The sequence below is a fragment of the Streptomyces sp. NPDC050145 genome (assembly GCF_044460245.1).
Lineage (GTDB): Bacteria > Actinomycetota > Actinomycetes > Streptomycetales > Streptomycetaceae > Streptomyces.
The window spans coordinates 278,962-335,285 of sequence record NZ_JBITJS010000005.1 but is presented as its reverse complement, the minus strand read 5'-3'; the positions used below and the strand labels follow the sequence as shown (position 1 = coordinate 335,285).

Annotated in this window: 51 protein-coding genes and 1 pseudogene (2 of these 52 only partly in view); 31 read left to right on the top strand and 21 right to left on the bottom strand. The window is 71.5% G+C overall.

All coding sequences use genetic code 11. The features are described from left to right. The 5 genes and pseudogenes from ACIBTU_RS12995 to ACIBTU_RS12975 all read left to right on the top strand — a co-directional run. A protein-coding gene (locus ACIBTU_RS12995; protein ID WP_399126108.1) for an SDR family NAD(P)-dependent oxidoreductase crosses the window boundary here: on the top strand, positions 1-855 show its 3' portion. It extends 63 nt beyond the left edge of the window; the window shows 855 of its 918 coding nt (coding positions 64-918); its start codon lies beyond the left edge, outside the window; it ends in the stop codon at positions 853-855. A gap of 30 nt (positions 856-885) precedes the next feature. Beyond that, positions 886-1,239, top strand: a complete 354-nt coding sequence (locus tag ACIBTU_RS12990; RefSeq protein WP_399126107.1) for a cytidine deaminase — start codon at positions 886-888, stop codon at positions 1,237-1,239. Between the two features lie 214 nt (positions 1,240-1,453). After that, on the top strand, positions 1,454-2,788 hold the full coding sequence (locus ACIBTU_RS12985; protein WP_399126106.1) for a beta-xylosidase: 1,335 nt from the start codon (positions 1,454-1,456) through the stop codon (positions 2,786-2,788). 142 nt (positions 2,789-2,930) lie between these two features. Continuing rightward, positions 2,931-3,884: a WxL protein peptidoglycan domain-containing protein gene (locus ACIBTU_RS12980; protein ID WP_399126105.1), complete on the top strand. Its 954-nt coding sequence runs from the start codon at positions 2,931-2,933 to the stop codon at positions 3,882-3,884. A gap of 355 nt (positions 3,885-4,239) precedes the next feature. Continuing rightward, positions 4,240-4,539 (top strand): annotated as a pseudogene (locus ACIBTU_RS12975) (transglycosylase family protein); the annotation flags it as partial. Between the two features lie 31 nt (positions 4,540-4,570). On the opposite strand, the gene ACIBTU_RS12970 reads toward ACIBTU_RS12975, so the two are convergent. Next, positions 4,571-4,909 (bottom strand): P-II family nitrogen regulator, encoded by a 339-nt coding sequence (locus ACIBTU_RS12970; RefSeq protein ID WP_399126104.1) that lies wholly within the window; start codon positions 4,907-4,909, stop codon positions 4,571-4,573. Continuing rightward, on the bottom strand, positions 4,906-6,234 hold the full coding sequence (locus ACIBTU_RS12965; RefSeq protein ID WP_399126103.1) for an ammonium transporter: 1,329 nt from the start codon (positions 6,232-6,234) through the stop codon (positions 4,906-4,908). Before ACIBTU_RS12965 ends, ACIBTU_RS12970 begins: the two co-directional genes overlap by 4 nt. A gap of 120 nt (positions 6,235-6,354) precedes the next feature. Here ACIBTU_RS12965 and era point away from each other — a divergent pair, with 120 nt between their 5' ends. Beyond that, a complete protein-coding gene (era, locus tag ACIBTU_RS12960; protein WP_399126102.1) occupies positions 6,355-7,305 on the top strand; it encodes a GTPase Era in 951 nt (316 codons plus the stop codon). On the opposite strand, the gene ACIBTU_RS12955 is transcribed toward era, so the two are convergent. Continuing rightward, positions 7,302-8,165, bottom strand: coding sequence for a helix-turn-helix transcriptional regulator (locus ACIBTU_RS12955; protein ID WP_399126101.1), 864 nt, complete (start codon positions 8,163-8,165; stop codon positions 7,302-7,304). The two genes, era and ACIBTU_RS12955, sit on opposite strands and share 4 nt — an antisense overlap. Before the next feature lie 164 nt (positions 8,166-8,329). Here ACIBTU_RS12955 and ACIBTU_RS12950 point away from each other — a divergent pair, with 164 nt between their 5' ends. After that, the gene (locus ACIBTU_RS12950; RefSeq protein ID WP_399126100.1) at positions 8,330-9,184 is read left to right on the top strand and encodes an NAD-dependent epimerase/dehydratase family protein; all 855 of its coding nucleotides are present in this window, start codon (positions 8,330-8,332) and stop codon (positions 9,182-9,184) included. Between the two features lie 1,368 nt (positions 9,185-10,552). On the opposite strand, the gene ACIBTU_RS12945 is transcribed toward ACIBTU_RS12950, so the two are convergent. The 4 genes from ACIBTU_RS12945 to ACIBTU_RS12930 all read right to left on the bottom strand — a co-directional run bounded on the left by ACIBTU_RS12945 (position 10,553) and on the right by ACIBTU_RS12930 (position 14,606). Further along, the gene (locus ACIBTU_RS12945; protein ID WP_399126099.1) at positions 10,553-11,794 is read right to left on the bottom strand and encodes an MFS transporter; all 1,242 of its coding nucleotides are present in this window, start codon (positions 11,792-11,794) and stop codon (positions 10,553-10,555) included. Beyond that, positions 11,791-13,143 carry a GH1 family beta-glucosidase gene (locus ACIBTU_RS12940; protein ID WP_399126098.1) on the bottom strand — a complete coding sequence of 451 codons (1,353 nt, stop codon included), beginning with the start codon at positions 13,141-13,143 and terminating at the stop codon, positions 11,791-11,793. Before ACIBTU_RS12940 ends, ACIBTU_RS12945 begins: the two co-directional genes overlap by 4 nt. A gap of 105 nt (positions 13,144-13,248) precedes the next feature. After that, entirely contained in the window at positions 13,249-13,515 is a 267-nt protein-coding gene (locus tag ACIBTU_RS12935; protein ID WP_399126097.1) for a protealysin inhibitor emfourin, read from the bottom strand. A 17-nt stretch (positions 13,516-13,532) separates the two neighbouring features. Further along, positions 13,533-14,606 carry a M4 family metallopeptidase gene (locus ACIBTU_RS12930; protein ID WP_399126096.1) on the bottom strand — a complete coding sequence of 358 codons (1,074 nt, stop codon included), beginning with the start codon at positions 14,604-14,606 and terminating at the stop codon, positions 13,533-13,535. A 320-nt stretch (positions 14,607-14,926) separates the two neighbouring features. Here ACIBTU_RS12930 and leuA point away from each other — a divergent pair, with 320 nt between their 5' ends. From leuA to ACIBTU_RS12890, 8 genes are all read left to right on the top strand, one after another. Further along, entirely contained in the window at positions 14,927-16,648 is a 1,722-nt protein-coding gene (gene leuA / locus ACIBTU_RS12925; protein ID WP_399126094.1) for a 2-isopropylmalate synthase, read from the top strand. A 185-nt stretch (positions 16,649-16,833) separates the two neighbouring features. Next, a complete protein-coding gene (locus ACIBTU_RS12920) occupies positions 16,834-17,532 on the top strand; it encodes a TerB family tellurite resistance protein (RefSeq protein WP_399126093.1) in 699 nt (232 codons plus the stop codon). 152 nt (positions 17,533-17,684) lie between these two features. After that, on the top strand, positions 17,685-19,769 hold the full coding sequence (locus ACIBTU_RS12915; RefSeq protein WP_399126092.1) for an MMPL family transporter: 2,085 nt from the start codon (positions 17,685-17,687) through the stop codon (positions 19,767-19,769). Positions 19,770-19,831: 62 nt separating this feature from the next. Then, positions 19,832-21,091, top strand: coding sequence for a sensor histidine kinase (locus ACIBTU_RS12910; RefSeq protein WP_399126226.1), 1,260 nt, complete (start codon positions 19,832-19,834; stop codon positions 21,089-21,091). Next, positions 21,088-21,759: a response regulator gene (locus ACIBTU_RS12905; protein ID WP_399126091.1), complete on the top strand. Its 672-nt coding sequence runs from the start codon at positions 21,088-21,090 to the stop codon at positions 21,757-21,759. Before ACIBTU_RS12910 ends, ACIBTU_RS12905 begins: the two co-directional genes overlap by 4 nt. Before the next feature lie 161 nt (positions 21,760-21,920). Beyond that, positions 21,921-22,796 (top strand): hypothetical protein, encoded by an 876-nt coding sequence (locus ACIBTU_RS12900; protein WP_399126090.1) that lies wholly within the window; start codon positions 21,921-21,923, stop codon positions 22,794-22,796. A 147-nt stretch (positions 22,797-22,943) separates the two neighbouring features. Further along, positions 22,944-23,768, top strand: a complete 825-nt coding sequence (locus ACIBTU_RS12895; RefSeq protein WP_399126089.1) for a dienelactone hydrolase family protein — start codon at positions 22,944-22,946, stop codon at positions 23,766-23,768. Between the two features lie 48 nt (positions 23,769-23,816). Further along, positions 23,817-25,244 (top strand): serine/threonine protein kinase, encoded by a 1,428-nt coding sequence (locus ACIBTU_RS12890; RefSeq protein ID WP_399126225.1) that lies wholly within the window; start codon positions 23,817-23,819, stop codon positions 25,242-25,244. On the opposite strand, the gene ACIBTU_RS12885 is transcribed toward ACIBTU_RS12890, so the two are convergent. Further along, positions 25,228-25,428, bottom strand: a complete 201-nt coding sequence (locus ACIBTU_RS12885; protein ID WP_399126088.1) for a DUF397 domain-containing protein — start codon at positions 25,426-25,428, stop codon at positions 25,228-25,230. The genes ACIBTU_RS12890 and ACIBTU_RS12885 overlap by 17 nt on opposite strands. Continuing rightward, positions 25,410-26,243, bottom strand: coding sequence for a Scr1 family TA system antitoxin-like transcriptional regulator (locus ACIBTU_RS12880; protein WP_399126087.1), 834 nt, complete (start codon positions 26,241-26,243; stop codon positions 25,410-25,412). Before ACIBTU_RS12880 ends, ACIBTU_RS12885 begins: the two co-directional genes overlap by 19 nt. A 354-nt stretch (positions 26,244-26,597) precedes the next feature. Here ACIBTU_RS12880 and ACIBTU_RS12875 point away from each other — a divergent pair, with 354 nt between their 5' ends. Further along, complete coding sequence (locus ACIBTU_RS12875; protein WP_399126086.1) at positions 26,598-26,813, top strand: hypothetical protein; 216 nt, start codon at positions 26,598-26,600, stop codon at positions 26,811-26,813. A 14-nt stretch (positions 26,814-26,827) separates the two neighbouring features. On the opposite strand, the gene ACIBTU_RS12870 is transcribed toward ACIBTU_RS12875, so the two are convergent. Both ACIBTU_RS12870 and ACIBTU_RS12865 read right to left on the bottom strand, forming a co-directional pair. Next, on the bottom strand, positions 26,828-27,166 hold the full coding sequence (locus ACIBTU_RS12870) for an XRE family transcriptional regulator (protein ID WP_399126085.1): 339 nt from the start codon (positions 27,164-27,166) through the stop codon (positions 26,828-26,830). Beyond that, complete coding sequence (locus tag ACIBTU_RS12865) at positions 27,163-27,534, bottom strand: type II toxin-antitoxin system RelE/ParE family toxin (protein WP_399126084.1); 372 nt, start codon at positions 27,532-27,534, stop codon at positions 27,163-27,165. The genes ACIBTU_RS12870 and ACIBTU_RS12865 overlap by 4 nt, the downstream gene beginning before the upstream one ends. 162 nt (positions 27,535-27,696) lie before the next feature. On the opposite strand from ACIBTU_RS12865, the gene recO reads away from it, so the two are divergent. The 3 genes from recO (at position 27,697) to ACIBTU_RS12850 (ending at position 29,906) form a co-directional block, all read left to right on the top strand. Next, positions 27,697-28,446 carry a DNA repair protein RecO gene (gene recO, locus ACIBTU_RS12860; RefSeq protein ID WP_399126083.1) on the top strand — a complete coding sequence of 250 codons (750 nt, stop codon included), beginning with the start codon at positions 27,697-27,699 and terminating at the stop codon, positions 28,444-28,446. 27 nt (positions 28,447-28,473) lie between these two features. Next, on the top strand, positions 28,474-29,307 hold the full coding sequence (locus ACIBTU_RS12855) for an isoprenyl transferase (RefSeq protein ID WP_399126081.1): 834 nt from the start codon (positions 28,474-28,476) through the stop codon (positions 29,305-29,307). 65 nt (positions 29,308-29,372) lie between these two features. Continuing rightward, positions 29,373-29,906 carry a YcxB family protein gene (locus ACIBTU_RS12850; protein WP_399126079.1) on the top strand — a complete coding sequence of 178 codons (534 nt, stop codon included), beginning with the start codon at positions 29,373-29,375 and terminating at the stop codon, positions 29,904-29,906. 1 nt (position 29,907) lies between these two features. Here the strand turns inward: ACIBTU_RS12850 and ACIBTU_RS12845 are convergent, their stop codons facing one another. The 4 genes from ACIBTU_RS12845 to ACIBTU_RS12830 all read right to left on the bottom strand — a co-directional run bounded on the left by ACIBTU_RS12845 (position 29,908) and on the right by ACIBTU_RS12830 (position 33,068). Next, the gene (locus ACIBTU_RS12845) at positions 29,908-30,315 is read right to left on the bottom strand and encodes a Fur family transcriptional regulator (protein WP_399126078.1); all 408 of its coding nucleotides are present in this window, start codon (positions 30,313-30,315) and stop codon (positions 29,908-29,910) included. A gap of 67 nt (positions 30,316-30,382) precedes the next feature. Continuing rightward, positions 30,383-31,267 (bottom strand): metal ABC transporter permease, encoded by an 885-nt coding sequence (locus ACIBTU_RS12840; protein WP_399126077.1) that lies wholly within the window; start codon positions 31,265-31,267, stop codon positions 30,383-30,385. Further along, positions 31,267-32,049 (bottom strand): metal ABC transporter ATP-binding protein, encoded by a 783-nt coding sequence (locus tag ACIBTU_RS12835; protein ID WP_399126076.1) that lies wholly within the window; start codon positions 32,047-32,049, stop codon positions 31,267-31,269. The genes ACIBTU_RS12840 and ACIBTU_RS12835 overlap by 1 nt, the downstream gene beginning before the upstream one ends. A gap of 35 nt (positions 32,050-32,084) precedes the next feature. Then, the gene (locus ACIBTU_RS12830) at positions 32,085-33,068 is read right to left on the bottom strand and encodes a metal ABC transporter substrate-binding protein (protein WP_399126075.1); all 984 of its coding nucleotides are present in this window, start codon (positions 33,066-33,068) and stop codon (positions 32,085-32,087) included. Positions 33,069-33,256: 188 nt separating this feature from the next. On the opposite strand from ACIBTU_RS12830, the gene ACIBTU_RS12825 reads away from it, so the two are divergent. Further along, on the top strand, positions 33,257-34,639 hold the full coding sequence (locus ACIBTU_RS12825; RefSeq protein ID WP_399126074.1) for a glycine--tRNA ligase: 1,383 nt from the start codon (positions 33,257-33,259) through the stop codon (positions 34,637-34,639). Between the two features lie 73 nt (positions 34,640-34,712). Here ACIBTU_RS12825 and ACIBTU_RS12820 read toward each other — a convergent pair whose 3' ends face one another. After that, a complete protein-coding gene (locus ACIBTU_RS12820; RefSeq protein ID WP_399126073.1) occupies positions 34,713-35,645 on the bottom strand; it encodes a molybdopterin-dependent oxidoreductase in 933 nt (310 codons plus the stop codon). Between the two features lie 22 nt (positions 35,646-35,667). Beyond that, positions 35,668-37,110, bottom strand: a complete 1,443-nt coding sequence (locus ACIBTU_RS12815; protein ID WP_399126072.1) for an MFS transporter — start codon at positions 37,108-37,110, stop codon at positions 35,668-35,670. Between the two features lie 101 nt (positions 37,111-37,211). Here ACIBTU_RS12815 and ACIBTU_RS12810 point away from each other — a divergent pair, with 101 nt between their 5' ends. Continuing rightward, complete coding sequence (locus ACIBTU_RS12810) at positions 37,212-38,090, top strand: helix-turn-helix transcriptional regulator (protein WP_399126071.1); 879 nt, start codon at positions 37,212-37,214, stop codon at positions 38,088-38,090. Here the strand turns inward: ACIBTU_RS12810 and ACIBTU_RS12805 are convergent. Beyond that, on the bottom strand, positions 38,074-39,564 hold the full coding sequence (locus tag ACIBTU_RS12805) for an MFS transporter (protein ID WP_399126069.1): 1,491 nt from the start codon (positions 39,562-39,564) through the stop codon (positions 38,074-38,076). The genes ACIBTU_RS12810 and ACIBTU_RS12805 overlap by 17 nt on opposite strands. 159 nt (positions 39,565-39,723) lie before the next feature. On the opposite strand from ACIBTU_RS12805, the gene ACIBTU_RS12800 reads away from it, so the two are divergent. The 10 genes from ACIBTU_RS12800 to ACIBTU_RS12755 all read left to right on the top strand — a co-directional run bounded on the left by ACIBTU_RS12800 (position 39,724) and on the right by ACIBTU_RS12755 (position 52,938). Then, positions 39,724-40,596, top strand: coding sequence for a helix-turn-helix transcriptional regulator (locus ACIBTU_RS12800; protein ID WP_399126068.1), 873 nt, complete (start codon positions 39,724-39,726; stop codon positions 40,594-40,596). 50 nt (positions 40,597-40,646) lie between these two features. Next, positions 40,647-41,774 (top strand): tRNA dihydrouridine synthase DusB, encoded by a 1,128-nt coding sequence (gene dusB, locus ACIBTU_RS12795; RefSeq protein ID WP_399126067.1) that lies wholly within the window; start codon positions 40,647-40,649, stop codon positions 41,772-41,774. A gap of 471 nt (positions 41,775-42,245) precedes the next feature. Next, positions 42,246-44,966 carry a pyruvate, phosphate dikinase gene (gene ppdK / locus ACIBTU_RS12790; protein WP_399126066.1) on the top strand — a complete coding sequence of 907 codons (2,721 nt, stop codon included), beginning with the start codon at positions 42,246-42,248 and terminating at the stop codon, positions 44,964-44,966. A 254-nt stretch (positions 44,967-45,220) separates the two neighbouring features. Continuing rightward, positions 45,221-45,658: a hypothetical protein gene (locus ACIBTU_RS12785; protein ID WP_399126065.1), complete on the top strand. Its 438-nt coding sequence runs from the start codon at positions 45,221-45,223 to the stop codon at positions 45,656-45,658. 62 nt (positions 45,659-45,720) lie between these two features. Continuing rightward, positions 45,721-46,413 (top strand): ABC transporter ATP-binding protein, encoded by a 693-nt coding sequence (locus ACIBTU_RS12780; RefSeq protein ID WP_399126064.1) that lies wholly within the window; start codon positions 45,721-45,723, stop codon positions 46,411-46,413. A gap of 353 nt (positions 46,414-46,766) precedes the next feature. Continuing rightward, complete coding sequence (locus ACIBTU_RS12775; RefSeq protein WP_399126063.1) at positions 46,767-48,695, top strand: ABC transporter permease; 1,929 nt, start codon at positions 46,767-46,769, stop codon at positions 48,693-48,695. A 65-nt stretch (positions 48,696-48,760) separates the two neighbouring features. Then, positions 48,761-49,693 carry an oxidoreductase gene (locus ACIBTU_RS12770; protein ID WP_399126062.1) on the top strand — a complete coding sequence of 311 codons (933 nt, stop codon included), beginning with the start codon at positions 48,761-48,763 and terminating at the stop codon, positions 49,691-49,693. Between the two features lie 121 nt (positions 49,694-49,814). Then, positions 49,815-51,077 carry an ABC transporter substrate-binding protein gene (locus tag ACIBTU_RS12765; protein ID WP_399126061.1) on the top strand — a complete coding sequence of 421 codons (1,263 nt, stop codon included), beginning with the start codon at positions 49,815-49,817 and terminating at the stop codon, positions 51,075-51,077. A 128-nt stretch (positions 51,078-51,205) separates the two neighbouring features. Beyond that, positions 51,206-52,078, top strand: a complete 873-nt coding sequence (locus tag ACIBTU_RS12760; protein ID WP_399126060.1) for a carbohydrate ABC transporter permease — start codon at positions 51,206-51,208, stop codon at positions 52,076-52,078. Continuing rightward, complete coding sequence (locus tag ACIBTU_RS12755; RefSeq protein WP_399126059.1) at positions 52,075-52,938, top strand: carbohydrate ABC transporter permease; 864 nt, start codon at positions 52,075-52,077, stop codon at positions 52,936-52,938. The genes ACIBTU_RS12760 and ACIBTU_RS12755 overlap by 4 nt, the downstream gene beginning before the upstream one ends. 24 nt (positions 52,939-52,962) lie before the next feature. On the opposite strand, the gene nirD is transcribed toward ACIBTU_RS12755, so the two are convergent. The 3 genes in view from nirD to ACIBTU_RS12740 are tightly spaced (at most 1 nt apart) and all read right to left on the bottom strand, a layout consistent with a single transcriptional unit that may run on beyond the window. Beyond that, a complete protein-coding gene (gene nirD / locus ACIBTU_RS12750) occupies positions 52,963-53,313 on the bottom strand; it encodes a nitrite reductase small subunit NirD (RefSeq protein ID WP_399126058.1) in 351 nt (116 codons plus the stop codon). After that, the gene (gene nirB / locus ACIBTU_RS12745) at positions 53,310-55,841 is read right to left on the bottom strand and encodes a nitrite reductase large subunit NirB (protein WP_399126057.1); all 2,532 of its coding nucleotides are present in this window, start codon (positions 55,839-55,841) and stop codon (positions 53,310-53,312) included. The genes nirD and nirB overlap by 4 nt, the downstream gene beginning before the upstream one ends. A gap of 1 nt (position 55,842) precedes the next feature. Continuing rightward, a protein-coding gene (locus ACIBTU_RS12740; RefSeq protein ID WP_399126056.1) for an NAD(P)/FAD-dependent oxidoreductase crosses the window boundary here: on the bottom strand, positions 55,843-56,324 show its 3' portion. It continues 742 nt past the right edge of the window; the window shows 482 of its 1,224 coding nt (coding positions 743-1,224); its start codon lies beyond the right edge, outside the window; its stop codon occupies positions 55,843-55,845.

The window sequence follows — 56,324 nt, the reverse complement described above, 5'->3', positions numbered from 1 at the left end:
GTCGCCGCCGCGCCCCGGGCGGGGGCGGCGGACGCGCCCGCCCGCAGGTTCGCCGGGAAGGTCGTCCTCGTCACCGGAGCGACGTCCGGCATCGGCCGGGCCACCGCGAAGGCGTTCGCCGCCGAGGGCGCCAGGGTCGGTTTCTGCGGGCGCCGGCGCGAGCTGGGCCGGGAGGTGGAGCGGGAGATCCGGCAGGCGGGCGGCGAGGCCACGTACCTGCACGCCGACGTCCGGGAGGCCGAGCAGGTCGAGGCGTTCGTCGACGGGATCGCCCGGCGCTACGGCGGGCTCGACATCGCCTTCAACAACGCCGGGATCGAGACGTCCAAGGTCCTGCACGAGATGACCGTCGCCGAGTGGGACGACCTCCTCGCCACGAACGAGCGGGGCGTCTTCCTCGGCGTGAAGAACGAGATCCCGCATCTGCTGCGGCGCGGCGGCGGCGTCATCGTGTGCACGTCCTCGGCGGGCGCGGAACGGGTCAGGCCCGGACACGCGGCGTACGCGGCGAGCAAGCGCGGCGTCGAGGGCATCGTGCGGGCCGCCGCCATGGACTACGGGGACCGGGGGGTGCGGATCAACGCGATCCGGCCCGGCACGACCGACACCCCGCTGGTGCGTCCGGCCGGGGTGCCGGACGCCGACTGGGAGGCGTTCAAGAAGGCGTGGGGGCCGCTGAACGTCGCCGGGCTGCGCCGCATGGCCACGGCGCAGGACGTCGCGGCCGCCGTGCTCGCGCTCGCCGGGGACGACCTCCGCTATGTGACCGGAGCGGAGATCGCCGTGGACGGCGGCGCGACGGCGGGCGGCCCGCAGGTGTGGCCGCAGGGCTTCCCGAAGCCGCCGGGTGTGTGAGCCCCGGGCGGCGCTCTTTATGCTCACCCCATGACTGAGATCAACGACCTCTCCCCCGAGGACCGCAAGATCGTCACGCTGGCCCGTTCGGCCCGGGCCCGGAACGGGGTGCCCGAGGGGGCCGCCGTGCGGGACGAGACGGGGCGTACGTACGTGGCCGGGACGGTCGCGCTGGACTCGCTCAAGCTCAGCGCGCTGCAGACGGCCGTCGCGATGGCCGTCGCATCGGGGGCGCAGTCCCTGGAGGCCGCCGCCGTGGTGACCGAAGCGGAAGCCGCCGCGGACGCGGACCGGGCCGCCGTGGCGGATCTCGGCGGGGCGGCGACGCCGGTGCTCGTGGCCGGGCCCGACGGGGTCGTGAAGGCGTCCGTCACCGCCGGCTGAGCGGCGGGAATTCGAGCGGTCCGTGCTGAGGCACGGGCCGCTTTTTGTTGCTCGACTGACAGGTGTGCCAGGGAACTTGCCATCATCTGATGGCCCATCAGCTGATGCGGTTCGGCTCCATTGACTTTTCACACAACCCACATGTCAATGTGCGCAGTCGGCGCGGAACCGGCACCGGATCCGCCGCGCCCACACCCATCAGGAGGGGACGTCCATGGGTTCCACCAGTCGAAGACGCCGCGGCTGGGCCGCGCTGCTCGGGGCCGCCGCGCTCGCGGTCACCGCGGGCGGCACGCTCGCCGCGCCGGCCAGTGCCGCGGCCCAGTCCACCGACGTGGACTTCGCCACGCACTGCATCCCGCCCGCCATCGCCGGCATCCCGCCGATCGACGGCACCACCTCGGCCCGGATCGATGTCGACAACGCCGCCCCCAAGGTCGGCGACACCGTCACCGTGACGTACACCGTGGTCAAGCCCGCCGCCAGCAATCCGGTGGACCTCGCGCTGCCCGCCGACATCATGACGCCGACCGGCAAGGTCGTCCTCGGTGGCGCGCAGGGCGGGGAGATCACCGTCGCCGGGCCGAAGAAGAACGACCCGGTGCCCGGCAAGGGCGCCTTCCCGTCCTTCTCCATGACCGGCACGTTCACGGTCACGTCGCCGGGCGCGATCAACCTGTCGCCCGGCGACTACAACATCCACACCAGCTACATCATGGAGCTGGACACCCCGTGCACGGTGACGAACGGGCCCGCGCCCGTCTCCGAGACCGTGAACGCCACGGACGGCGGCGGCACCACCAACCCGCGGACCATCCAGCTGGGCGGCGCCTCCGGGAAGCCGGGTGACGCGGTCACCGTCTCCGGCAGCAAGTTCACCCCGGGTGCCTCCGTCACGCTGGCCGGCCGCGCCGGTGCCGCGCAGACCGGCGACACCGCCACCGTCACCGCCGACGCCCAGGGCTCCTTCAGCGGCTCCCTGACCGTCAACGACAAGACGACCACCGGGGTCGTCGCCTACGAGGGGGCTGCCTGGAGCGACGACAAGGGCGCGGGGCCAGCGGCGTACGTCGTCATCGACGACAGTCCGGTGCCGCCGGGCAGCCAGAAGATCAAGGCGTCCGTGAAGGCGGGCACGCTGTCGATGACCCAGGCCGGTGACACCGTCGAACTCGGTGCCGTCGACTACGGGCAGGGCGGCGCCGCCAAGGGCGACCTGCAGACGGTGACCGTCAAGGACTTCCGCAGCGGCCCCGCGGGCTGGTCCCTGACCGGCAAGGTCACCGACTTCACCGGGCCCGGCGGAGCCTCCATCGGCGGCGACAAGCTGAGCTGGACCCCGAAGTGCGCCACCAAGGCGGGCAGCCCGAGCACCTGCAAGGCCGGATCCGCCGGGGCCGTCGGATCCGCGGGCGCCACCCTCGCGTCGACGCCGGACGCCGCCGCCACCGGCGGTGAGTTCACGGTCGACGCCGGGCTCTCGCTGAACGTGCCGCAGTTCACGGCGCCCGGATCGTACGCGGGCGTCCTCACCCTCACCCTCGCCTGAGTCCCGACCCGGACGAGCCGTGAGCGAGCCGGGCGCGCACCCGCCCGGCATCGCCGTTCCCCTCCTTTCTTCTCCTGTCTTCCCTCTTCTCCTGTTTTCGTTTCCCTCCGCCTTCGCCGCCCGCCCCGGGGGTCCCGCACCGATGCGCAAGCCGTCCCGTGCCGTCCTGCTTCTGCTGCTCCTCTGCTTCCTGCTGAGCGGCGCGCCCGCCCAGGCCGCCGACAACGGCAGCTGGTCCGTCTTCCCCTACGCCACCGAGCTCGCCCGGCGCCCCTACTTCCACCTCTCGGCCGACCCCGGCGACACCGTCCGCGACCGGGTCGTCGTCGCCAACAAGACGGCGCGCCCCATGACCTTCCGGCTGTACGCGGCCGACGCCTACAACACCGCGCGCGACGGCGGCTTCGCCGTGCGGACGCGGAAGGAGAAGCAGCGGGGCGTCGGCGTCTGGGCCCGCCCCGCCCGCACCCGCGTCACCGTCCCGCCCCGCGGCCGCGTCACCGTGCCGATCACGATCAAGGTGCCCGAGCGCGCCGAACCCGGCGACCACCCCGGCGCCATCGTCGCCCTCGACGAGCGGATCGACCGGGGCGACGGCTCCCTCGCCCTGGGCGTGCAGCGCGCCGTCGCCGCCCGCGTCTACCTGCGGATCAGCGGCCCGACGATGCCCGCGATCAGCGTGGAGCGGGTGAAGGTCGAGCACAGCCGGCCCATGGTGCCGGGCACCGGGCCGAGCACCGCCGTCATCTCGTACACCCTGCGCAACCGCGGCAACGTCACCCTCGACCCGTCCGTGCGGCTGCACGCCAGTGGACTCTTCGGGCGCACGCTGCTGGCCCGCTCGCTGTCCGGGACGCCCGCCGAGCTGCTGCCCGGGCAGCGGGTCCGGCTGACCGCGCGCTGGAACGGGGCCCCGCAGTTCGACCGGGGCGACATCACGCTCACGGCGAGCGCCCGCGAGACCCGGGAGTCGGCGAGCGTCTCGTATCTGGCGCTTCCGTGGGTGTTCGTGCTCGCCGTCGCCGCGATTCTCGTGACCGGGGTCACCGTGGCCGTGCGGACCAGGCGGTCCCGGAGAGGCGCAGGTCACATATAAGCCCAGATCAGGGGCTTACGTGAGCGTCCTCACGCCGGGCTGGGGCGGGGCCGGAAGACCCCTCGGGCGAATCGGACAAAACAGCGTGTTTAAGGCGTGCAAGGGACTTTGGTCCCGGTACTTATGGGGACCGAAGAAAGGACCAAAGTCCCGTTCGGTGGGACCGGGGACCCGAAAAACGAGCCGCGCCGCACGCCATGGTGGAGCAGTCGCCAGGCACCGAGAGGTTCCGGCAGCGCCCCCGTCACAGGGGGCGCGGCGACACCCCCGACCCCGAACAAAGGTTTCTTACGTGTTCAGCTTCGCCCGTACCGCCGCCCGCACCCACCGCGCCCGTCGCTTCGCCGCCGGAGCCGTGCTCGCCGGGGCCGTCGGCACCGCCGTCTTCGCCGGCACCGGCAGCGCCTCCGCCGCGCCCGCCGCCTCCGGCTGGGACGCCGTCGCGCAGTGCGAGTCGACCGGCAACTGGTCGGCGAACACCGGCAACGGCTTCTCCGGCGGCCTGCAGTTCACGCCGTCCACCTGGGCCGCGTACGGCGGCACCCAGTACGCCCCGGCCGCACACCAGGCCAGCAAGGGCGAGCAGATCGCCGTCGCCAACAAGGTGCTCGCCTCGCAGGGCAAGGGTGCCTGGCCCGTCTGCGGCGCCAAGCTCTGAGCCGCACCACCACCAGTCAGTAACTGACTCAGACGGCGTCGGGGCCCCGTTCGCCCGTCCGCACCCGCACCACGGTGTCGACGGGCACGGCCCAGACCTTGCCGTCGCCGATCTTCCCGGTGCGCGCCGCCCGCACGACCGCTTCCATCACGGGCTCCGCGTCGTCGTCCGCGACGACCACCTCGATGCGCACCTTCGGCACCAGATCCACCCGGTACTCGGCGCCCCGGTACACCTCCGTGTGACCCCGCTGGCGCCCGTACCCGCTGGCCTCGGTCACCGTCAGACCGTGCACACCCAGCTCCTGCAGCGCCGTCTTCACCTCGTCGAGGCGATACGGCTTCACGACCGCGGTGATCAGCTTCATGACGTGACCCTTCCGGCGACAGGAGTGCTGCCCTGCGGGGCACCGTGCCCGAGGACGCCGTGATCGTACGCAGTCTCCGCGTGCGCCGTCTGGTCCAGGCCCGTGCGCTCTTCCTCCTCGCCGGCCCGGAAGCCCATCAGCCGGTCGATCGCCTTCCCGATCCCGTACGTCACCAGGAACGTGTACGCCGCCACGACCAGCACCGCGAGCAGCTGCTTGCCCAGCTGGCCGAACCCGCCGCCGTACAGCAGCCCCTCCTTGTCCGCCGAGCCGGTCATCGCCGACGTGGCGAACAGACCGATCAGAATCGTGCCGACCACCCCGCCCACGAAGTGCACGCCGACCACGTCCAGCGAGTCGTCGTAGTCGAAGCGGAACTTCCAGGCGACCGCGTACGAGCACACGACGCCGGCCACGAGCCCGACCACGGCCGCGCCCAGCACCCCCACGACCCCGCACGCCGGGGTGATCGCGACGAGCCCCGCGACCGCGCCCGACGCGGCGCCGAACGTCGTCGGATGCCCGTCCCGCCGCTGCTCCACGAACAGCCAGCCGAGCAGTCCCGTGCAGCCCGCGATCAGCGTGTTGAACAGGGACGCCGCGGCCAGCCCGTTCGCACCGAGCGCCGAGCCGCCGTTGAAACCGAGCCAGCCGAACCACAGCAGGCCCGCGCCCAGGATCACCATCGGCAGATTGTGCGGGCGCATCGCGTCCTTCTTGAACCCGAGCCGCGGCCCGAGCACCAGACACAGCGCGAGCCCCGACGCGCCCGACGCGATCTCGACGACCAGGCCGCCCGCGAAGTCCAGCGCGCCCAGGTGGTGCGCGATCCAGCCGCCCGGCCCCCACACCCAGTGCGCGACCGGGACGTATACGAGCAGCGCCCACACCGGCACGAAGACCAGCCACGCCCCGAACCGCGTACGGTCCGCGACCGCGCCGCTGATCAGCGCCGCCGTCAGGATCGCGAAGGTCAGCTGGAACGTGGTGAAGAGGAAGGTGGGGACGGTGCCGGTCACGTCGTCCGGGCCCACGCCCGCCATGCCCGCGTGCCCGAGATCCCCGATCAGGCCCGCGAACGCATCGTCGCCGAAGGCCAGCGAATAGCCCGCCACCAGCCACACCACCGTCACCAGGGCGATCGACACGAAGCTCATCATCAGCATGTTGAGCACGCTCTTCGTACGGACCATGCCCCCGTAGAAGAGGGCCAGGCCCGGGGTCATCAGCAGGACGAGCGCGGTGGCGGCGAGCAGCCAGGCCGTGTCACCCGTGTCGAGGGCGGCGGCGGCCGGGGCGGCGAGGGGAGGGGTCGTGGGAGGCATGCGGGCCAGCGTCACGGGCCCGCGTTTCCGTTGCCGCACCCCGGGGTTTCCGCCGTGTTTCGTGTCACCCCGGTGTTACAAGGCCCTCACGGTGCCGCACGGCTTCGCGGATCAGGGACAATGGGCGCCATGAGCGTTCACACCCCCGCTGCCGGACCTGCCCACCGCGCCGGCTTCGCCTGCTTCGTCGGACGCCCCAACGCGGGCAAGTCCACTCTCACGAACGCTCTGGTCGGCAAGAAGGTCGCGATCACCGCCGACCAGCCGCAGACCACGCGGCACACCGTGCGCGGCATCGTGCACCGTGAGGACGCGCAGCTGATCCTGGTCGACACCCCCGGGCTCCACAAGCCGCGCACCCTGCTCGGCGAGCGGCTCAACGACGTGGTGCGCACCACCTGGGCCGAGGTCGACGTCATCGGCTTCTGCCTGCCCGCGAACGAGAAGCTCGGCCCCGGCGACCGGTTCATCGCCAAGGAACTCGCGTCGATCAAGAAGACGCCGAAGATCGCGATCGTCACCAAGACCGACCTCGTCGACAGCAAGCAGCTCGCCGAGCAGCTCATCGCCATCGACCAGCTCGGCAAGGAGCTCGGCTTCGAGTGGGCCGAGATCATCCCGGTCTCCGCCGTCGGCGACAAGCAGGTCGGCCTGCTCGCCGACCTCATCGTGCCGCTGCTGCCCGAGGGCCCCGCGCTCTACCCGGAGGGCGACCTCACCGACGAGCCCGAGCAGGTCATGGTCGCCGAGCTGATCCGCGAGGCCGCGCTCGAAGGCGTCCGCGACGAGCTGCCGCACTCCATCGCCGTCGTCGTCGAGGAGATGCTGCCGCGCGAGGACCGCCCCGCCGACAAGCCGCTCCTCGACATCCACGCCTTCGTCTACATCGAGCGGCCCAGCCAGAAGGGCATCATCATCGGCCCCAAGGGCAAGCGCCTCAAGGACGTCGGCATCAAGTCCCGCAAGCAGATCGAGGCGCTCCTCGGCACGCCGGTCTACCTCGACCTGCATGTGAAGGTCGCCAAGGACTGGCAGCGCGACCCCCGCCAGCTCCGCAAGCTCGGCTTCTAGTCCCGGCCCTGGTGCTCGTTCTCGTACGCGGTCGGGCTCGGGGCCAGGTCCTGGAGCCCGATCACCCGCAGCAGCTCCAGCCGCTCGTGCGCCGGGGTGCCCGGCCGCGCCGAGTGCACGACGAGCTGCTGGTCGTGGCCGGCGCCAAGCAGCACCTCGCAGTCCAGGTCGAGCACGCCGACGACCGGGTGCACGAACCGCTTCGGCGACGGCCGCTCCACGACCACGTCGTGCGCCGCCCACAGCTCCTCGAACTCCCTTGACACGGACCGTAGTTCGCGGACGAGTGCGGCCGGGCCCGGGTCGTCCGGGCGGGCCGCGGCGACCGCCCGCAGGCCCGCCACGTGGGCGCGGCCGAGCGCCTCGTGCTGGTCGGCGGGGAACAGGGCGCGGGTCGCCGGGTCCGTGAACCAGCGGCGGATCATGTTCGTGCCCACGTGGTCGCCGGTCAGGGCCATCGACATCGCGTTCTGCGCGAGCACCTCGCCCCAGTCGCCGAACACCGTCGCCGGCAGGTCGTGCAGCCGGTCCAGGATCAGCAGCAGCCCCGGGCGGACGTGTCCCGAGGAGGTGCCGGGCCGCGGTGGCTCCTCGCCGGCCAGATGGAACAGATGGTCCCGCTCGGCGTCCGTCAGACGCAGCGCGCGGGCCAGCGCCGTGAGCATCTGGCGCGAGGGGTGCGAGCCGCGGCGCTGCTCGAGCCGCGTGTAGTAGTCCGCGGACATCCCGGCGAGCTGCGCCACCTCCTCGCGGCGCAGGCCCGGGGTGCGGCGCCGGGGGCCCGTGGGCAGGCCCACGTCCGACGGGTTCAGTCGGCTGCGGCAGCGGCGCAGGAAGTCGGCGAGTTCGACACGGTTCACGCTTCTCAGCATGGCTCGCCGCCGGGTCCGTATCCAGGGAGTACCGGTCCCTGGATAACCGCGTCTCTCCCGCCGGGTCGCCGACGGGCGGAGGCTTCAGCCGTGGCCGGTACGGCAGGTACGGCAGGTACGGCCACTTCGGCTACGAGAACGAGGAGGCGGCCATGCTGACATTGGTGACGGGTGCGACGGGTCAGGTCGGGCGGCGGTTCGTGCCGCGGCTGCTGCGGGCGGCCCCGCACGGGGACCGGGTGCGGGTGCTGGTGCGGGAGGCGGAGCGCGGGGAGGAGTTCGCGGAGCTCGGGGCGGAGGTCGTCGTCGGGGACCTGCGGGACGCGGAGACGCTCGGGAAGGTGACGGCCGGGGTGGACGCGGTCGTGAACGTAGCGGCGGCGTTCCGTGGAGTCCCCGACGAGGAGGCGCGCGCGGTCAACCGGGACGCGGCGATCGAGCTCGGGCGGGCCGCGGTGGCCTCCGGCGTCGGCAGGTTCGTGCAGGTCAGTACGGGGCTCGTGTACGGCGCCGGGCGGGGCCGCGCCCTCGTCGAGTCGGACGAGTCCGTACCCGGCGGGCATCTGTGGGGCGCCTACCCCGAGTCGAAGTGGGAGGCCGAACAGGGGCTCGCGGGACTCTCCGGGCTCGGTGATCTGCGGATCGGGCGCCTGCCCTTCGTGTACGGGGACGGGGACCCGCACCTCGACACGGCGGTGGAGTGGGCCCCCGGCTGGGCCGGGATGCAGCGACTGCACCTCGGCCACCACGCGGATGTGGCCCAGGGCCTGCTGCGACTCCTGTACGCGCCGGGGGCGTCCGGCGCGTACAACATCGCGGACGACGCCCCGCTGACCACGATCGACCTGTTGACCTTCGCGGGTCTGGAGGTGCCGCCCTCCGTCTCCGAGCGGGAGACCACGGACCCCTGGCACGCGGTCCTCTCCACATCCCGAATCCGCCACGACCTGGGCTACCGCCCCCTGTACCCCTCCCTCTGGTCAGCCAAGGCCTCCGGCGCCCTGTGACCGCCGGCGCCGGCGGTGTAGCTGTGCGGCTCTTCCTGGATGGCCCGGCGCGCGACGCCGGCACTGCGGCCGAGCCCCGATGAATACACACGCGGCACCGGGCACAGCCCTTCGCCCAGCCCTCCTCCCACCCACCCGCCCCCTCCGGGGGCGTCGGCCCGGCACTGGGCGCGCCCCTTCAGGGGTGCGGGGCTGTATCGATGCGAGGCCCCCTCGCGGGGGCTACCAATGGGCCCCTCGGGCACGCGGGGCTGCATCCGATCAGCGACTCCGTCGCGGGGCGCGCCCGTCATGCCCCTGGGGCGCACGGAGTGTGCCTTCCAGGGGCGCGGGGAACTGCGCGACCAGCCACGACGGTGGCGCACCCGGCGACGATCGTCAGCCCCTACGGCGACGGCGCTTCAGCCGGGGCCCAATGGAACCCGCACCCGGCGCCGGGCATCGCCCTTGGCCCCAGCCCCGCTCCCACCCACCCGCCCCCTCCGGGGGCGTCGGCCCGGCACCGAGCGCGCCCCCAGGGGAGCGGGGCCGAGTCGATGCGCGGCCCCGGCGCGGGGCACGACCAACCGGCGTCCCTGGGGCGCGGCCTGTGTCGATCAGCGACTCCGTCGCGGGGCGAAACCAACGGTCCCTGGGGCGCACGGAGTGCGCCTTCAGGGGCGCGGGGAACTGCGCGAGAAGCCCCACCGGACGGGACCCGGCGACGATCGTCCGCCCCTACGGCGGCGCCGTTTTGGCCGAGGCCAAGGGAACGCGCACCCGGCACCTGGGTGCCGCCTTGCCCACCGGTGCCGCCCCAGGCGGCAGACTGCCCAAGGCGGGGTCGACCGGATGCGCGCCCCGGACCGGAGTGCCGGCCCGGGGTCCGGGTCGCTGCCCGAGGCGGGGCGCCGGGCCGACGCCCCCGGAGGGGGCGGGTGGGTGGGAGCAGGGCCGGGGCTATGGGCGAGGTCGGCCGCAGGCGTGTTGCGGGCGAGTGCGTCGCCGGGCGTGCAACTCCGGCAGCGGGAGGAGGGCCGGGGCTATGGGCGAGGTCGGCCGCAGGCGTGTTGCGGGCGAGTGCGTCGCCGGGCGTGCAACTCCGGCAGCGGGAGGAGGGCCGGGGCCATGGGCGAGGTCGGCCGCAGGCGTGTTGCGGGCGAGTGCGTCGCCGGGCGTGCAACTCCGGCAGCGGGAGGAGGGCCGGGGCTATGGGCGAGGCCGGCCCGGGGCATATCGGGGGGCGAGCGCGTCGCCGGGCACGCAGCCCCGGCAGCGGGAGGAGGGCCGGGGCTATGGGCGAGGCCGGCCCTGGGCACGTCGCAGCCGAGCGCGTCGCCGGACATCGCCCCCGGGACTCCGCCCGCCCCGCGCCGAGCGGCCCGCGCCTCAGTCCACCCCCTTGATCCGATGGACCAGCAGCGCTCCGGCGAGGCCGATCGCGGCCGCGACCAGGTACAGGACTCGGTAGCCGCCCAGCTGGCCGACCAGCGGGGCGGCCAGTACGGGCGCGGCCACCTGCGGCAGCGAGTTCGCGATGTTGATGACGCCGAGGTCCTTGCCCCGGTCCAGGGCCGCCGGGAGGACATCGGTCATCAGGGCGAAGTCCACGGACGTGAAGACGCCGAAACCGACCCCGAGCACCGCGGCAGCGACCAGCGCCCCGCTCCACGTCTGCCACCCGGACAGCACCCCGGTCGCGACAGCGATGAGCACCCCGGACCAGAGAACGAAGGGCTTGCGCCGGCCGGCCCGGTCCGACCAGACCCCGCCCACGACGACGGTCGCGAGCAGCGTCACTCCGTTGACCGCCGTGAGGATCAGCACCCCGGACTCCGGGTCCGGGTAGTGGAGTTGATCGCGGAGATAGTAGAAGAGGTACAGGAGCACCAGCGCGTTGCCGAGGTTGATCAGGAACCGGGTCAGCCAGGCCCACGCGAAGTCGGGATGCGCGCGCGGGCTCAGCCAGAACCCCGCCGCGAAGCCCCGCCACGACCACGCGGGCCGGTCGGCCGGAGCGAGCCGCAGGTCCGGGTGGCGCAGCACGTACGGCGCGACCCCGACGAGCGTGAACACGGCGCAGGCCGCGTACCCGCCCCCCGTCCCGCCGGCCAGCGTCGCGAGCCCCGTCCCGCCGACGACCCCGAGGATCTGCGCGGCCCCGAGCCACCCGCCGACCGCCCCGCGCTGCAGCCGCGGCACCCGGTCCGGCACGGCCGCGGTGACCGCCGCGAACGCCGCGTTCAGCGTCAGCTGCACCAGGCCCCAGCCCAGGAACAGCACCCAGACGGACTCCGCGACCCCGAGCAGCAGCAGGGACAGCGCCCCGCCCACGGACCCGGCCACGATCCACGGCGTACGCCGCCCGTAGCGGGACACGGTCCGGTCGGACAGCGCCCCGAACAGCGGGTTCGCGGCGAGGGAGACGACGGCCCCGACCCCGGTGACCCAGGCGAGCAGCGATTCCTTCGACAGGCCGGTGCCGGGCGCGAACTGCTCCGACTGCTGGGCGAGCAGGATCTGCAGGGGCCCGTACCAGCCCACCCAGATCGCACCGTTGGCCAGCGAGAGCGCGACCGTCCAGCCGCGCCGGACCCGCTCGGCGGGCTCCTCCAGGGCGAGCGCGCTCATGACCGCGGCGCCTTCTGCTCCCGCAGCGCGTCCCGCAGCCAGGCGTACGAGGCCTTCGGGGTGCGGGTCCCGGTCGCGTAGTCGACGTGGACCAGGCCGAAGCGCTTCGTGTAGCCCTCGGCCCATTCCCAGTTGTCGAGGAGCGACCAGACGAAGTAGCCGCGCACGTCGGCGCCCGCCTCCATCGCCCGGTGCAGCGCCCGCAGATGCCCGTCCAGGTAGGCGATCCGGTCCCGGTCGTCGAGGCCCTCGTACGCGCAGCCGTTCTCGGTGACGACGACGGGCGGCAGCCGGTCCCCGTAGCGTTCGCGGAAGGAGGCGAGGAGTTCGGTGAGCGCGTCGGGGACGACGGGCCAGCCGAAGTCCGTCACCGGGTACCCTTCGATCTCCCGTACCGCGAAGGGCAGTTCGGCGGGCAGCGTCAGTCCGGAGAACTCCACGTCCGCGCCGCCGGGCAGCGGCGCCCCCACCTTCGTCGGCTGGTAGTAGTTCACCCCGTACCAGTCGAGCGTGCCCTCGGAGATCACCTCGAGGTCGGCGGCGAGGTCGTCGGCCGGCATCAGCTCGCCGAACCCGTCGGGGTAGCGGCCGAGGAGCAGCGGGTCGGAGAAGAGCCGGTTGAGGATGACGTCGTAGAGGTCGGCGGCCGCCGCGTCGGCCGGTCCGGCGGAGGCGGGCCAGGTCGGGCCGTGGGAGTTGGCGATGCCGATGTCGGTGGCGCCCGCCGCGCGCAGCGCCTGGGCGGCGAGCCCGTGCGCGAGGAGCTGGTGGTGGGCGACGGGCAGGGCGTCGAACAGCAGCTTCCTGCCGGGCGCGTGCTCGCCGAGGGCGTGGCCGAGCAGGGTGTGCTCGGCGGGCTCGTTGAGGGTGATCCAGGTGCCGGTGCGGTCGGCGAGCCGCGCCGCGACGGTCTGCGCGTGGGCGGCGAAGCGGGACGCGGTGTCCCGGGACAGCCAGCCGCCGGCCTCCTCGACCTCCACCGGCAGGTCCCAGTGGAAGAGCGTCGGCACCGGCCGCACGCCCCGCGCGCACAGCTCGTCGACGAGCCGGTCGTAGAAGTCGAGCCCGCCGGGCCGCAGCACCCGCGGCCAGGACACCGAGAAGCGGTACGCGCCGACCCCGAGGTCGTGGACGAGGCCCACGTCCTCGCGGTAGCGGGCCACGTGGTCGCAGGCCGTGTCCGCGGTGGAGCCGTCCTTGATCCGTCCGGGCTCGGCGCCGAACGCGTCCCAGATCGAGGGCGCGCGTCCTTCGACGGCGCCCTCGATCTGGTGGGCAGAGGTGGAGACACCCCACAGGAAGCCGGGCGGGAACTTCGGGAGCGGGGGCGCGTCCGGGGTGGCTGGCATGGGCGCGATCATCCGTACCGGCCGGTAGAGAAGTCAACGCCCGTGCAGTGCCCCGTAGTTACCGCGGGTATCCCTAAACCCGGGCGACCCGGCCGGCCCGGGCGGTCAGGCGCCCTCCTTCAGGACGCGGGTGATCAGCCTGCGCTGCTCCGGAGTGAGCCGCGGGTCAGCGCAGTACACCGTCCGCCCGTCCACCGTGATCGTGTAGCTGAACCCGTCGGGCACCCCGCCGGGCGGGCTGTCCCGGCCCTCGGCGAGCGCCGCCTCGGCCAGCTGCCGCCACTCGTGCTCGTCGCCGTGGCCCGACGTGTCGATCTCGGCCTGCCGGGGGACCCCGGCGAAGCCGCCCGTGCGCCTGACGTGAATCCGCATGGCTCCCGCCTACCCGTTCAGCTCGTCGGCACCCCGACCTGCTCCCAGGCCTTGAGCACAGCCCGGGTCTCGTCTCCCGCCCCGTACCGCTCCTGCGCGGCCTTCGCGGTCAGCTGCGCGAAGTCCGTGAAGGAGGCGTCCTCGCCCAGCTCGCCGCCGGTGAGGGTGTCGAACCAGATCTGCCCGGCCCGCTCCCACGCCTGCCCGCCGAGCTCCGTGGCCAGCAGGTAGAAGGCGTGGTTGGGGATGCCGGAGTTGATGTGGACGCCGCCGTTGTCCTCCTCGGTGTCCACGTAGTGCTCCATGTCGGCGGGCTGCGGGTCCTTGCCGAGCACGTCGTCGTCGTACGCAGTGCCCGGCGCCTTCATGGAGCGCAGCGCCACGCCCTGGACGCTCGGCGCGAGCAGCCCCGCGCCGATCAGCCAGTCGGCCTCGGCAGCGCTCTGGCCGAGCGAGTACTGCTTGATGAGGGAGCCGAAGACGTCGGAGAGCGACTCGTTGAGGGCGCCCGGCTGGCCCGCGTAGGTCAGGTTCGCCGTGTACTGGGTGACGCCGTGGGTGAGTTCGTGGCCGATCACGTCGACGGGCAGGGTGAAGTCGAGGAAGATCTCGCCGTCCCCGTCGCCGAACACCATCTGCTCGCCGTTCCAGAACGCGTTGTTGTAGTCCTGGTCGTAGTGGACCGTCGCGTCGAGCGCGAGCCCGTTGCCGTCGATCGACCAGCGGTCGTACTTCTGCAGGTACAGCTCGAAGGTGGCGCCGAGGCCGGCGAAGGCCCGGTTGACGGTGGCGTCCTGGCCCGGCGCGTCGCTCTCGCCGCGCACCTGGTCGCCGGGGAGCTGGGTGCCGTGCCCGGCGTCGTAGATCGTGCGCTTCGGCTTCCGGTCGGCGGGGGCGACGGGCGGGGTGGCGACGGCGGTGCGGGTGACGACGGTGCGGCGGCGCCGGCCGCGCTCCAGGGCGTCGCGTTCCAGGGTGAGGCGGGCGCGCTCGGCGGCCGTCGCGTTCGACGACTGCGCGACGCGGTCGAGGAGATGGGGCGGGACGATCGTGCAGAAGACGGGCTCGAAGCCCGACGGGTTCGCGGTCATCATGCCAAGGTGGCACTGCGTCACCGTGGTGTCACGAGGTGCGACGGTGATTAGCGAAATAGAGCGAAATAGCGGGAGGGTGTTGTCGAAATAGAGGCGTAAGTCACCTATGCCCGGTTACTCGCCGGTCGTCCCGCATACTGATACGACCCTCCGCACAAGAGCGGGACTCGGTTAAGGTGCTCAGCATCATGCGATTCGGGCTGCTTCTCCTTAGCTGCCGCGGCGAGGGCCTGTAGTCGAGGCCGACCCCCTCCCCGCGGAGTTTGGCGTTGCGCCGTCGGCCGCCTTACCGGCCACCCTCTGAGGAGCCCCGCATCATGGCGAACCGCCAGCAGACCAGCCGCATGCCCATCCACAAGTACGGTCAGTACGAGCAGGTCGACATCGCCGACCGCACCTGGCCGAACCAGCGGATCACCACTGCTCCTCGCTGGCTCTCCACGGACCTGCGCGACGGCAACCAGGCCCTGATCGACCCCATGTCGCCCGAGCGCAAGCGCCGGATGTTCGACCAGCTGGTCAAGATGGGTTACAAGGAGATCGAGGTCGGCTTCCCGGCCTCCGGCCAGACCGACTTCGACTTCGTCCGCTCGATCATCGAGGAGCCGGGCGCCATCCCGGACGACGTGACGATCTCCGTACTGACCCAGGCCCGTGAGGACCTGATCGAGCGCACGGTGGAGTCCCTGAAGGGCGCCCGGCGCGCCACGCTGCACCTGTACAACGCCACGGCTCCCGTCTTCCGCCGCGTGGTCTTCCGCGGCTCCAAGGACGACATCAAGCAGATCGCCGTCGACGGCACCCGCCTGGTGATGGAGTACGCGGAGAAGATCCTGGGCCCCGAGACCGAGTTCGGCTACCAGTACAGCCCCGAGATCTTCACGGACACCGAGCTGGACTTCGCCCTGGAGGTCTGCGAGGCCGTCATGGACGTCTACCAGCCGGGTCCGGGCCGCGAGATCATCCTCAACCTGCCCGCCACGGTGGAGCGTTCGACCCCGTCGACGCACGCGGACCGCTTCGAGTGGATGGGCCGCAAGCTGTCCCGCCGCGAGCACGTGGTCCTGTCGGTCCACCCGCACAACGACCGGGGCACCGCCGTCGCCGCCGCCGAACTGGCCGTGATGGCCGGCGCCGACCGCGTCGAGGGCTGCCTGTTCGGCCAGGGCGAGCGCACCGGCAACGTCGACCTGGTCACCCTGGGCATGAACCTGTTCTCGCAGGGCGTCGACCCGCAGATCGACTTCTCCGACATCGACGAGATCCGTCGCACGTGGGAGTACTGCAACCAGATGGAGGTCCACCCGCGCCACCCGTACGTGGGCGACCTGGTCTACACGTCCTTCTCCGGCTCCCACCAGGACGCCATCAAGAAGGGCTTCGACGCCATGGAGGCCGACGCGAAGGCCAAGGGCGTCACCGTCGACGACATCGAGTGGGCCGTCCCGTACCTGCCCATCGACCCGAAGGACGTCGGCCGCTCCTACGAGGCCGTCATCCGGGTCAACTCGCAGTCCGGCAAGGGCGGTATCGCCTACGTCCTGAAGAACGACCACAAGCTGGACCTGCCGCGCCGTATGCAGGTCGAGTTCTCGAAGGTCATCCAGGCCAAGACCGACGCCGAGGGCGGCGAGGTCACGCCGAAGGACATCTGGAACGTCTTCCAGGACGAGTACCTGCCCAACTCCGGCAACCCGTGGGGCCGCATCCAGGTCAAGACGGGCCAGACCACGACGGACACCGACGGTGTGGACCGCCTGACGGTCGAGGCCGAGGTGGACGGCACCGAGCAGATCCTGGTCGGTACGGGCAACGGTCCGATCTCCGCGTTCTTCGACGCGCTGCAGGCCGTCGGCGTCGACGCCCGCCTGCTGGACTACCAGGAGCACACGATGAGCGAGGGCGCCTCGGCCGTCGCCGCCTCGTACATCGAGGTCGCCATCGAGGACAAGGTCCTGTGGGGCATCGGCATCGACGCGAATACGACACGTGCGTCGCTGAAGGCCGTCGTCTCCGCGGTGAACCGCGCCGCCCGCTGACTCCTCTGAGCTGGCGTTTCCCGGCCCCGTGCACCTTTTGTCGGTGTGCGGGGCCGCGTCATGTCTCGGCCACGCCGCCGGTTCGCCGTGATCCCGTCGTGACCAAGGTACTGACGCCGCCTCGGCAATGTGGCTAACATCACGCCAGCGTCGCGATGTTGCGGCGCCGTTACGGAGGTGTGCACGTGCTGCCGAAGCTGGGACAAACACGGCGAACCGGGCTCACGCGCGTACTCGGCGTGCACACCACCTGGACCACCGTGGGTGACGGGGAGTTCTTCTGCCCCGGCTGCGGCGGCGACCGCAACTACCAGCGGCGCACCGGCCGGCGCCGCTTCACCGTCCTCGGCGTCCCGCTCGTGCCCCGCGGCCACACCGGCCCCGTCGTCCAATGCGCCGCCTGCGAGCACCGGTTCGGCATGGACGCCCTCGACCACCCGACCACGCACCGCTTCTCGGCGATGCTCCGCGACGCCGTGCACACCGTCGTCCTCGCCGTCCTCGCCACCGGCACCACCGCCTCCCGCACCACCCTGGAGTGCGCGGTCGGCATCCTGCGCGCCGCCGGCTTCGAGGACTGCTCCGAGGTCCAACTCGCCGCGCTCGTCGAGGCGTTGGTGACCGACGCGGGCCGGCTGCCCGAGCACGCCGGATCCGGCGCCGGGCTCGCCATCGAGCTCCACGAGGCGCTCGACCCGATCGCCGCGCACCTCGCGCCCGCCGGACGGGAGTCGATCCTGACCCAGGGCGCGCGGATCGCCCTCGCGGACGGCCCGTACTCGGCCGCCGAGCGCGATGTCCTCGGCACCGTCGGCGCCGCCCTCACCATGTGCACGGACGAGGTCTCCGAACTGCTCCTCGCGGCGGCCCGCACCCCCAGCTGATCCGTCCGCAGTACTCCCGCGGGAGTAGTGCCGCGCCCTGACCGCCCCCGGCAGTAGAGCCGGAGTCCGTCGCGGGCGCGATGGAAAGCCCCTCGCGGTCCAAGAGTCTGGTGACACCGGACTTCAGGACCACGACTCGAGGGGGCCGACCCATGGCGGGATCACCGGTACGGAAAGGGCGCGCGGTGCCGTGGGTGCTGCTCGTGCTCTGGATCGGCGTGCTGGCGCTCGCGGGACCGTTCGCCGGAAAGCTCGGCGACGTGCAGCACGACCGCGCGGTCGACTATCTGCCGGCGAGCGCCGACTCCACACAGGTCGCGAAGATCCAGGAGCGGCTGCCCGGCGGCGAGACCACCGAGCTGGTCCTCGTCTACCACCGCGACGGCGGCCTGACCGCCGCCGACAAGGCCGAGGCGGCCCGCCAGGCCGCCGCCGTCGACGCCAAGCTGGACCTCGTCGCCCCGCCGCGAGGAGTCCCGTCCGAGGCGGGCGACACCCTGATGTACCCGGTCGCGAGCACCGGCCCCGGCATCGACGAGAAGGCCCGCGACGCGTTCGTGGGCGACGTCCGCGCCCTCGCCCACGACACCGGCGGGCTGAGCGTCGACGTCGGCGGGCCCGGCGCCCTCGCCACCGACGCCTCCGAGGTCTACCAGTCGCTCGACGGGCCCCTGCTCTACACGACCGTCGCCGTCGTCGCCCTGCTCCTCGTCCTGATCTACCGCAGCCCGTTCCTGTGGCTCGTCCCGCTCGCCGTCGCGGGCGTCGCCGACTTCCTCTCCATGGGCGTCGCCTACGGCCTCCACCAGGCCTTCGGCACCACGATCAGCGGCCAGAGCTCCGGCGTCATGACGATCCTCGTCTTCGGCGCGGGCACCGACTACGCCCTCCTCATCGTCTCCCGCTACCGCGAGGAACTGCGCCGCGTCCAGCGCCCGTACGAGGCGATGCGCGCGGCCCTGCGCGGCTGCGGCCCCGCCGTGCTCGCCTCCTCCGGCACCGTCGCCGTCGGGCTGCTCTGCCTGCTCGCCGCCGACCTCAACTCCTCGCGCGGCATGGGCCCCCTCGGCGCCGTCGGCGTCCTGTGCGCGCTCGTCGCCATGCTGACCCTGCTGCCCGCCGTGCTCGTCCTGCTCGGCCGGCGCGTGTTCTGGCCGCTCGTGCCCGCGTTCGGCTCCGAGCCGAAGAAGCGCAGGTCGCTGTTCTCCGCGATGGGATCCTCGGCGGGGCGCAGGCCGTTCGCCGTCCTCGGCGCCGGGGCCGTCCTCCTCGGCGCCCTCGCCCTCGGCGTGCTCAACCTGCCGGGCAGCCTCAAACAGGAGGACTCCTTCACCGACAAGCCGGACTCGGTCACCGCGATGCAGACGCTCGCCGCCGCCTACCCGGACCGCAGCGCCCAGCCGATCACCGTCATCGCCCCGGCCGGTGACGCGGACCGGGCCGTCGCCGCCGCCCGCACCACCCCCGGCGTCGCCGACGTACGCGCCGGACGCAGCGGCGCGGGCTGGACCGAGATCAGCGTCACCGCCGACGCCGCCCCGCAGACCGCCGCCGAGACCCGCACCATCGAGGCGCTGCGCGACCGGCTCGACGGCCGGGGCGCCTACGTCGGCGGGCCCAGCGCCGAACAGCTCGACCTCAAGGACACCAACGCCCGCGACCGCCTGGTCGTCGTCCCGATCGTCCTCGCGGCCGTCCTCCTCATCCTCGTGGCCCTGCTCCGCAGCCTCGTCGCACCGCTGCTCCTGCTCGTCGCGGTGGTCGCCGTCTGGGGCGCGTCCCTCGGCATCGCCGGACTCGTCTTCGAGCCCCTCTTCGGCTTCTCCGGCACCGACCCCGGACTCGGACTGCTCTCGTTCGTCTTCCTCGTCGCCCTCGGCGTCGACTACGGGATCTTCCTCATGCACCGGATGCGGGAGGAGGTCCTCGGCGGCCAGGAGACCGGCGCGGCCGCGCTCACCGCGCTGCGCACCACCGGCGGCGTGATCGCCTCGGCCGGACTCGTGCTCGCCGCGACCTTCGCCGTCCTGATCAACATGCCGCTGGTGCAGCTGGTCGAGCTCGGCTTCGTCATCGCCGTCGGCGTCCTCCTCGACACGTTCCTCGTCCGTACGTACCTGGTGACCTCGGCGAGCCTCGCGCTCGGCCGGAAGGTCTGGTGGCCGGGCCCGCTCGCCCGGAAACCGGCGGCCCCACGGCCACCGGCCGCCGAGGAACCCGAACTCGCCCTGAAGTGACCGAAGGCGCCCCTCCCTGCCGGAGGGGCGCCTTCCTCCCCGAAGATGGACCGGTGGACGCGATGCGACTGCTCCAGATCCCCGGGTTCGGCCCCCGCCCCGACCGGCGCGGCGGGCCGCCGGACCCCGGCCGCGTGCTGCGCCAGGACGCGGCGCTCGCCGCGTTCCTCGCGGCCGTCGCCACGATCCTGGCGCTCACCGTGCGCGCCGACGGCCGGCAGCCCGACGCCGTCGGCTGGCTGCTGCTGCTCGCCGCGCACGTCCCGGTGGCCTGGCGCCGTCGCGCCCCGCTGGCCGCGTTCCTGGGCGTGGCCGTCTGCGTCGTCCCGTACCACGCGCTGGGGTACACGGACTCGGCGCCGGTGGCCGTCTCCCTGTTCATGCTGTTCATCGCCGCGCTCACGGGACCGCCCCGGCGCTCCCTCCTCCTCGGCGCGGCCGTCATCGGCCTGATGCTCTCGGTGAAGTTCAGCCGGGGCATGGCCGAGGGCGCACAGGCGGTGCGGGTCTCCGGCTGGATCGTCACGGTCGTCCTCTTCGGCGTCTACGCGCGCGTGCACCAGCAGTACGTGGCCTCGGTCGTCGAGCGCGCCGAGAAGGCCGAGCGCACCCGGGAGGAGGAGGCCCGCCGCCGGGTCGCCGAGGAACGCCTGCGGGTGGCCCGCGACCTGCACGACCTGCTCGCCCACAGCATCACGCTCGTCGGCGTCCAGACCTCGGTCGCGGCGCACGTCCTGAACGCCGACCCCGACCGGCTCGACCGCGCGGCCGTCGCCAAGGCGCTCGACGACATCGCCGACACGTGCCGCTCCGCGCGGGGCGAGCTGCGGGCCACCCTCGAAGTGCTGCGCGCCAACCCGGACGAGTCCCGCGGCCCGCTGCCGGACCTCGACGGCATCCCCGAACTGATCGCGGCGGCCCGCACGGCCGGGGCGAAGGTGACGGCGACGCTCGACCCGGCGGAGGCCGAGGCGGAGACGGAGGTGCCGCCGGCGGTGGGCGCGGCCGCCTACCGGATCGTCCAGGAGGCCCTGACGAACGCGGTCCGCCACGGCGGCCCCGACGTGCCGATCCGGGTCGAGATCCGTGCGGGAAAGGGCGAGTTGAGGGTCACGGTCCAGGACGACGGCACGGGCGCGGACTCCCCGCCCACGGGTGCGGGCTTCGGCCTCATCGGCATGCGCGAGCGGGCCCGCAGCGTCCTGGGCACGCTGGAAGCGGGCCCGAGGGAAGAGGGCGGCTTCCAGGTGGCGGCGCGCATCCCGTTGCCTCGGGGGGCCCAGGCCGCACCCACCCACGAACCGACCCAGGAACGGCGATGACGACCCCCATCAGAGTGCTGCTCGCCGACGATCAGGCCCTGGTCAGAGCCGCCTTCGCCCTCCTCGTCGACTCCGCCCCCGACATGCGGGTCGTGGCCCAGGCCGCGACAGGCAGAGAGGCGGTCCAGGCGACCAGGGAGGCGAGAGCCGACCTGGTCGTGATGGACATCCGGATGCCCGACATCGACGGCATCGAAGCCACCCGCCTGCTCGCCGAGGACGAGGACCTGGCCGGTGTGAAGGTCCTGATGCTGACCACCTACGACACGGACGAGCACGTCGTGGAGGCACTGCGCGCGGGCGCCTCCGGCTTCCTGGTCAAGGACACCCGCCCCGCCGAACTCCTCGACGCCATCCGGACGGTCGCCGCGGGCGAGGCCCTGCTGTCCCCGGGCCCCACGGCCCGTCTGATCGCCCGCGTCCTGCGCGCCCCCGAGATCCCGGCCCCGGACGACGACGGCTGCCTCGACCGGCTGTCACCCCGCGAGCGCCAGGTGCTGATCCTCGTGGCCCGGGGCCTGACGAACACGGAGATCGCGGACACCCTGGGCCTCAGCCCGCTGACCGCGAAGACCCACGTGAGCCGCATCATGGGCAAGCTCTCGGCCCGCGACCGCGCTCAACTCGTCATCATCGCCTACGAGTCGGGCCTCGTGGCACCCGGCTGAGCGCACCGCCCGACCTCTTGGGCGCGAAGCGCGAACAGGTCTTCGGGCAGGGGCGAGAGCGTCACCCTTTCGGCTCAAGGGCGCGGCTGCGCCGGGTCTATCCCGGGGCCGTCGCGTTAGCGGTGGCGGATACCGCACCCGGAGTTGCAGAAAGGTTTCTGATGACCGTCCTGTCCATCGACTTCACCCAGGGGCTGAACGATGCCTGGTCGAAGGTCGCCCAGTTCGTCCCCCAGCTCGCCGCCTTCCTGATCATCCTGGGCGTCGGCTGGTTCGTCGCCAAGGTGATCCGCAAGGTGCTCGACCGGGTCCTGCGCAGGGCCGGTTCCGAACGCCTGGCCCGCACGGCCGGCGCCGACAAGCTGCTCAAGGGCGCGTCCTTCGACCTGACCGGGCTCCTCTGCAGAATCGTTTACCTGGCCCTGATGCTGATCATTCTGCAGCTCGCCCTCGGCACCTTCGGGCCCAACCCGGTCAGCGACATGATCAACGGCCTCGTCGCCTGGCTGCCCCGCGCCGTCGTCGCCGTCGTGCTCGTCGTCGTCGCCATGGCCGTCGCCAACGCCGTGCGCTCCATCGCCGCGGGAGCCCTGTCCAGCACGTCGTACGGGCACACGGTCGCCGGCGTCCTGTGGGGAGCCGTCGTCGCGCTCGGCGTCATCGCCGCGCTCGGTCAGGCCGGCATCGCCACCACGGTCACCCAGCCGGTGCTCTACGCGATCCTCGCCACCGTCGCGGGCATCCTGATCGTCGGCGTGGGCGGCGGCATGATCATGCCGATGCGGCAGCGGGTGGACCGCTGGATGAACGCCGCCGAGCAGGAGGCCGCCCGCGCCAAGGGCGCCGCCGCCCCGACCGCGTACCAGGCCGGCCACCAGGACGCCCACATCCGGGCCCAGCAGGCGCACCCGCAGGCCCAGGCCCAGGCCCAGCAGCCGCCGTCGCAGCCGCAGGCCCACCCGTACCCGCAGGGCACGTACGCCCCGGGCACGGGCCCGGTGTACGGCGGGCAGAACCAGGGTGGCCCGGGCTGGTAGATCCTGATCCTGACCCCGCTCCGCCCCGTGCCGACGCCCCCGCCCGCGACCTCGGAGTCCGGGACGGGGGCGACGCACCGCCGCCGACCGGTTCTGGATCAGGTCAAATCCCGGCCCGGGAACCGGTGTTCGAGGCAGGCTGCGACGGTGACACACGCAGACGATCTCGACAGTGAAGCCCGTACGCCCGACATCGCGGACCCCGCCGTCCTCACGGAGACGACCGACCTCCCGGTCCCGGGCGCGCCGACCCGCATGACCACGTACCTGGCCCGCCCCGCCGAGCCCGGCGACCACCCGGTCGTCCTCCTCGGCGGCGAACTCTGGGGCCTCAACGACGACATCCGGGACGTCGCCCGCCAGGTCGCGGCCCTCGGCCACGTCGCCGTCGTCCCGAACCTCTACCACCGCACCGACCCCGCGTCCCGGGACGGCTTCGCCCGCTCCGACGCGAACCGCGCGCACGCCTTCGACCTCGTGGGCCGGCTGACCCGCGACGAGGTCGAGGCCGACTTCCGCGCCGCCGCCGACCACGCGCGGCCCCACGCGGGCGCCGCCGAGCGCACCGGCATCCTCGGCTTCAGCCTCGGCGGCCACCTCGCCTACTTCGCCGCGACCCGCCTGCGCCTGGCCGCCGCCGCGATCTACTACCCCGGCTGGCTCGCCACGTCCGGCACGGCCCTGAGCCGGCCCGCGCCGCTCCTCGACGACACCGGGCGCATCGCCGAACACGGCACGCGCGTCGCGCTGTTCTACGCCGGGCGCGACCACATCATCGACGCCGCCCAGGTCGAGGCGGCCCGCACCGCCCTCACCGAGGCCGGGGTCCGCCACGACATCACCGTCCACGAGGAAGCACCGCACGCGTTCTTCTTCCCTGGACACGACACCTACGACAAGGTGGCCGCGGACCTTTCCTGGGAGCGGGTCGCCGACCTCTTCCGGACCGAGCTGCGGCACGGCAACGGGTGACGAACGGGTGACCACGGAGAAAATAGGGGGCGGTATGCCGAAGGCGGCATTCCGATTTACGGCGCTACAGGCGCAGGACCCGGTGGAGCTGGGGGACTTCCGGCCGGTGGCACGGCTGGGGGAGGGCGGGATGGGGCAGGTCTTCATCGCGTTCTCGCCGGGCGGGCAGCCGGCCGCGGTGAAGGTGATCCGGCCCGAGTTCGCCCGGGACGCCGAGTTCGGGGCGCGGTTCGAGCGGGAGGTGCGGGCCGCGCAGTCAAGCCCGGCAACATCATGCTCGACGAGACGGGCCCCAAGGCCATCGACTTCGGCATCGTGAAGTCGCTGACCCAGTCCGTGACGTACAGCAGTCACTCCACGCGGATCGGCACCCCGCTCTACATGTCCCCGGAGCAGGCCATGGGCCGCACGGTCGGGGAACCGTCCGACATCTTCGCCCTCGGCTCCACGCTGTACTTCCTCGTGACCGGGCAGGAGGCGTTCGGCGCCGAGAACGAGTGGGGTGTCGCCCACCGCATCGTGGCCGACGACCCGGACCTGTCGGCGATCCGCTCCGCGCCGCTACGGGACCTGCTGACCGCCTGCCTCGACAAGGAACCCGGTGAACGGCCGACCGGACAGCAGATCCTCGAACTGTGCGAGCGGGAACTCGGCGACGAACTCGGTCCCGGTGCCTGGATGCGGGTCAGCGGGGCGCGCGAGGCCATTCAGGAACGAACGGCGGCGCTGCGCACGCTCGCGCGGCACGACGACGACCCGGCCGCAGCCGTCACCGTGCCGCGCCCCCGCGACGTGCCGAAGACCCGGGTGGCCACGGAGCTGCGCCTGCGTGACGCGATGAAGGCCCGGGCCGCCGATCTGGAACCGCCGGCGCCCGCACCGACCAAGGTCGCGAAGCCGTCCGTGCTCTCCGTGCCGCCCGAGCCGAAGCGTCCGGGTCGTACGGGGGGCGTCGTCGCCGTCCACCTGGTCAAGCTCGCGCTCGCGGCGATCGTCCTCTTCATCGCCACGGTCAATCCGATCATGACCGAGACATGGACCAGTGACTCCACGGGAGCGCAGGTCTCCCAGGTGACCGGTTCCTTCGACTGGGCGCACCCCTGGCAGTCGTACGCCAGCGGCATCCCGGGCGTGACCTCGGACTGGGCGGTCGTTCCGGTCGGCGTCCTCGGCACGGCCGCGCTGATCGTGTGCGGCCTGCTCCATCTGCTGCGCCTGTCCTCGGACTCCGACTACCGGGCCTGGTCCGGCGCGGGGGTCGCGGGCGCGGTCATCTGGAGCATTGTCCTGACCCTCATGGGGATCTTCCTGATCCTGATGACCCTCGGACTGACGATCGACGACGACAACCCCGCGTACGACATCCGGTCCGTGCTCGAACCCGGCGGCTGGCTGCTGCTCCTGGCCAACGTCGTCGCGGTCGAGGCGATGTGGCACACGTCCAACCGCCTCGACGCGCTCAGCAAGGCCGCCTGACCCCGTCCACGAACGCGGCCCACGCGCCGGCCCCGATCACGACGACGTCCCCGTCCGCGACCTTGGAGTCCCGGACGGGGACGACCCCGGGGACACCGTGGGCGACCTCTACGCAGTCGCCGCCGTTCCCGTCGCTGTAGGTGGACTTGCGCCAGCGGCTGTTCGTCAGGTCGTACTCGCGCATCGTCTCTGGTCCTCCGCCGCCGATTCGACCAGGGCGAGGGACGCCTCCGGCGACAACGCGGCGGCCCTCAACTGATCGTATGCCGCCTGGGCACGGTGCACCACGGCCGGTTCGTCCAGCAGATTCCCTGAATACACCGCCTCTGTGTAGGCGGTTGGCGGGGCGTCGTCGAACTCCATGAGCTTGAGCTGGCCGGTCATCAGGGCGTACGCGCCGGCCGCGCGGGGCAGGACCTGCAACACCAGGACCCGGCGTCGCGCCAGGGACAGGATGTGCTCCAGCTGCTCGGCCATCACGGCCGGACCGCCTACCGGGATACCGAGCACGTTCTCGTGCAGGATCACCCAGTACCGGGGGCGCTCCGCGCCCTTGAGGATCGCGGCCCGCTCCAGACGCCCGACCACCTTCTCCTCGATGTAATCGTCCTCCGCGTACGGGTTCATGGCGAGGGTCACCGCTCGCGCGTACGGCGCGGTCTGCAACAGCCCGGGCACCAGCGCGGGTGCGAACTCACTGATCTCGATCGCCGCCGACTCAAGCTCTGCGGCGGCGGCGAAATACTCTGCATAGCGGCGATCATCGATGAGCTGTCGCCACATCCGCTCGAAAATACCGTCGGTTTGCAGCGCTTCGTCAATCCTCTGGGCTACATCCAACTGTGGCTTGCGAATTGCCTGTTCGAACTGGCCGATGTAGCCACCGGAAACGAATACGCGTAAGCCCAACTCCACTTGGGTCAGACCGGCGTCCTCGCGGCGCCGCTTCAGTTCGAGTCCGAAGAACTCCCACGCCGCTTGTCGCGAACCATTGGCCATGGCCAACCCCCAGGTGCAGCCCCGCAGTTGTAGTGCACAGAGCCTTCCCCACTGTAGAGAGGCGACGCCACCGTTGAGGGGAGAAGCGTGAAATCGAATCGGGAAGGGGAGCCACGTGAAGGGCAACGGGAACCATGCCGCGCGGTGCGTGGAGGAAGCCGAGGAAACGGTGGAGAATGTGCGAGCCGCACTCGCGAGGGTCGGAATTGTGCTGCCGTCGCTGGGCCTGGATCCCGGGTCAATCGCACGGAGTGCCCCGTGTCCATTGGTGGAATTGGGGCGTTGTTCGGTTGACGCGGCGTCCCGTCTCGCCGCCGTCCTCCTCGCAAGCCCGGACGACAGGAGCGCAGCGCGATGAAGCCACCGATCGGTTCGTACGCGGTCGACACGAGCACCGGTCAGGTGGGACGGGTGATGGGGCACGAGGGCCCGTACGTACAGCTGCGGCCGTACGGGGGCGGCCGGGAGTGGGACTGTCCGCCCGACGTGCTGCGCGAGGCGACGACCCACGAGCGCCTGCGGGCGGCGACGACATACGCGAACCGGCGCAGCCGGGGCGAGGTCCCTTAGGGCGGTCGGAGCGTCTACCCGAGTACGAACTGCTCGTCGCCGAAGTCCGCCACGATCTTGAGCTTGCCCCCCAGGGCGCGGACGTACGAGGCGAGGGTTTCGACCTCGCTGCGTTCGAGCTGGCCGTGCTCGATGCGGGAGATGCGGGCCTGGGTGACGCCCATGGCTTTGGCCACGTCGACCTGGGTGACGTGCTGACGCTTGCGGATCTCGGCGAGGCGGTGGGCGCGGGCGGTGGCGATCATCTGGTCGGCCCGGTGATCGATGTCGGCTCGTTCCTCGGGGGAGAAGTCGAATTCCTCGACCAGGTCGTCCCAGCGTGCACTCTGCCCGGGGTGAGGCTTCTTGTTCACCGTTCGTCCTCCTCGATCTGCCGCAGATGCGCTTCGTAGACCTGCTCCGCGATGGGGATGTGCGTGTCGTACCAGTTATGCCAGTTACCGGACTTGTCGCCGCCCACCAGGAACACCGCCCGGCAAACGGGGTCGAAGGCGAACAGCATCCTGACCTCGCTGGAGCCCGCGGAGCCGGGCCGCAGTTCCTTGAGGTGTGTGAGTCGGGAGCCTCGGACGGTGTCGACCAAGGGGCGGCCGAGCCCAGGGCCTTCCCGCTGGAGTGCCGTGATGGCGGCGCTGATCAGGACCAGGGTCGCGCGCTCCTCCTTGCGCAGGCCGTGAAGCCAGGACAGTGCCGGTTCGAGCACGATTACTTCCCAGGGCACGCTTCGCTCCTCCGATTATGACAGCTGAGGCATATAGTGCAAGCGGCATATCCTCTGGTGGGGGAGAGCGGGAAGCGCTCACACGCATGAGTGATGCGGGCGGCACCGGCAGGGCCCGATCTGGGCTCCCTGCGCACGATTCGGTGGGGGACAATAGGCGGCATGAGTCTGTTCCGCGACGACGGCATCGTGCTGCGCACCCAGAAGCTGGGTGAGGCGGACCGGATCATCACCCTCCTCACCCGTGGGCACGGGCGGGTGCGGGCCGTCGCCCGTGGGGTGCGGCGGACCAAGTCGAAGTTCGGGGCGCGGCTCGAACCCTTCTCGCACGTGGACGTGCAGTTCTTCGCGCGGGGCAGCGAGCTGATCGGGCGCGGGCTGCCGCTGTGCACGCAGAGCGAGACGATCGCCGCGTACGGTGGCGGGATCGTCACGGACTACGCCCGGTACACCGCCGGGACGGCCATGCTGGAGACGGCGGAGCGGTTCACGGACCATGAGGGCGAGCCCGCGGTGCAGCAGTACCTGCTGCTCGTCGGCGCCCTGCGCACCCTCGCCCGCGGTGAGCACGAGCCGCATCTGATCCTCGACGCCTTCCTGCTGCGCTCGCTCGCGGTGAACGGGTACGCGCCGAGTTTCGGGGACTGCGCGCGGTGCGGAATGCCCGGTCCCAACCGGTTCTTCTCGGTCGGCGCCGGCGGCTCGGTTTGCGTCGACTGCCGGGTACCGGGCAGCGTCGTACCCTCACCCCAGGCCCTCGACCTGCTCGGTGCGCTGCTGACCGGCGACTGGGAGACCGCGGACGCGTGCGAGGCACGGTTCGTGCGGGAGGGCAGTGGGCTGGTGTCGGCGTACCTGCACTGGCACCTGGAGCGCGGGCTGCGCTCGTTGCGTTACGTAGAGAAAAGCTGAAGCTGAGCTAGGGGAGAGGCCCGGAACATGGCACGTCGAGGAATCCTCGGACGGTCCCGTCGTGAGTACAAGACGCCCGAACCGCACCCGTCGGGCGCGCGGCCGCCGAAGATCCCGGGCGAGCTGGTGCCCGAGCACGTGGCCATCGTCATGGACGGCAACGGGCGCTGGGCCAAGGAGCGCGGTCTGCCCCGCACCGAGGGTCACAAGGTCGGCGCCGAGCGCGTCCTCGACGTCCTCCAGGGTGCCGTCGAGCTGGGCGTCGGCGCGATCTCGCTCTACGCCTTCTCCACGGAGAACTGGAAGCGCTCCCCGGACGAGGTGAAGTTCCTCATGAACTTCAACCGGGACTTCATCCGCAAGACCCGCGACCAGCTCGACGAGCTCGGTATCCGCGTGCGGTGGGTGGGCCGCATGCCCAAGCTGTGGAAGTCGGTCGCCAAGGAGCTGGAGATCTCCCAGGAGCAGACCAAGGGCAACGACAAGCTGACCCTCTACTTCTGCATGAACTACGGCGGCCGCGCCGAGATCGCCGACGCCGCGCAGGCCATCGCCGAGGACGTGAAGGCGGGCCGGCTCGACCCGTCGAAGGTCAGCGAGAAGACGTTCGCGAAGTACCTCTACTACCCGGACATGCCGGACGTCGACCTGTTCCTGCGCCCCAGCGGCGAGCAGCGCACGTCCAACTACCTGCTGTGGCAGAGCGCCTACGCCGAGATGGTCTTCCAGGACGTCCTGTGGCCCGACTTCGACCGCCGCGACCTGTGGCGAGCCTGCGTCGAATACGCCTCCCGAGACCGCCGCTTCGGCGGCGCCACCCCGAACGAGGTCCTGATGCAGCTGGAGCGCGGCGGCAAGTAGCGGGCCCTGATCCCGCGGCACGGTTACTCTCTCCTCGATCATCACCGAGGTCCTGGGGAGAGACCGTGGAACAGCACGTCGACGAGACGGCCGGGGAGCGCGTGGAACTGCTGGAGTACCAGCTGACGCGCGACGACGTCAGACAGGCGCTCGGCGCCCGCGCGAAGGTGTCCAAGTCCGAACGCAGGATGCGCGTTCTGTTTCCGGTGGCGGCGGTGATGGCCGCGCTCGCCCTCGGCATCGCGCTGGCCAAGGGGGAGACGCCGGACGCGTCGATGATCGGCGTCGGCGTCGCGCTCGTCGCCATGCTCGCCCGGCCCGCGCTCATGGCGCAGCAGTTCACGAAGGTGCTGGGGCGTCACGGTGTGAGCCGTGCTGTGGTGGATGCCGACGGCGTCAGCGTCTCCAACGCGGGTGGGTCCTCCCAGCTGAAGTGGGACGCGATGCCGCGCTACGTGGAGACCGGCGACACGTTCGTGCTGCTCAGCGCTGACAAGAACGCCGCGTGCTTCACCGTCCTGCCCAAGCGGAGCACGACGGAGCCCGGGGGCGTGGAGGGCCTCCGGGCTCTGTTGGACCGGCATGTTCGCCGGGTGTGACTCAGCTTTCGGCGGACGCGCACTCCGCGCAGGTGCCGAAGATCTCGACCGTGTGGGCCACGTTCACGTAGCCGTGTTCCGAGGCGATCGCCTCGGCCCACTTCTCGACGGCCGGGCCCTCGACCTCGACCGCCTTGCCGCACATCCGGCACACCAGATGGTGGTGGTGGTCGCCGCTGGAGCAGCGGCGGTAGACCGCCTCGCCCTCCGTCGTGCGCAGCACGTCGACCTCGCCCGCGTCCGCGAGGGACTGCAGGGTGCGGTAGACCGTCGTCAGGCCCACCGAGTCGCCCTTGTGCTTGAGCACGTCGTGCAGCTCCTGGGCGCTGCGGAACTCGTCCACCTCGTCGAGCGCCGCCGCCACGGCCGCGCGCTGGCGGGTCGACCTGCCTCGAACCGGGGCTGCCACGGGTTCCTCCTCACGTCCCTGCCACCTGCGTACCGCCGCCATTGTGCCAGGCTGCGGCGCGCGCGGGTCAGACCTTCTCGGGCGCCTGCGCGGGGATCGCGCACTCCGCCGGGTCCCCGGCGACGGCGCCCGCCGCACGCGCCCGGCGCCGGGCCAGCGGTGTCGCGAGCAGCGTCAGCGCGATGAACACCGCGATGGTCAGCAGGACAATTGTCGCGCCGGGCGGCACGTCCTGGTAGTACGAGGTCACGGTGCCGCCGAGCGTCACGACGACGCCGATCGCGACCGCGATGACGAACGTCGCCTTGAAGCTGCGGGTCAGCTGCTGCGCGGCGGCGACCGGCACCACCATCAGCGCCGACACGAGGAGCAGGCCCACGACGCGCATCGCGACGGTGACCGTGACGGCCGCCGTGATCGCGATGAGCAGGTTCAGGGCGCGCACCGGCAGGCCCGTCACCCGCGCGAACTCCTCGTCCTGGCTCACCGCGAACAGCTGCCGGCGCAGGCCCACCGTCACCAGGATCACGAACGCCGCGAGGACGACGATGGCCGTCACGTCGGAGGGGGAGACCGTGGTCAGGGAGCCGAAGAGGTAGGAGCCGAGGTTGGCCGTCGAGCCGCCCGGCGCCAGGTTGATCAGCATCACGCCGCCGGCCATGCCGCCGTAGAACAGCATGGCGAGCGCGATGTCGCCGCGCGTCTTCCCGTACCAGCGGATCAGCTCCATGATCAGCGCGCCGAGCGCGGACACGGCCATCGCCATCCACACCGGGGAGGTGGAGAGGAGGAAGCCGAGGCCGACGCCGGTCATCGCGACGTGGCCGATGCCGTCGCCCATGAGGGCCTGGCGGCGCTGGACCAGGTAGATGCCGATCGCGGGGGCCGTGATGCCGATGAGGACGGCGGCGAGCAGCGCCCGCTGCATGAAGGCGAAGTCGAGGAGTTCCATCAGCTCAGCAGTCCTGTACGGATCGGTTCGGCGTCCGCGGCGGTGTGCGGGTGGACGTGGTCGTGGCCGGGCAGCGCGTGCTGGCCGACGGCCTTCGGGGGCGGCCCGTCGTGCAGGACGCAGCCGTCACGGAGCACGACGGCCCGGTCGATCAGCGGCTCCAGCGGGCCCAGTTCGTGCAGGACGAGCAGCACGGTGGCGCCCGCGGCGACCTGCTCGCGCAGGGTGGCCGCGAGAACCTCCTGGCTGGCCAGGTCGACGCCGGCCATCGGCTCGTCCATGATCAGCAGCTCGGGTTCGGCGGCGAGCGTGCGGGCGATCAGCACACGCTGGTGCTGGCCGCCCGACAGCGCGTTCACCGAGTCCTTGGCCCGGTCGGACATCCCGACCAGGTCGAGGGCGCGGGCCACCGCCTCCCGGTCGGCCTTGCGCATCAGCCCGAACCGGGTCCGCGACAGCCGGCCCGAGGCGACGACCTCGGCGACCGTCGCCGGGACCCCGCCCGCCGCCGTCGTGCGCTGCGGCACGTACCCGACCCGCGCCCACTGCCGGAACCGGCGCCGGGGGGTGCCGAACAGCTCGATCGTGCCGCCGGTGAGCGGCACCTGCCCGATGACGCTGCGCACGGCCGTGGACTTGCCCGAGCCGTTGGCCCCGAGCAGCGCCACGACCTCGCCGCGGCGCACGGTCAGGTCGATGCCGCGCAGCACGGGGCGCGCGCCGAGCTCGGCCGTCACCCCGCGCAGTGCGATGACGGGGGCCTCGGTGTCGTCCGCGCTCATGTCGCTGCCGCCCTTCGATCCGCTTGATCCGTACGTCACTTGCCGCCGAGCGCCTTCTGCAGAGCGGTCAGGTTCGACTCCATGACCTGGACGTAGTCCTCGCCCTTGGACTTCTTCGTGATGCCTTCGAGCGGGTCGAGCACGTCCGTCTTCAGGTCCGCGTCGCCGGCCAGCGTCTTGGCCGTCTTGTCGCTGACGAGGGTCTCGTAGAAGACGGTCGTCACGCCGTCGGCCTTCGCCATCTTCTGGAGGTCCTTGACGCGGGCGGCGCTGGGCTCGCTCTCCGGGTCGAGGCCGCTGATGGCCTCCTCGGTGAGGCCGTAGCGCTCGGCGAGGTAGCCGAAGGCGGCGTGCGTGGTGATGAAGACCTTGGAGTCCGTGTGCGCCAGGCCGTCCTTGAACTTCTGGTCGAGCTTGCCGAGGTCGGTGACCAGCGCGGCGGTGTTCTTCTTGTAGTCGGCCGCGTGGTCCGGGTCGGCCTTCTCCAGCGCCTTGCCGACGCCCTGGGCGACCTCCGCGTACTTCACGGGGTCGAGCCAGATGTGCGGGTCGGAGCCTTCCTCGCCGCCGTGGTCGTGCCCCTCGTGCTCCTCGGCGTGGCCGCCGACCTCCGAGCCGTGCTTCTCCAGGGAGGTGAGCGACGCGGCGTCCACCTTGGTCTTGATCCCGGACTGGCTGATCGCCTCGTCGACGGAGGGCTGCAGGCCCTTGAGGTAGAGCGCGACGCCGGCCTGCTCGATCCGGCCGCGCTGCTGGGCGCTGACCTCGAGGTCGTGCGGCTCCTGGCCCGGCTCGGTCAGGTTGGTGACGCTGACGTGCTCGCCGCCGATCCGCTCGGCGAGGAACTGCATCGGATAGAACGACGCGACGACGTCCAGCTTGCCGTCGCTGTTCTTCCCGTCCGCCGCGCTCGTCGTGGAGCACGCGGACAGGGCGGTCAGACCGAGGACGGTCGTCGCGGCGACGGCGGTGGTGGATATGAGTCGGCGGCCGGAGAGCCGGGGCAGGCGTACGTTCATGACACTCATTTTCAACAAAACTGGAAACGATTGTCAACAAGCTCTCGTCGAGACCTTCGTCCCACTCTGTGGCGACTCCGGACCCGGAACCGATTTGGTTCGGGGGGTGGCCCCGCCGGTAACCTGAAGCATTCGCTCCCGGAGTGCGTATCCAGCGCACTCACCGTCGTCGTAATGAAGAGAGCACCGTGGCCGCCGACAAGATCGAAACCATCGTCAGCCTCAGCAAGCGCCGTGGCTTCGTCTACCCCTGCAGCGAGATCTACGGCGGTCAGCGTGCCGCCTGGGACTACGGACCGCTGGGCGTGGAGCTCAAGGAGAACCTCAAGCGTCAGTGGTGGCGCTACATGGTCACCTCGCGCGAGGACGTCGTCGGTATCGACTCGTCCGTGATCCTGGCGACCGACGTCTGGCAGGCCTCCGGCCACGTCGCCACGTTCACCGACCCGCTCACCGAGTGCACCTCCTGTCACAAGCGCTTCCGCGCCGACCACCTGGAAGAGGCGTACGAGGAGAAGAAGGGTCGCGTTCCGGAGAACGGTCTCGCGGACATCAACTGTCCCAACTGCGGTACCAAGGGCGCCTTCACCGAGCCCAAGCAGTTCTCGGGTCTGCTCTCCACGCACCTCGGCCCGACGCAGGACAGCGGCTCCGTCGCCTACCTGCGCCCCGAGACCGCGCAGGGCATCTTCACCAACTTCAGCCAGGTGCAGACGACTTCCCGCCGCAAGCCGCCCTTCGGCATCGCGCAGATGGGCAAGTCGTTCCGCAACGAGATCACGCCCGGCAACTTCATCTTCCGCACCCGCGAGTTCGAGCAGATGGAGATGGAATTCTTCGTCAAGCCCGGCGAGGACGAGCAGTGGCAGGAGTACTGGATGGAGCAGCGCTGGAACTGGTACACCGGCCTGGGCCTGCGCGAGGAGAACATGCGGTGGTTCGAGCACCCGAAGGAGAAGCTCTCCCACTACTCGAAGCGCACCGCTGACATCGAGTACCGCTTCCGCTTCGGCGGCAGCGAGTGGGGCGAGCTCGAGGGCGTCGCCAACCGCACGGACTACGACCTGTCCGCGCACTCCAAGGCCTCCGGCCAGGACCTCTCCTACTACGACCAGGAGAAGGGCGAGCGCTACACGCCGTACGTCATCGAGCCCGCGGCCGGTGTCGGCCGCACGATGCTGGCCTTCATGCTCGACTCGTACTTCGAGGACGAGGCGCCCAACGCCAAGGGCAAGATGGAGAAGCGCACCGTCATGCGCTTCGACCCGCGCATCGCCCCGGTGAAGGTCGCGGTGCTCCCGCTGTCCCGCAACCCGGAGCTGTCGCCGAAGGCCAAGGGCCTGGCCGCCGCGCTGCGCCAGAACTGGAACATCGACTTCGACGACGCCGGCGCCATCGGCCGCCGCTACCGTCGCCAGGACGAGATCGGTACGCCGTTCTGCGTCACCGTCGACTTCGACACCCTGGACGACAACGCGGTCACCGTGCGCGAGCGCGACACGATGAAGCAGGAGCGGGTCTCCCTCGACCAGATCGAGGGCTACCTGGCTGCGCGCCTCGTCGGCTGCTGATCACCTCCGGCACGCTCGAGCCCCGGGTCCCTGTCTTTCAGGGGCCCGGGGCTCTTTGCCGTCCCGGGGACTCCTAGGTGGCCCGTACCTCGATCTCGTGCCATGCGTTGCGGGAGCCCGGGGGCGGCTGGGTGCGGCCCCCGGCGTCCGTGGCGCGGCTGCGGACGCGGTGCGGGCCCGGGGGCAGCTCGGCCCGGAAGGTGAAGGGGCGCCAGGCCTCGGGGTGCGGGCCCGCTGGGGCCAGGTCGGCCGGGTGCCAGGGGCCGTCGTCGATCGCGATCTCGACCCCCGTGACCTGCGCCGCGCTCCAGGCCCGGCCCGACAGTTCCACCGGACCGGCCGGGATCTCGTCGCCGTCGTAGGGGGACAGCAGCTTGCTGTTGACGTCGAGGTCGCGCACCGGGGCGCCGCCTCGCACGTACAGCCGCGTCGTGAAGAGATGGTCGGGGCGCACGGCGGAGACGGTCACCCGGGTCAGCCACTTCACCGAGTTCGTGCCGAAGAGGAGCGGGGCCACCGCGCGTACCGGGAAACCGTGGCGCGGCGGCAGCGGCGCCCCGTTCACCGCGTGGGCCAGCAGGACCTCGGCGCGGGCCCGCTCCAGCGGCAGGTCCTTCACGTAGGTCAGGTCCTGCTCACCGGCGAACGTGCCGTGGTCCGCGCCCTCGAACCAGACGTGCCGGGCGTCCGGTCGCGGGCCCGCCGCGTCGAGCAGCGCCGCGAGGGGGACGCCCGTCCACTCCAGGTTCGCGACCGCCCGGGTCGGCACGTCCGGGGCGAACGGACTGCCGAAGCACTCGTGGACCGCCGTCAGACGCCGCTGGGGGAGGGCGAGCAGAGCCGCCAGGTCCAGCCGCAGCGGACGCTCCACCAGGCCCTCCACCCGTAACTCCCACTCCGCCGCGTCCAGTTCGGGCGGCGCCCCCAGGTGCGTCCGTACGAAGACGGAGTCGACCGGGGTGAGGAACGAGGCCGGTGTGCGCGGATCCGCGGGGCGAGAGCTCATGGAGGACCAGTCTGCCCGCCGCTCAGCGGACCGTCCGGGGAAGCCGCAGACTCAGGGCCAGCGTCAGGGCCACCGTGGCCAGTTGGGCGGCGAGGGTGAGCAGGAGGGCGTCGCGCATGCCGAGGCCCGGGGTGAGGGACAGGAACAGGGAGCCGAGCGTGGCCACACCCAGGGCCATCGCCGCCTGCTGGGCCGTCGTCATCACGCCGCCGCCGACCCCGGCCCGCGCCGCCGGCACCTCGGACAGGATCACGCGGAACAGGATCGGCAGTTGCAGCGCCTGCCCCGCCCCCGCGACGGCCGCCCCGGGCAGCAGCTGGAGCACGCCCAGGTCCGGCCAGGTCCGCCACGCCGCGAACCCGATCAGCAGCAGACCGGCCGCCTGCAGCAGACCGCCCGCCGTGACGACCCGCGTGCCCCAGCGCGCGACGAGGCGCGGGCCCGCGAGCGACGTCACGAAGAACGCCGCCGCCATCGGCGCGAGCGCGAGCCCCGCCGAGACCGGGCCCATCCCCGCGCCCTGCTGGAGCGCCACCGCGATCACGAACATGAACCCGGAGAAGCCGAGGGCGAACGGCACGATCATGGCGAGGCCGCGCCGCAGGGAGACCAGCTGGAACAGCGACGGCGGGACCAGCGGGGTGCGGCCCGCGCGGTCCGCCCGGCGCTCCACCGCGTAGAAGCCGTACGCGAGGAACGGGGTCGCCGCGAGCGACAGCCACGTCCACAGTGGCCAGCCCGCCGCCCGGCCCTCGGTCAGCGGGGCGAGCAGCGTGGTCAGGGTCAGCGCGAGCAGCACCGTGCCGGGGCCGTCGAGCGGCTCGGGCCGCGCGGAGCGGGTCTCGGGGACCGTGCGCGCGGCGAGCAGGAGGCCGAGCAGCACCGCCGGCACGTTCACCAGGAACACCGAGCGCCAGCCCGTGCCGAACAGGTCCGCCGCGACCAGGACCCCGCCGAGCACCTGCCCGGCGACCATCGACAGGCCCGCCGTCGCCCCGTACATGCTCATCGCGCGGGCCCGGCGCGGGCCCTCGGTCGTCGCCTGGATCGTGGCGAGGACCTGCGGCAGCAGCGCCGCCGACGCCGCGCCCTGCGCGATTCGCGCGATCACCAGCACCCAGGCCGTCGGCGCGAGCCCGCAGGCCAGCGAGGTCAGCCCGAACGCGGCCAGACCGCCCAGGAACATCCGGCGCCGGCCCAGCAGATCCCCGAGCCGGCCGCCGAGCACGAGCAGCACGGCGTACGCGATGCCGTACCCGGCGACGACCAGCTCCAGGACGGGCTCGCTCGCGTGCAGATCGTGGCCCATCGTGGGCAGGGCGACGTTGACGATGAAGAAGTCGACGAGAGGCAGGGCGGCGCCGAGCAGCACGGTCAGCAGCCCGGCGCGGCCCAGGGCCGGGACGGCCGGCGCGGAGGGTGCCAGGCCCGCCGCTCCCGGCGCGGTGTGCGTGTGGGTGGTCATGACATCGAGGGTCCGCCCTCGCGCAGACGGGTACCAGAGTGTTCTTATCCTGGTAGAACCGCTACCTGGAAACAGGCTCGGACCCGGTCCACGCTGGAGGCATGACCACCATGACGCAGGATGTGCAGCACGCGCGGCCCGCCGAGATCCGGCGCCACGAACTGGCCGGGTTCCTGCGCAGCCGCCGCGAGCGGATCACACCCGAGGAGGTCGGCCTGCCGCGCGGACGGCGCCGCCGCACCCCGGGCCTGCGCCGCGAGGAGGTCGCCCAGCTCTCCGCGGTCGGCGTCACCTGGTACACGTGGCTGGAGCAGGCCCGCGACATCCAGGTCTCCGCACAGGTCCTCGACGCGCTCGCCAAGACACTGCGCCTCGACGTGGGGGAGCGGGCCCACCTCTTCGGTCTCGCCGGCGCGGTCGACCCGGCACCGGCCACGGTCTGCGCCCCGCTCAGCCCCGAACTCGTCGCGCTGATGGACCAGCTGGAGCCGATCCCGGCCTGCGTGCAGAACAGCCGCTACGACATCCTCGCCTACAACAGCACCTACCGGCTGCTGCTGTGCGACCTGGACGAGATCCCGCCCGAGGACCGCAACTGGATGCTGCTCGCCTTCACCCACGAGGGCTGGCGCTCCTCGATCGTCGGCCTCGACGACGTGCTGCGCACCCTCGCCGCGAAGTTCCGGGCCGGCATGGCCGAGCATCTCGCCGAGCCCGCCTGGAAGGCGGTCCTCAAGCGGCTCACCGAGGAGTCGGCCGAGTTCCGCGAGGTGTGGGAGCGGCACGAGGTCGTCCAGTCCGTGGCCAGCAAGGTCAAGCACTTCCACAACCCGTACGTGGGCCCGCTCGCCCTCGTCCACACCGACCTGTGGCTCACCCGGGGCGGCGGTTCCCGCCTGGTGACGTACACGCCGACCGACGCCACCTCGCGCGAGCGCCTCGACCGGCTTCGGGAGCTGGCGCTCAGCCGCGCGGCGTGACCGCGGGCCGCGCCCCCGCCTCCTCCTGCGGCGCAGCGAGCCGCTCCGCCGTCCGCCGCGCCGTCTCCCGGGCCCAGCGCCCGCTGGTCACCAGGCCGAGCACCAGCACGGCCAGACCGCACCCGGCGATGATCCACCAGCAGGCCCGGGCGGCCCCCGTGAACGACGCGGCGTACGAGGACCCGGCGACGCCCGAGGCGAGGACCGCGCCGATCACCGCGACGCCGAGCGTCGAGCCGATCTGCCGGCTGGTCGAGGCGACGGCCGCGGCGACCCCGGCCTGGGCGCGGGGCATCCCGGACACCGCTGTGTTGGTGATGGGCGCGTTCACGAAGCCGAAGCCCAGGCCGAACAGGACGTAGCCGAGCACCAGCGTCCCGTTCGAGGTCTGCGCGTCGAACGCCGCGAAAAGCACCCCGCTCGCCGTCATCGCCACGCCCGCGACCAGCAGCGAGATCCGCGGCCCCCGGCTGCCGACCAGCCGGCCCGACAGCGGCGCGCAGACCAGCGTCATCGCCGCCATCGGCAGCATCCACAGCCCCGCGTGCAGCGCGTTCAGCCCGCGCACGTCCTGGAGGTACAGCGTCGACAGGAACAGGAACCCGGCGAGCGCCGCGAACGCGCTGATCGCGATGACGGTGGCGCCGCTGAACGGGGCCGAGCGGAAGAACCGCAGGTCGATGAGGGGTTCGGTGCGCCGGGGCTCGTAGAGCAGGAGACCGGTCAGCGCGGCGAGCGCGAGGACGCCGAAGAACACGATCCGCACCGACGTCCAGCCCGCGTGCGGGCCCTCGATGATCGCGTACGTGACGGAACCGAGCAGCGCGATCATCAGGAGCTGCCCGACCGGGTCCGGGCGGCGGGCCTTCGGCGCGCGGGACTCGGGGACGAACCGCCAGGTCAGGGCCAGGGCGGCGAGGCCGACCGGGAGATTGACCCAGAAGATCGAGCGCCAGCCGACCGAGTCCACGAGCAGACCGCCCACCAGCGGGCCGGCCGCCATCGACAGGCCCACGACGCCGCCCCACACACCGATGGCGCGGGCCCGCTCGGCCGGGTCGGTGAACGTGTTCGTGATGATCGACATGGCGACCGGGTTGAGCATCGAACCGCCGACGGCCTGGAGCATCCGGAACGCGACCAGCGCCTCCAGGTTCGGCGCGAGGGAACAGGCCACGGACGCGGCCGTGAACACGATCAGGCCGACCATGAAGACCTTGCGCCGGCCGACCCGGTCCGCCGTCGACCCGGCCAGCATCAGCAGCGAGGCGAGGACCAGCGTGTAGGCGTCGATCGCCCACTGCATGCCCGGGAGCGTCGCCCCGAAGTCCTTCGCCATGCTCGGCAGCGCCACGTTCAGCACCGTGGTGTCGAGGCTGACGATCAGCAGGCTCATGCAGCAGATCGCCAGGACCAGCAGGCGCCGGCGGTGGGACAGCGCGGACGGGGCCGGCGGGGTCAGGGCATCGGGCATGTTTCCGAAGGTAGCCCGATCCGCCGGATGCGGAGAGCGGGGAGCCGAGGAGGTCATGCCCCCGACCATCGCGCACCCCTCAGCCAGGTACCAGAGCCTGCTCATCCTGTTACAGGCAGCACCTGGCAACGGGATGAGCGCGGGGGCACCCTGGAGGGCATGACCACAGCTGTCGCGGCCGGCTCGGCCCAGGCCCGCAGGGACGAACTCGCCGCGTTCCTGCGGAGCCGGCGGGAACGCATCAGCCCGGAGCAGGCAGGGGTGCCGCGGACCGCCCGCCGGCGGACCCCGGGGCTGCGCCGCGAGGAGGTCGCGTTCCTCGCCGCCGTCGGCGTCACCTGGTACACGTGGCTCGAACAGGGGCGCGCCATCAACGTCTCGCCCGGCGTCCTCGACGCCGTCGTCCGGGCCCTCCAGATGGACCCCACCGAGCGCGCCCACGCCTTCGCGCTCGCCGGCACCGTCGACCCGCACGCCGAGACCGCCTGCTCGCCCGTCACCGAGACGACCCTGCGCACCATGCGCAAGCTGGCGCCCTACCCGGCCACCGTGAAGAACGCCCGCTACGACATCCTCGCCGCCAACCAGGCCTACGCCGACGTGTTCGGTGACCCGCAGGAGCTCGCCCCCGAGCACCGCAACGCGCTGTGGCTGATGGCCACCAGCGAGCGCTGGCGCACCCAGTTCGTAGAGCGGGACGCGATGCTGCCGGTCATCGTCGCCAAGTTCCGGCAGGCCATGGCCGAGCACGTCGCCGAACCCGCCTGGCAGGCCCGGCTCGACGGGCTGCTCGCCGCGTCGGAGGAGTTCCGCGCGCTGTGGGAACTGCACGACGTCGCGCCGATGGCCCCGCACGTGAAGCGGTACCTGCACCCCGACCCCGAGATCGGCCTGCTGCGCCTGGAACACCGCCACCTGTGGCTCAGCCCGGACAGCGGCGGACACCGGCTGGTCGCGTACGTGCCCGTGGACGACGAGAGCGAACGGCGCCTGGAGAAGCTGGCCGCCCGGGGCGGGGCCCTCGCCGGGTGAGGGACAATGGGTCCTTGCCCCCAGCCCCGTACGTTCCGGAGAACCCTGCGATGTCCGCTCTGACCATCGGCCCCCACCTGGTGCAACCGCCGGTGGTCCTCGCGCCCATGGCGGGGATCACGAACGCCCCCTTCCGGACGCTGTGCCGGGAGTTCTCCGGCGGCAAGGGTCTCTTCGTCAGCGAGATGATCACGACCCGGGCGCTGGTCGAGCGCAACGAGAAGACCATGCAGCTGATCCACTTCGACGCGACCGAGAAGCCGCGCTCGATCCAGCTGTACGGCGTCGACCCGGCCACCGTCGGCAAGGCCGTCCGCATGATCGCGGAAGAGGACCTCGCCGACCACATCGACCTGAACTTCGGCTGCCCCGTCCCCAAGGTGACCCGCAAGGGCGGCGGCTCCGCGCTCCCGTACAAGCGGAACCTGCTGCGCGCGATCCTGAAGGAAGCCGTCTCCGGGGCCGGTGACCTGCCGGTCACGATGAAGATGCGCAAGGGCATCGACGACGACCACATCACGTACCTCGACGCGGGCCGGATCGCCGTCGAGGAGGGCGTCACCGCGATCGCGCTGCACGGCCGCACCGCCGCCCAGCACTACGGCGGCACCGCCGACTGGGACGCGATCGCCCGACTCAAGGAGCACGTCCCCGAGATCCCGGTCCTGGGCAACGGCGACATCTGGTCCGCCGACGACGCGCTGCGCATGGTCCGCGAGACCGGCTGCGACGGCGTGGTCGTGGGCCGCGGCTGCCTCGGGCGGCCCTGGCTGTTCGCCGACCTCGTCGCCGCGTTCGAGGGCCGCGAGGAGCGGGTGCGGCCCACGCTGCGGGTCGTCGCCGACGCGATGGTGCGGCACGCGACGCTGCTCGGCGAGTGGATCGGCGACGAGGCCCGCGGTGTCATCGACTTCCGCAAGCACGTGGCCTGGTACCTGAAGGGCTTCTCCGTCGGCTCCGAGATGCGCAAGCGGCTCGCGATCACCTCCTCGCTCGCGGAGCTGCGGGCGGGCCTGGACGAGCTGGACCTGGACCAGGACTGGCCGTCCGGCGCCGACGGCCCCCGCGGGCGCACCTCCGGCAACAACCGCGTGGTGCTCCCGGACGGCTGGCTCAAGGACCCGTACGACTGCGCGGGCGTCTCGGAGGACGCGGAGCTGGACACCTCCGGGGGCTGAGCCGTACGCCGCGCACAGATGAGCGGCGCTCATTCGGGTCGAGGCGCCCGTCGGTCGATGACCGGCGGGCGCCTCCGTGCTGTCCGGATGCTGAAATCCGGGTGTCCGAACGGGCTCTTCCGGCGCGTGATCCTCGCCACCCCTGATAGGGGTTGCGCTCAGATGAGCGCTTATTCGCTGACTGCGCTTCTTCAATGCCTGGCACTGAGTGCCACTGCGCGATCATTTATGATGTGAACGCAAGTGAGCTGTGAGCCCGCTCATGTGAGCGTTTTAGCGGGTCTACGGGAGTTGTGAGTTCAAGAAATGAACGAATAGCGCCAGGCGACCTTGCCAACCCATTACTTTCAATCTGCTGGCGGACGGGTGGTTAGGGCCCCAGGACGGCTGAGTGGACGTACCCATCAGCCTTGGATCTGGGTATGTTCCTGGCCGTCAGGGCAGCCACCGAGCCTCAAGGGGTCGAGACCCGTGTCGGAAAACAACACTCCCCAGGTAGCGAAGTTCGTCTACGACTTCACCGAGGGAAACAAGGACCTCAAGGACCTCCTCGGCGGCAAGGGTGCCAACCTCGCCGAGATGACCAACCTGGGTCTTCCGGTCCCTCCCGGCTTCACCATCACCACCGAGGCCTGCAAGGTCTACCTCGACAGTGGTTCGGAGCCGGTGGCACTGCGTGACGAGGTGTCCGCCCACCTGGACGCCCTCGAGCGGCAGATGGGCAAGAAGCTCGGCCAGGCCGACGACCCGCTGCTCGTCTCCGTCCGCTCGGGCGCCAAGTTCTCCATGCCCGGCATGATGGACACGGTCCTGAACATCGGCCTCTCCGACAAGTCCGTGCAGGGCCTCGCCAAGCAGGCCGGCGACGACCGCTTCGCGTGGGACTCGTACCGCCGCCTCATCCAGATGTTCGGCAAGACCGTGCTGGACGTCGACGGCGACCTCTTCGAGGAAGAGCTCGAGAAGGCCAAGCACGCCAAGAAGGTCACGGTCGACACCGACCTCGAGGCGGCCGACCTCAAGAAGCTCGTCACCAAGTTCAAGAAGATCGTCAAGACCGAGGCCGGCCGCGACTTCCCGCAGGACGCCCGCGAGCAGCTCGACCTCGCGATCCACGCGGTCTTCGACTCCTGGAACACCGACCGAGCCAAGCTGTACCGCCGGCAGGAGCGCATCCCCGGCGACCTCGGCACCGCGGTCAACATCTGCTCGATGGTCTTCGGCAACCTCGGCCCCGACTCGGGCACCGGCGTCGCCTTCACCCGCGACCCCGCCTCCGGCCACGCCGGCGTCTACGGCGACTACCTGCAGAACGCGCAGGGCGAGGACGTCGTCGCGGGCATCCGCAACACGGTCCCCCTGGCCGAGCTGGAGCAGATCGACAAGAAGTCGTACGACCAGCTCATGCAGATCATGCAGACCCTTGAGAACCACTACAAGGACCTCTGCGACATCGAGTTCACCATCGAGCGCGGCCAGCTGTGGATGCTGCAGACCCGCGTCGGCAAGCGCACCGCCGGTGCCGCCTTCCGCATCGCGACCCAGCTCGTCGACCAGGGCCTCATCGACGAGGCCGAGGCCCTGCAGCGCGTCACCGGCGCGCAGCTCGCCCAGCTGATGTTCCCCAAGTTCGACGAGGACGCGAAGGTCGACCAGATCGGCCGCGGCATCGCCGCCTCCCCGGGCGCGGCCGTCGGCAAGGCCGTCTTCGACTCCTACACGGCCGTCAAGTGGTCCCGCTCCGGCGAGAAGGTCATCCTGATCCGCCGCGAGACCAACCCCGACGACCTGGACGGCATGATCGCCGCCGAGGGCATCCTGACCTCGCGCGGCGGCAAGACCTCCCACGCGGCCGTCGTCGCCCGCGGCATGGGCAAGACCTGTGTCTGCGGCGCGGAGGAGCTCGAGGTCGACACCAAGCGCCGCCGGATGACCACCCCCTCCGGCGTGGTCGTCGAGGAGGGCGACGTCGTCTCCATCGACGGCTCCACCGGCAAGGTCTACCTCGGTGAGGTGCCGGTCGTCCCGTCCCCGGTCGTCGAGTACTTCGAGGGCCGCATGCACGCCGGCGCCGACGATGCCGACGAGCTCGTCGGCGCCGTGCACCGGATCATGGCGTACGCGGACCGGGTCCGCCGCCTGCGGGTCCGCGCCAACGCGGACAACGCCGAGGACGCGCTGCGCGCCCGCCGCTTCGGCGCCCAGGGCATCGGCCTGTGCCGCACCGAGCACATGTTCCTCGGCGACCGCCGCGAGCTCGTCGAGCGCCTGATCCTGGCGGACACGGAGAGTGAGCGCGAGGAGTCCCTCCAGGCGCTGCTCCCGCTCCAGAAGAAGGACTTCATCGAGCTCTTCGAGGCGATGGACGGCCTCCCGGTCACCGTCCGCCTCCTCGACCCGCCGCTGCACGAGTTCCTGCCCGACATCACCGAGCTGTCGGTGCGTGTCGCGCTCGCCGAGTCCCGCAAGGACGCGAACGAGAACGACCTGCGGCTCCTCCAGGCCGTGCACCGCCTGCACGAGCAGAACCCGATGCTGGGTCTGCGCGGTGTCCGCCTCGGTCTGGTCATCCCCGGCCTGTTCACCATGCAGGTCCGCGCGATCGCCGAGGCCGCCGCCGAGCGCAAGAACGCCAAGGGCGACCCGCGCGCCGAGATCATGATCCCGCTCGTCGGCACCGTCCAGGAGCTGGAGATCGTCCGCGAGGAGGCCGACCAGGTCATCGCCGAGGTCGAGGCCGCGACCGGCGTCAAGCTCAAGCTCGCCATCGGCACGATGATCGAGCTGCCGCGCGCCGCGCTCACCGCCGGTCAGATCGCCGAGGCCGCGCAGTTCTTCTCCTTCGGCACGAACGACCTGACGCAGACCGTGTGGGGCTTCTCCCGCGACGACGTGGAGGCCTCCTTCTTCACGGCGTACCTGGAGAAGGGCATCTTCGGCGTCTCCCCGTTCGAGACGATCGACCGGGACGGCGTCGGCTCCCTCGTCCGCAACGCCGTCGAGGCCGGCCGCGCCACGCGCCCCGACCTCAAGCTCGGCGTCTGCGGCGAGCACGGCGGTGACCCGGAGTCGGTCCACTTCTTCCACGAGGTCGGCCTCGACTACGTCTCCTGCTCCCCGTTCCGCATCCCCGTCGCGCGCCTCGAGGCGGGCCGTGCGGCCTCCTCGTCGGAGGGCAGCGACCACCGCTGACCCCCACGCGTGAACCCCGGAGCCGCCGTCGGTCCCTGACCCTCACCGGTCCTTCGGCGGCCCCGGTCACCTACGAGAGAGCGGCACCCCTGTGCGGGGGGTGCCGCTTTTTCGTTTCCCCGGCGTTCCGGGCCCGCGCGAGGATCACCCCATCAAGTGATCGTCACTTTGAGTAATCGGTTCGGCACTTTTCGTACGGCTACTGTCTGTGATCCCCGGCCCGCCGCTGGAGCGGCCGGGGTTACTCGGAGGGTGTGCGCGTCGTGCGTTTGCGGAGTGTGAAGAACGGTGTGGTGGGGCTGGTTGCCGCCGGGGTGTTCGTGGGTGGGGCGGGGGTGGCGGTGGCGGCTTCGTGGCATGAGTTGCCGGCCCGCAAAAGTGGCGGCGTGTTGTTCGAACATGCCGAGTACCGGCTCAACGCGCCGGGCGTCAATCACGGATCCTTCGAGTGGCGCGGTGACTTGACGGACAAGTCCGACACTGACGGGCACAACGTGTATGTGCTGGTGAAGGTCGAGGGGCACGACTGGGTTCGGTACAACGGCAAGCAGAACAAGACCGTCACCATGCATCACTCCAACTGGGACGGGGCCGAGCGGTACACGATGGACGCGTATCTGCGGGCATGCCGGGACCGGGGATCGCTGAATCCCGACAACTGCTCGCACCCCGTGCACTACAACCGTCGCTGACTGATCACATGTCGGCCCGGGGTGTGCGACGGAGCCGTCCCGGGCCGTTTCGGGAGGGCTGGATGCAGGTGTTCTCAGAGACGTCAGAGGTACTGGCCGCCCGCGATGTCGCGCTCCACTACGGAGCGACTCCGGCGGTCAAAGGGGTGTCCCTCGCTGTGCGGCGCGGTGAGGTGGTCGCCGTGACGGGGCAGAGCGGGTCGGGGAAGTCCTCGCTGTTGTACTGCCTGGCCGGGGTGCTCCCCGTGTCGGAGGGGGAGGTGTGGTTCGAAGGGAATGTGCTGGGCGAGCTGGACGACGAGGAACTCAGTGCGCTTCGGCGCGAGCGGTTCGGGTTCGTTTTTCAATACGGGGAGTTGCTGCCGGAGCTGACTGTGGAGGAGAACGCGGCGTTGCCGCTGCGGCTGGCCGGGCAGCGCAAGGGGGAGGCGCTCGCCCTTGCGGGGGATGTGTTGCGGCGGCTCGGGCTCGACTCCGTCCGCGACCGACGCCCGGCCCAGGTGTCGGGCGGCCAGAGCCAACGCGTCGCGGTAGCGCGGGCTCTGATCCACCGCCCAGCAGTGGTGTTCGCCGATGAGCCGACCGGATCCCTGGACAGCGCCAACGCGAACACGGTCCTGGAGGAGTTCCTGCTTCTGGCCAAGGCGCAGGGCACGGCGGTCGTGCTCGTCACACACGATCCGACTGTTGCCGCGCGGGCCGACGCCCGCTACGTCATGACCGACGGAATGCTTTGTCCGGAGGGTGCGTCATGAGGGAATTCCTTCTCGGCCTGCGCCTGTTAGCCGGTTCGGGCCGCGGCAATCGGGTCCGGTTCGTCCTGATGGTGGCCGGTGGTGCCGTCGGAGTGTGCTGCCTCGCCATCGTGCTGTCCATCTCCGGAATTCTCGAAGCCCGTGACGCGCGCGTCGCCGCCCGTGAACCCACGATGTCCGGGCCGGCCCGGTACGGGCGCGAGGCATCTCCCCTTGCACTGACGCGAGATGACCCTTATGGATCCCGGCAGCTCACTCGGGTCTTCATTGCGCCGGGCAGGACCGAGGCCGCACCGGTCCCGCCCGGCCTTGACCGGCCGCCCCGGCCGGGTGAGGTCTTCGTCTCGCCGCACTTGGCTGAGATCCTGGCCGAACAGCCCGGACTCAAGCAGCGGTTGCCCGGACGGCAGGCTGGCGTCATCGATCGCGGGGGAGTGGCCGACCCCGACGAACTCTTCGCGTACATCGGTGTCCGCCATGCGCACCTCCCGGACGGCTATCGCATCGACAGCTTCGGCAAGCCCTACGTCGGTACGCCGACCATCGAAGAGGGCGCACTCGACATCGTCCGCTTCACCATGGTCGGAGTCGTCCTGCTCCCCCTCGGCGTCTTCCTCGCCGTCTGCGCACGACTGTCCGCCGCCAGCCGGGCCCGCAGGCTCGCTGCACTGCGCCTGGTCGGCCTGAGCGCCAAGGGGACCCAGCGGGTCAACGCGGCGGAGACCGTCGTCTCCGCGCTCCTGGCCGGGCTGTGCGGACTGGGGCTGTACCTCGTACTCAACCAGGTGGGGGCCAGGGCCGGTCTTCCCGGCCTGAAGTGGTACCCGGAGGACGGCGCGCCGAGCGCGGTGACCCTAGTCGCCTGTCTGGTGGGGTGCCCCTTGCTCGCCTGGTTCGTGAGCCGTGCCGGAACGCGGGACGCCGTGGGGAGCCCGCTCTCGGTGCGGCGCAGCGCGGCAGCGCGCCGACCCACACGGTGGGGATTCCTTCCGCTGCTCGCGGGTACGGGCATCGCCGCCGGCTACTGCGTGGCCGGGGCCACGGGGCACGCGCCCCGCACGACGGGACTCTCCGCGATCCTCATCCCCGCCTCGGTCGTTCTCATCGGTGCGGGACTCGCCCTCAGTCTGCCGGTCCTCGCCCAGTTCCTCGCTCGGCGAGTGGCGGCCTCCACCCGTTCTTTCGCTCTCGGCCTGGCCATGCGACGCAACGAGGTGGAGGCGGGGAGTGCGCTTCGCGTAGCCACGGGTCTGGTACTCGTTGTCTTCGCTGCGTCCCTGACCCAGGGCGTGCTGATCGAACTGGACCAGGTGTACCGGAACGACTCGCCCGAGCAGGAGTACTCGATCCAGGCCGAGCAGTTGTCGGATGCGCAGATCCGGGGGATGGGCCGGATTGCGCAGGTCCGCGCACAGGTCACGGCCACGGCATCATGGCGGGACCTTCAATCGGAGCGGAACGAACCGAGCGTGGACATCCTCATCGCCACCTGTGACCAACTTGCTGCGATGACCGAGCGGTTGGGCGGCTGTGTGGACGGAAGGACCCAGCTGCTGCGCAGCTCACAGGGCGTGGCAGACCCGCAGGCGAAGCCGGGCGCTGTCTTCCCGGTGCGTCTGCGCCGGGACGGACGTCCGCACATGTGGAAGTTGACCGTTCCGGAGAGCGTCGTGCGCGTGTCCTCGTACGGTCTTTCAGCGGCGGACGATGCGTCCGTCCTCGTACCACCCTCGGCGCTCCCGCCGGGCAGCCGGCCCGAAGGCGCGAGCATCATCCTGGCCTCCCGATCGGACACCGACACAGTCCGCACCGTCCTCGACGGCATTGGCGCCGTCGCACCCGTAGCCCAGGTAGACCCCGTCGGCATCAACATCGACGGCATCCGCCAAGTCGCCCTCATCAAATCCCTCCTCGGCGTCGGCATGGTCCTGGGCCTGATCATCGGGGTCGCCGCCTACCTCGTCGCCGCAGGGGACCGGGCCGTCGAGCGGCGGGTGCAGGTCACCGCGCTGACGCTGCTCGGGACGAGGCGGCGGACGTTGCGGGCCGTGCAGGTGGCGCAGGTCGTCATGCCTCTGGGGGTCGGGCTCGTCCTCGCCCTGGTCACCGGGAAGCTCGTCGAGTCCAGCTATCTGGTCAGCGGCGGCGGCGAGGTGTTCTGGGACGGGGACGGGGTGCCGCTCCTGATCGGCAGCGCGCTCGGGGTCGTCGGGATCGCCGCCCTCGGCTCGCTTCCGCTGATCGGGAGACGGATCGACCCGGAGCTGATTCGCCGGGACTGAGCGCCGGGCGCGGGGCGTACTCTGCGGTAACCCCGCCGCCGACGCACCAGGAGAGAGGCCCCACGATGAGCGCCGCATGGAACGCGAACCGGATCCCCGACCAGCACGGGCGGACCGCCGTCGTCACCGGGGCCAACAGCGGCATCGGATACGTCACCGCGCGGGAGCTCGCCCGGGCCGGCGCGCGGGTCGTGTTCGCGTGCCGGAGCGAGGCGCGGGGGAGCGCCGCCGTCGAGCAGGCCCAGAAGGAGGTGCCGGGGGCGGAGGTCGAGTTCGCGGCGCTCGATCTCGGGGACCTCGCGTCCGTACGGGCGTTCGCCGAGGCGTGGCAGGACCGCACCCTCGACCTGCTCGTCAACAACGCCGGGGTCATGGCCCTGCCCCACTCCCTCACCGCCGACGGCTTCGAGACCCAGTTCGGGGTCAACCACCTGGGGCACTTCGCGCTGACCGGCCTGTTGCTCCCCAGCCTGCTCGCCGCTCCCGCGCCCCGCGTCGTCAGCGTCTCCAGCGGGATGCACGCCCTCGCCAACATCGACATCGGCGACCTCAACAGCGAGCGGAAGTACAGCAAGTGGATCGCGTACGGGCGGTCCAAGACGGCCAATCTGCTGTTCACGCACGAGTTGGCGCGGCGGGCGACCGCCGCCGGCACCGCACTCGTCGCGGCCGCCGCCCACCCCGGTTACGCCGCGACCTCGCTCCAGACGCGCGGCGCACGCATGGAGGGCCGCAAGGGCGCCGAGCGGATCTTCGAGCTGGGCAATCGGATCTTCGCCCAGCCCGCCGAGGGCGGCGCCCTGCCCACCCTCTACGCCGCCACCGTTCCCGACGTCCGTCCCGATGACTTCTACGGGCCCCGTGTGCTGATGACGCGCGGCGCCCCGGGCAGGTCCTGGCGGGCGCCGTGGACGCTCGACGACACGGCGGGCGAACGGCTCTGGGCCGCGTCCGAGCAGCTCACGGGCGTCGCGTACGACAGTGCGTTCAAGGGATGAGACGTCACGCCGCTGTAGTGGGTCTGTCGTAATTCCCTTGCATGGTTGATCGTTGGGCGGTCGAGTTCATGTGTACGGATGCATGTGTACGGGCCACGGACGGACAACTGGGGGCTACAGCATGACCATCAGCCGTAGAGGAATGCTCGGGAGCGCCGCCGCGCTCGGACTGCTCACCGCGTGCGGATCGAACACCGGCCGGGACGGCGGTGGCGACGACGGAGGCGGCGGCAGCGGTCCGAAGCTCTCGCACTGGTACCACCAGTACGGCGAACAGGGCACCGAGCAGGCCGTGAAGAAGTACGCGGCGGCCTACGACAAGGCGCGGGTCGGCGTGCAGTGGCGGCCCGGCAACTACGACCAGCAGACCGCCGCCGCGCTGCTGACGAAGTCGGGCCCGGACGTGTTCGAGGTCAACGGGCCGACCCTGGACCAGATCCAGGGCAAGCAGGTCGTGGACCTCACCGACCTGTTCGAGGGTGTCAAGGACGACTTCAACCAGGCGGTCCTCGCGCCGAAGACGTACGACGGGAAGATCTGGGGCATCCCGCAGGTCGTCGACATGCAGATGCTCTACTACCGGAAGAGTCTGCTGGAGAGCGCAGGGGTTGAGCCGCCTCGGACGCTTGATCAACTCGTCGACTTGGCGAAGAAGTTGACGAGCAAGAAGGTCAAGGGGCTCTTTCTCGGGAACGACGCGGGGGCCGGGGTGCTCGGCGGGACGCCGCTGCTCGCGGCCGGGCTCGAACTCGTCACCGAGGACGGCAAGGTCGGCTTCGACGACCCCGCCGCGGCCCGCACCCTCGGCAAGCTCCACCAGCTCTACGCCGACAAGTCACTGCTGCTCGGCGCCCCCGCGGACTGGTCGGACCCGTCGGCGTTCGTCCAGGGCCTCACCGCCATGCAGTGGTCCGGACTGTGGGCGCTGCCCGTCGTCCAGAAGGCGCTCGGCGACGACTTCGGGGTGCTGCCGTTCCCGAAGGACGGCGCGCAGGGCCGGCCCGCCGTCCCGGTCGGCGCCTACGCCGCGGCCGTCTCCACCCGCACCGCGCACACCCAGGCCGCCAAGGACTACCTGAAGTGGCTGTGGATCGAACGCACCGACTACCAGGAGGACTTCGCGCTCTCCTACGGCTTCCACATCCCCGCCCGGATCTCCCTCGCGAAGAAGGCCGCCAAGCTGCGCTCGGGTGCCGCCGCCGACGCCGTCCGGTTCACCACCGACCACGGCTTCGCCCAGCCACTGCTGTGGACCCCGGCCGCGCAGACCGCGTACCAGGACGCGCTCAACCGGATCATCAAGGACGGCGCGAACCCGGACAGCGAGCTGAAGACCGTCGTGCGGAAGGTGTCGGCCGAGCTCGACCGCGTGAAGAGCAAGTGAGCCGAGAGAAACAAGAAAGCCGAGAGAAACAAGACGGCCGAGAGAAACAAGACGGCCGAGAGAGACAAGGCAGACGAGGGAAGCAAGGCAGGCTAGGGAAGGAGAAGCATCGGGCCCGGTGGTTCTGGGTGTTCGTCGGGCCGTTCCTGCTCGGGCTGCTCGTCTTCACTTACGTGCCGCTCGGCTGGAGCGTCTACCTCAGCTTCTTCGACGCACACAACACCGTGACGCCCACCGAGTTCGTCGGTTTCGGCAACTACACGGCGCTGCTGCGCGACGAGGCGTTCACCAGCAGCCTGTGGACGTTCTGCCTGTTCACGCTGTTCATCGTGCCGACGACCTACGCCGCCTCGCTCGCCCTCGCCCTCATGGTGAACCGGCTGCGGCGCGCCCAGGCCTTCTTCCGGTCCGTCTTCTTCCTGCCGGCCGCGTGCAGCTACGTCGTCGCGGCCCTCATCTGGAAGATGTCGCTGTTCAACGGGGTGCGCTTCGGGCTGGCCAACACTCTGCTCGGTTACGTGGACGTCGACCAGATCGCCTGGCTGTCCACCACGGACCCGCCCTGGTACTGGCTGGGCATCGTCACCGTACGGCTCTGGCTCCAGGCCGGTTTCTACATGATCCTCTTCCTGGCCGGGCTCCAGCGGATCAGTCCGACGCTGTACGAGGCGGCGGCCGTCGACGGGGCGCGGCCGGGCTGGCAGGTGTTCCGGCACATCACGTTCCCGCAGTTGCGCACGACGTCCGTCGCCGTCGTCCTGCTGCTCGTCATCAACGCCTTCCAGGCCTTCGACGAGTTCTACAACCTGCTGTCCGACGCCCGCGGGTACCCGCCCTACGCCCGCCCGCCCCTCGTCTACCTCTACTACCTGGCGCTCGGCCAGGGGCAGAACCTCGGCCTCGGCAGCGCCGGCGCCGTACTGCTCGCGCTGATCGTCGCGGTCGTGACGATCGGGCAGGCCCGCTGGTTCGGGCTCGGCAGGAAGGAGGCCGACGCGTGAGCACTTCCCGCAGGCCCCACCGGTACCGGGACGACGGGCTGGTGCGGGCCGGGCGCGCCCTGCGGCTCGCGCTGCTCGTCGCCCTCGCCCTGCTCTTCCTCGTCCCGTTCTACCTCCTGGTCCGCAACGGCCTGGCGACCGAGCAGGAGATCACCTCTCCGGACTGGACGTTCTTCCCCTCGGACCTGCGCTGGGGCAATGTCACCGAGCTGTTCGAGGACAGCTCGGTCCCGTTCGCGCGTTCCCTGCTCAACTCGGCGCTCATCGCCGTCGCCACGACCCTCGGCACCCTCGTGCTGGCCTCGCTGGCGGGATACGGTCTGGCCCGCATTCCGTACCGGCACGCGAACAAGGTCTTCTACGCGATCCTCGGCACGCTGATGGTCCCGGCGGCCGTCACGTTCGTGCCGAGCTTCGTGCTGGTGTCCTCGCTCGGCTGGGTGTCGACGCTGCGCGGACTGATCGTGCCGACCCTGTTCTCGGCGTTCGCCTGCTTCGTCTTCCGGCAGTACTTCCTCGGGTTCCCGGGGGAGTTGGAGGACGCGGCGCGGGTCGACGGGCTCGGCTACTGGCGTACGTACTGGCGGGTGGTCGTGCCGAACTCCCGGCCCGTCTTCGCGGCCGTCGGCACGATCGTGTTCATCGGCGCGTGGAACTCGTTCCTGTGGCCGCTGGTCATCGGGCAGGACCGGAACTCCTGGACGGTCCAGGTGGCGCTGTCCTCGTTCACGACGGCTCAAGTGGTGCGGCTGCACGAGCTGTTCGTGGCGGCCGCCGTGTCGATCCTGCCGCTGCTGCTCGTGTTCCTGCTGTTCCAGAGATGGATCGTGGCGGGCGTGGAGCGCTCCGGCATCGACTGACCCGCCGGAGCGCCCGCCGACGGGTCAGGCCGCGCGCACCTCGTACGCCTCGACGGCGATCCCCTCGTCGTCGAGGCAGCGGCCCGTCTCCAGGTCGAAGCGCTGCTTCAGGAGCGGGGAGGCGACGAACGGGCGGCCCTCGGCGGTGCCGAGCAGGCCGCGCGAGAGGACGGCCGCGCCGGTGAACGGGTCGGTGTTGTCGATGGCGTAGACCCGCCCGGCGCGGTCGCGGAACAGGGCGGCCTGCCGGCCGTCGGGCAGGAGGGCGGCGACCCCCCGGCCGGGGACGAGCCGGTCGAGGTCGCACACCTCCAGCCACTCATCGTCCAGAGCGAGCTGCACGGTGGTCGCGGGGGCGATCGTCGTCAGGGTCATCGGGCTGCGGTTCCTTCCAGGGAGGCCAGCGAGATCAGCGGCAGTTCGGGCTTGATCTGGTCGCGCTCCGGGACGAAGCGGACCGTCGGGTCGGGGGTGCCGGGCGCGTTCACGAAGGAGACGAAGCGGGCGAGCCGCTCGGGGTCGTCGAGGGTCTCGGCCCACTCGTCGCGGTAGTTCGCGACGTGCGCCCGCATCAGGGACTCCAGCTCGTCGCAGATGCCGAGCCGGTCGTGGACGACGACGTCCCGTACGTGGTCGAGGCCGCCCTCGATCCGGTCCAGCCAGGTAGAGGTCCGCTCCAGGCGGTCGGCGGTGCGGATGTAGAACATCAGGAAGCGGTCGATCAGCCGGATCAGTTCGGCGTCGCTCAGGTCCTGCGCGAGCAGGTCGGCGTGGCGCGGGGTCATGCCGCCGTTGCCGCCCACGTACAGGTTCCAGCCGTTGGCCGTGGCGATCACGCCGAAGTCCTTCGACTGGGCCTCCGCGCACTCGCGGGCACAGCCGGACACCGCCGACTTCAGCTTGTGCGGGGAGCGCAGGCCCCGGTAGCGCAGCTCCAGGTCGATGGCCATGCGGACCGAGTCCTGCACCCCGTAGCGGCACCAGGTCTGCCCGACACAGGACTTCACCGTGCGCAGCGCCTTCCCGTACGCGTGCCCCGACTCGAAGCCCGCGTCGACCAATCGTCCCCAGATCGCCGGGAGTTGATCCACGCGCGCCCCGAAGAGGTCGATGCGCTGGCCGCCCGTGATCTTCGTGTAGAGGCCGAAGTCGCGGGCCACCTCGCCGATCACGATGAGCTTCTCCGGGGTGATCTCGCCACCGGGCACCCGGGGCACGACCGAGTAGGAGCCGTTCTTCTGGAGGTTGGCGAGGAAGTGGTCGTTCGTGTCCTGGAGGGCCGCCTGCTCGCCGTCGAGGACGTAGCCGTCCGCGCCGATCGACGGGGCGAGCGAGGCGATGACCGAGCCGACCGTCGGCTTGCACACCTCGCAGCCCTCGCCGCCGCGCGCCGTCTCCCGGCCGTGCTCGTCGAGGACCCGCGCGAACGTCGTGATCCGCTTGACCCGCACGATCTCGTACAGCTCCTGCCGGGTCAGCGCGAAGCAGCCGCACAGGCCGCCGTCGCCGGACTTCGGCAGCAGCTGCCCGATGAGCTTGACGCAACTCCCGCAGCCTGTCCCGGCCTTGGTGCACTTCTTCACCTCGGGCAGCGAGGTGTGCGCGCAGATCTCGCCCTTGGTGACGTTGTGGCAGGAGCAGATGACGGCGTCGTCGGGCAGCGACTCCGGGCCGAGCTGAGCGGGGGCGCCCGCACCGGCCGGCAGGACGAGGGCCTCCGGCGCGACGGGCGGCACGGTGCCGGTCAGCGCCCGCAGCGTCCCGTACGCGTCCGCGTCCCCGACCAGGATGCCGCCGAGCAGCTCTCCCTCGGCGCCGATCACGAGTTTCTTGTACGTGCCCGAGCGCGAGTCCGAGTAGACGACGTCGAGGCAGCCCTCCGCCGCCCCGTGCGCGTCGCCGAACGAGGCCACGTCCACGCCGAGCAGCTTCAGCTTGGTGGACAGGTCGGCGCCGGTGAACCCGTCGCCCGCCGTGCCCAGGATCGCGTCGGCGGCCGTCTGCGCCATCTCGTAGCCCGGCGCCACGAGCCCGTACACCCGGCCGTCCACGGCCATGGCGCACTCGCCGATCGCGAACACCGCCGGGTCGCTGGTGCGGCACTCCGCGTCGACCGCTACGCCGCCGCGCTCTCCGACCGTCAGACCCATGTCGCGGGCCAGCTGGTCGCGCGGCCGTACCCCGGCCGAGAAGACGACGAGGTCGGTCGCCAGCTCCGAGCCGTCCGACAGCTTCATCGCCCGTACGGAGTCGTCGTCGCCGGTGACGACCTCCTGGGTGCCGACGCCCGTGTGGACGCTCAGCCCCATGTCGCCGATCGTCCTGAGCAGGGCCGCGCCCCCGCCATCGTCGACCTGCACCGGCATCAGGCGCGGCGCGAACTCCACGATGTGCGTGGTCAGTCCGAGCCCCTTGAGCGCGCCCGCCGCCTCCAGGCCGAGCAGCCCGCCACCGACGACCGCGCCGACCGTCGCGTGGTTCTTCGCGTACTCCTCGATCGCGTACAGGTCCTCGATCGTGCGGTACACGAAGCAGCCCGTCGCGTCCTTGCCGGGGACGGGCGGCACGAACGGGTACGAGCCGGTGGCCAGGACCAGCGTGTCGTACGTGATCTCCAGGCCGGACCGGGCCCGCACGGTGCGGCTCGCGCGGTCGACCTCGACGGCGGGGTCGCCGACGTGCAGCTCGATGCCGTGCTCGGCGATGAACTCCGGGTCCGTCATGGACAGTTCCTCGGGCGTCGTGCCCGAGAAGTACGAGGTGAGCTGGACCCGGTCGTAGGCGGGGCGCGGCTCCTCGCAGAGCACGACGACGCGGTGGCTGCGGGTCAGGCCGCGCTCGGCGGCGGCTTCGAGGAAGCGCTGGCCGACCATGCCGTGGCCGATGAGAACGAGGGTGGGCATGTCAGAGGCCTCCGTCGTGGGTGAGCAGATGGAGCAGTGGCGCGCCGACGGCGTCGTCGGCGGCCAGGGATTCGTTCGCCTCCCAGGCGTGGGCGAGCGCGCCGACGCTGGCGAGCTCCCCGACCAGGACGCCGCCGACCAGCCGGTCGCCGCGGACCACGACCTTGCGGTACGTGCCGCGGGTGGCGTCGGTGAGCTGCACGACGTCGTCGCCGGGCAGCGGGTCGGGCTCGCCGAACGCGGCGAGGTCCAGGGGGCCGGCCTCGTGCGGGAGGGTGAGGCGGGTCAGGGTGCGGGTGCCGGTGTAGGCGGCCTCGGTACCCGTCAGGAGCGCGGCGAGCGCGTCCGCCTGTTCGAGGGCGGGGGTGGCCAGGCCGTAGACCGTGCCGGCGTGCTGGGCGCAGTCGCCGACCGCGCGGATGTGCGGGTCGCTGGTGCGGAGCTCGTCGTCGACGACGATCCCCTTGCGCACGTCGAGGCCCG

Coding starts and splice junctions, on each gene's coding strand:
- ACIBTU_RS12990 (WP_399126107.1), top strand. CDS start 886: ATGACTGAGATCAACGACCTCTCCCCCGAGGACCGCAAGATCGTCACG.
- ACIBTU_RS12985 (WP_399126106.1), top strand. CDS start 1,454: ATGGGTTCCACCAGTCGAAGACGCCGCGGCTGGGCCGCGCTGCTCGGG.
- ACIBTU_RS12980 (WP_399126105.1), top strand. CDS start 2,931: ATGCGCAAGCCGTCCCGTGCCGTCCTGCTTCTGCTGCTCCTCTGCTTC.
- ACIBTU_RS12970 (WP_399126104.1), bottom strand. CDS start 4,909: ATGAAGCTGATCACCGCGGTCGTGAAGCCGTATCGCCTCGACGAGGTG.
- ACIBTU_RS12965 (WP_399126103.1), bottom strand. CDS start 6,234: ATGCCTCCCACGACCCCTCCCCTCGCCGCCCCGGCCGCCGCCGCCCTC.
- era (WP_399126102.1), top strand. CDS start 6,355: ATGGGCGCCATGAGCGTTCACACCCCCGCTGCCGGACCTGCCCACCGC.
- ACIBTU_RS12950 (WP_399126100.1), top strand. CDS start 8,330: ATGCTGACATTGGTGACGGGTGCGACGGGTCAGGTCGGGCGGCGGTTC.
- ACIBTU_RS12945 (WP_399126099.1), bottom strand. CDS start 11,794: ATGAGCGCGCTCGCCCTGGAGGAGCCCGCCGAGCGGGTCCGGCGCGGC.
- ACIBTU_RS12940 (WP_399126098.1), bottom strand. CDS start 13,143: ATGCCAGCCACCCCGGACGCGCCCCCGCTCCCGAAGTTCCCGCCCGGC.
- ACIBTU_RS12935 (WP_399126097.1), bottom strand. CDS start 13,515: ATGCGGATTCACGTCAGGCGCACGGGCGGCTTCGCCGGGGTCCCCCGG.
- ACIBTU_RS12930 (WP_399126096.1), bottom strand. CDS start 14,606: ATGACCGCGAACCCGTCGGGCTTCGAGCCCGTCTTCTGCACGATCGTC.
- leuA (WP_399126094.1), top strand. CDS start 14,927: ATGGCGAACCGCCAGCAGACCAGCCGCATGCCCATCCACAAGTACGGT.
- ACIBTU_RS12915 (WP_399126092.1), top strand. CDS start 17,685: ATGGCGGGATCACCGGTACGGAAAGGGCGCGCGGTGCCGTGGGTGCTG.
- ACIBTU_RS12910 (WP_399126226.1), top strand. CDS start 19,832: ATGCGACTGCTCCAGATCCCCGGGTTCGGCCCCCGCCCCGACCGGCGC.
- ACIBTU_RS12905 (WP_399126091.1), top strand. CDS start 21,088: ATGACGACCCCCATCAGAGTGCTGCTCGCCGACGATCAGGCCCTGGTC.
- ACIBTU_RS12900 (WP_399126090.1), top strand. CDS start 21,921: ATGACCGTCCTGTCCATCGACTTCACCCAGGGGCTGAACGATGCCTGG.
- ACIBTU_RS12885 (WP_399126088.1), bottom strand. CDS start 25,428: ATGCGCGAGTACGACCTGACGAACAGCCGCTGGCGCAAGTCCACCTAC.
- ACIBTU_RS12880 (WP_399126087.1), bottom strand. CDS start 26,243: ATGGCCAATGGTTCGCGACAAGCGGCGTGGGAGTTCTTCGGACTCGAA.
- ACIBTU_RS12875 (WP_399126086.1), top strand. CDS start 26,598: ATGAAGCCACCGATCGGTTCGTACGCGGTCGACACGAGCACCGGTCAG.
- recO (WP_399126083.1), top strand. CDS start 27,697: ATGAGTCTGTTCCGCGACGACGGCATCGTGCTGCGCACCCAGAAGCTG.
- ACIBTU_RS12855 (WP_399126081.1), top strand. CDS start 28,474: ATGGCACGTCGAGGAATCCTCGGACGGTCCCGTCGTGAGTACAAGACG.
- ACIBTU_RS12840 (WP_399126077.1), bottom strand. CDS start 31,267: ATGGAACTCCTCGACTTCGCCTTCATGCAGCGGGCGCTGCTCGCCGCC.
- ACIBTU_RS12835 (WP_399126076.1), bottom strand. CDS start 32,049: ATGAGCGCGGACGACACCGAGGCCCCCGTCATCGCACTGCGCGGGGTG.
- ACIBTU_RS12830 (WP_399126075.1), bottom strand. CDS start 33,068: ATGAACGTACGCCTGCCCCGGCTCTCCGGCCGCCGACTCATATCCACC.
- ACIBTU_RS12820 (WP_399126073.1), bottom strand. CDS start 35,645: ATGAGCTCTCGCCCCGCGGATCCGCGCACACCGGCCTCGTTCCTCACC.
- ACIBTU_RS12815 (WP_399126072.1), bottom strand. CDS start 37,110: ATGACCACCCACACGCACACCGCGCCGGGAGCGGCGGGCCTGGCACCC.
- ACIBTU_RS12810 (WP_399126071.1), top strand. CDS start 37,212: ATGACCACCATGACGCAGGATGTGCAGCACGCGCGGCCCGCCGAGATC.
- ACIBTU_RS12805 (WP_399126069.1), bottom strand. CDS start 39,564: ATGCCCGATGCCCTGACCCCGCCGGCCCCGTCCGCGCTGTCCCACCGC.
- ACIBTU_RS12800 (WP_399126068.1), top strand. CDS start 39,724: ATGACCACAGCTGTCGCGGCCGGCTCGGCCCAGGCCCGCAGGGACGAA.
- dusB (WP_399126067.1), top strand. CDS start 40,647: ATGTCCGCTCTGACCATCGGCCCCCACCTGGTGCAACCGCCGGTGGTC.
- ACIBTU_RS12780 (WP_399126064.1), top strand. CDS start 45,721: ATGCAGGTGTTCTCAGAGACGTCAGAGGTACTGGCCGCCCGCGATGTC.
- ACIBTU_RS12770 (WP_399126062.1), top strand. CDS start 48,761: ATGAGCGCCGCATGGAACGCGAACCGGATCCCCGACCAGCACGGGCGG.
- ACIBTU_RS12765 (WP_399126061.1), top strand. CDS start 49,815: ATGACCATCAGCCGTAGAGGAATGCTCGGGAGCGCCGCCGCGCTCGGA.
- nirD (WP_399126058.1), bottom strand. CDS start 53,313: ATGACCCTGACGACGATCGCCCCCGCGACCACCGTGCAGCTCGCTCTG.
- nirB (WP_399126057.1), bottom strand. CDS start 55,841: ATGCCCACCCTCGTTCTCATCGGCCACGGCATGGTCGGCCAGCGCTTC.